Origin of the sequence: Microcella flavibacter (assembly GCF_012530535.1) — a bacterium.
GTDB classification, from domain to species: Bacteria; Actinomycetota; Actinomycetes; order Actinomycetales; family Microbacteriaceae; genus Microcella; species Microcella flavibacter.
The window spans coordinates 225,709-283,379 of record NZ_CP051299.1 but is presented as its reverse complement, the minus strand read 5'-3'; the positions used below and the strand labels follow the sequence as shown (position 1 = coordinate 283,379).

General features: G+C 72.4%; 45 protein-coding genes and 3 tRNA genes (2 of these 48 only partly in view). 17 read left to right on the top strand and 31 right to left on the bottom strand.

Going from position 1 to position 57,671, the window contains the following annotated elements; all coding sequences use genetic code 11:
* A protein-coding gene (gene upp / locus HGB54_RS01295; RefSeq protein ID WP_168914844.1) for a uracil phosphoribosyltransferase crosses the window boundary here: on the top strand, positions 1-533 show its 3' portion. It extends 103 nt beyond the left edge of the window; only the last 533 of its 636 coding nucleotides appear in the window; its start codon lies beyond the left edge, outside the window; its stop codon occupies positions 531-533.
* 416 nt (positions 534-949) lie between these two features.
* The gene (locus HGB54_RS01290; RefSeq protein WP_168914843.1) at positions 950-1,681 is read left to right on the top strand and encodes a winged helix-turn-helix domain-containing protein; all 732 of its coding nucleotides are present in this window, start codon (positions 950-952) and stop codon (positions 1,679-1,681) included.
* 37 nt (positions 1,682-1,718) lie between these two features.
* Here the strand turns inward: HGB54_RS01290 and HGB54_RS01285 are convergent, their stop codons facing one another.
* The 6 genes from HGB54_RS01285 to HGB54_RS01260 form a co-directional block, all read right to left on the bottom strand.
* Positions 1,719-2,795, bottom strand: a complete 1,077-nt coding sequence (locus HGB54_RS01285; protein WP_168914842.1) for an alkene reductase — start codon at positions 2,793-2,795, stop codon at positions 1,719-1,721.
* 116 nt (positions 2,796-2,911) lie between these two features.
* Positions 2,912-4,315 (bottom strand): APC family permease, encoded by a 1,404-nt coding sequence (locus HGB54_RS01280; RefSeq protein WP_168914841.1) that lies wholly within the window; start codon positions 4,313-4,315, stop codon positions 2,912-2,914.
* A 129-nt stretch (positions 4,316-4,444) separates the two neighbouring features.
* Positions 4,445-5,608: a Wadjet anti-phage system protein JetD domain-containing protein gene (locus HGB54_RS01275; protein WP_168914840.1), complete on the bottom strand. Its 1,164-nt coding sequence runs from the start codon at positions 5,606-5,608 to the stop codon at positions 4,445-4,447.
* A complete protein-coding gene (locus HGB54_RS01270; protein WP_168914839.1) occupies positions 5,605-8,922 on the bottom strand; it encodes an ATP-binding protein in 3,318 nt (1,105 codons plus the stop codon). The genes HGB54_RS01275 and HGB54_RS01270 overlap by 4 nt, the downstream gene beginning before the upstream one ends.
* Positions 8,919-9,527: a DUF4194 domain-containing protein gene (locus tag HGB54_RS01265; protein WP_168914838.1), complete on the bottom strand. Its 609-nt coding sequence runs from the start codon at positions 9,525-9,527 to the stop codon at positions 8,919-8,921. The genes HGB54_RS01270 and HGB54_RS01265 overlap by 4 nt, the downstream gene beginning before the upstream one ends.
* Positions 9,524-10,984 (bottom strand): DUF3375 domain-containing protein, encoded by a 1,461-nt coding sequence (locus tag HGB54_RS01260; RefSeq protein WP_168914837.1) that lies wholly within the window; start codon positions 10,982-10,984, stop codon positions 9,524-9,526. Before HGB54_RS01260 ends, HGB54_RS01265 begins: the two co-directional genes overlap by 4 nt.
* 321 nt (positions 10,985-11,305) lie before the next feature.
* Between HGB54_RS01260 and HGB54_RS01255 the strand changes: the two genes are divergently transcribed.
* A complete protein-coding gene (locus tag HGB54_RS01255; protein ID WP_168916743.1) occupies positions 11,306-11,758 on the top strand; it encodes a MarR family winged helix-turn-helix transcriptional regulator in 453 nt (150 codons plus the stop codon).
* Here HGB54_RS01255 and HGB54_RS01250 read toward each other — a convergent pair.
* Entirely contained in the window at positions 11,727-12,653 is a 927-nt protein-coding gene (locus tag HGB54_RS01250) for a hypothetical protein (RefSeq protein WP_168914836.1), read from the bottom strand. The genes HGB54_RS01255 and HGB54_RS01250 overlap by 32 nt on opposite strands.
* A 50-nt stretch (positions 12,654-12,703) precedes the next feature.
* On the opposite strand from HGB54_RS01250, the gene HGB54_RS01245 reads away from it, so the two are divergent.
* From HGB54_RS01245 to HGB54_RS01235, 3 genes are all read left to right on the top strand, one after another.
* On the top strand, positions 12,704-14,071 hold the full coding sequence (locus HGB54_RS01245) for a cryptochrome/photolyase family protein (RefSeq protein WP_168914835.1): 1,368 nt from the start codon (positions 12,704-12,706) through the stop codon (positions 14,069-14,071).
* 164 nt (positions 14,072-14,235) lie between these two features.
* Positions 14,236-14,655 carry a hypothetical protein gene (locus HGB54_RS01240; protein ID WP_168914834.1) on the top strand — a complete coding sequence of 140 codons (420 nt, stop codon included), beginning with the start codon at positions 14,236-14,238 and terminating at the stop codon, positions 14,653-14,655.
* 149 nt (positions 14,656-14,804) lie between these two features.
* Positions 14,805-15,686, top strand: a complete 882-nt coding sequence (locus HGB54_RS01235; RefSeq protein WP_168914833.1) for an EamA family transporter — start codon at positions 14,805-14,807, stop codon at positions 15,684-15,686.
* Here the strand turns inward: HGB54_RS01235 and HGB54_RS01230 are convergent.
* The 3 genes from HGB54_RS01230 to HGB54_RS01220 all read right to left on the bottom strand — a co-directional run bounded on the left by HGB54_RS01230 (position 15,652) and on the right by HGB54_RS01220 (position 18,072).
* Entirely contained in the window at positions 15,652-16,116 is a 465-nt protein-coding gene (locus HGB54_RS01230; protein WP_168914832.1) for a VanZ family protein, read from the bottom strand. The genes HGB54_RS01235 and HGB54_RS01230 overlap by 35 nt on opposite strands.
* Before the next feature lie 103 nt (positions 16,117-16,219).
* Complete coding sequence (locus tag HGB54_RS01225; protein ID WP_168914831.1) at positions 16,220-17,125, bottom strand: carbohydrate kinase family protein; 906 nt, start codon at positions 17,123-17,125, stop codon at positions 16,220-16,222.
* On the bottom strand, positions 17,122-18,072 hold the full coding sequence (locus tag HGB54_RS01220) for a pseudouridine-5'-phosphate glycosidase (protein WP_228545886.1): 951 nt from the start codon (positions 18,070-18,072) through the stop codon (positions 17,122-17,124). The genes HGB54_RS01225 and HGB54_RS01220 overlap by 4 nt, the downstream gene beginning before the upstream one ends.
* A 290-nt stretch (positions 18,073-18,362) precedes the next feature.
* Here HGB54_RS01220 and HGB54_RS01215 point away from each other — a divergent pair, with 290 nt between their 5' ends.
* A complete protein-coding gene (locus tag HGB54_RS01215) occupies positions 18,363-19,004 on the top strand; it encodes a hypothetical protein (protein ID WP_168914829.1) in 642 nt (213 codons plus the stop codon).
* 198 nt (positions 19,005-19,202) lie between these two features.
* Entirely contained in the window at positions 19,203-21,239 is a 2,037-nt protein-coding gene (gene acs / locus HGB54_RS01210; protein WP_168914828.1) for an acetate--CoA ligase, read from the top strand.
* A gap of 439 nt (positions 21,240-21,678) precedes the next feature.
* Here the strand turns inward: acs and HGB54_RS01205 are convergent, their stop codons facing one another.
* Positions 21,679-22,809 (bottom strand): glycosyltransferase family 4 protein, encoded by a 1,131-nt coding sequence (locus HGB54_RS01205; RefSeq protein ID WP_168914827.1) that lies wholly within the window; start codon positions 22,807-22,809, stop codon positions 21,679-21,681.
* Between the two features lie 153 nt (positions 22,810-22,962).
* Between HGB54_RS01205 and HGB54_RS01200 the strand changes: the two genes are divergently transcribed.
* A complete protein-coding gene (locus HGB54_RS01200) occupies positions 22,963-23,523 on the top strand; it encodes a TetR/AcrR family transcriptional regulator (RefSeq protein ID WP_168914826.1) in 561 nt (186 codons plus the stop codon).
* Positions 23,524-23,553: 30 nt separating this feature from the next.
* On the opposite strand, the gene HGB54_RS01195 is transcribed toward HGB54_RS01200, so the two are convergent.
* Positions 23,554-24,588 carry an SDR family NAD(P)-dependent oxidoreductase gene (locus tag HGB54_RS01195; protein WP_168914825.1) on the bottom strand — a complete coding sequence of 345 codons (1,035 nt, stop codon included), beginning with the start codon at positions 24,586-24,588 and terminating at the stop codon, positions 23,554-23,556.
* 201 nt (positions 24,589-24,789) lie between these two features.
* Between HGB54_RS01195 and HGB54_RS01190 the strand changes: the two genes are divergently transcribed.
* Entirely contained in the window at positions 24,790-25,323 is a 534-nt protein-coding gene (locus tag HGB54_RS01190) for a MarR family winged helix-turn-helix transcriptional regulator (RefSeq protein WP_228545885.1), read from the top strand.
* 394 nt (positions 25,324-25,717) lie between these two features.
* On the opposite strand, the gene HGB54_RS01185 is transcribed toward HGB54_RS01190, so the two are convergent.
* From HGB54_RS01185 to HGB54_RS01140, 10 genes are all read right to left on the bottom strand, one after another.
* Positions 25,718-26,494 carry an enoyl-CoA hydratase-related protein gene (locus HGB54_RS01185; protein WP_168914824.1) on the bottom strand — a complete coding sequence of 259 codons (777 nt, stop codon included), beginning with the start codon at positions 26,492-26,494 and terminating at the stop codon, positions 25,718-25,720.
* Entirely contained in the window at positions 26,491-27,486 is a 996-nt protein-coding gene (gene mmsB, locus HGB54_RS01180) for a 3-hydroxyisobutyrate dehydrogenase (RefSeq protein ID WP_228545884.1), read from the bottom strand. The genes HGB54_RS01185 and mmsB overlap by 4 nt, the downstream gene beginning before the upstream one ends.
* Positions 27,483-28,547 carry an enoyl-CoA hydratase/isomerase family protein gene (locus HGB54_RS01175; protein WP_168914823.1) on the bottom strand — a complete coding sequence of 355 codons (1,065 nt, stop codon included), beginning with the start codon at positions 28,545-28,547 and terminating at the stop codon, positions 27,483-27,485. Before HGB54_RS01175 ends, mmsB begins: the two co-directional genes overlap by 4 nt.
* The gene (locus HGB54_RS01170; RefSeq protein WP_168914822.1) at positions 28,544-29,686 is read right to left on the bottom strand and encodes an acyl-CoA dehydrogenase family protein; all 1,143 of its coding nucleotides are present in this window, start codon (positions 29,684-29,686) and stop codon (positions 28,544-28,546) included. The genes HGB54_RS01175 and HGB54_RS01170 overlap by 4 nt, the downstream gene beginning before the upstream one ends.
* Before the next feature lie 44 nt (positions 29,687-29,730).
* Positions 29,731-30,741, bottom strand: a complete 1,011-nt coding sequence (locus tag HGB54_RS01165; RefSeq protein WP_168914821.1) for a cytochrome b/b6 domain-containing protein — start codon at positions 30,739-30,741, stop codon at positions 29,731-29,733.
* Positions 30,742-30,746: 5 nt separating this feature from the next.
* Positions 30,747-31,784 (bottom strand): electron transfer flavoprotein subunit alpha/FixB family protein, encoded by a 1,038-nt coding sequence (locus HGB54_RS01160; protein ID WP_168914820.1) that lies wholly within the window; start codon positions 31,782-31,784, stop codon positions 30,747-30,749.
* Positions 31,785-31,796: 12 nt separating this feature from the next.
* Positions 31,797-32,564, bottom strand: coding sequence for an electron transfer flavoprotein subunit beta/FixA family protein (locus HGB54_RS01155; RefSeq protein WP_168914819.1), 768 nt, complete (start codon positions 32,562-32,564; stop codon positions 31,797-31,799).
* A 91-nt stretch (positions 32,565-32,655) separates the two neighbouring features.
* The gene (locus HGB54_RS01150) at positions 32,656-33,786 is read right to left on the bottom strand and encodes a calcium/sodium antiporter (RefSeq protein ID WP_168914818.1); all 1,131 of its coding nucleotides are present in this window, start codon (positions 33,784-33,786) and stop codon (positions 32,656-32,658) included.
* Between the two features lie 54 nt (positions 33,787-33,840).
* Complete coding sequence (locus HGB54_RS01145; RefSeq protein WP_168914817.1) at positions 33,841-36,396, bottom strand: excinuclease ABC subunit UvrA; 2,556 nt, start codon at positions 36,394-36,396, stop codon at positions 33,841-33,843.
* A 139-nt stretch (positions 36,397-36,535) separates the two neighbouring features.
* Positions 36,536-36,608, bottom strand: a tRNA-Arg gene (locus HGB54_RS01140).
* A 131-nt stretch (positions 36,609-36,739) separates the two neighbouring features.
* Between HGB54_RS01140 and HGB54_RS01135 the strand changes: the two genes are divergently transcribed.
* Positions 36,740-38,416 (top strand): sensor histidine kinase, encoded by a 1,677-nt coding sequence (locus tag HGB54_RS01135; protein ID WP_168914816.1) that lies wholly within the window; start codon positions 36,740-36,742, stop codon positions 38,414-38,416.
* Here HGB54_RS01135 and HGB54_RS01130 read toward each other — a convergent pair.
* The 6 genes from HGB54_RS01130 to serS all read right to left on the bottom strand — a co-directional run bounded on the left by HGB54_RS01130 (position 38,413) and on the right by serS (position 43,682).
* Complete coding sequence (locus HGB54_RS01130) at positions 38,413-39,561, bottom strand: glutamate--cysteine ligase (protein ID WP_168914815.1); 1,149 nt, start codon at positions 39,559-39,561, stop codon at positions 38,413-38,415. The genes HGB54_RS01135 and HGB54_RS01130 overlap by 4 nt on opposite strands.
* A 265-nt stretch (positions 39,562-39,826) precedes the next feature.
* Positions 39,827-39,916: transfer RNA gene (locus tag HGB54_RS01125), tRNA-Ser, on the bottom strand.
* 100 nt (positions 39,917-40,016) lie between these two features.
* Positions 40,017-41,270 (bottom strand): LCP family glycopolymer transferase, encoded by a 1,254-nt coding sequence (locus HGB54_RS01120; RefSeq protein ID WP_228545883.1) that lies wholly within the window; start codon positions 41,268-41,270, stop codon positions 40,017-40,019.
* A gap of 134 nt (positions 41,271-41,404) precedes the next feature.
* Positions 41,405-41,489, bottom strand: a tRNA-Ser gene (locus HGB54_RS01115).
* Positions 41,490-41,592: 103 nt separating this feature from the next.
* Positions 41,593-42,420, bottom strand: a complete 828-nt coding sequence (locus HGB54_RS01110; RefSeq protein WP_168914813.1) for an HAD family hydrolase — start codon at positions 42,418-42,420, stop codon at positions 41,593-41,595.
* Entirely contained in the window at positions 42,417-43,682 is a 1,266-nt protein-coding gene (gene serS, locus HGB54_RS01105; protein ID WP_168914812.1) for a serine--tRNA ligase, read from the bottom strand. Before serS ends, HGB54_RS01110 begins: the two co-directional genes overlap by 4 nt.
* Positions 43,683-43,791: 109 nt before the next feature.
* Here serS and HGB54_RS01100 point away from each other — a divergent pair, with 109 nt between their 5' ends.
* The gene (locus HGB54_RS01100) at positions 43,792-44,820 is read left to right on the top strand and encodes a diacylglycerol/lipid kinase family protein (protein ID WP_168914811.1); all 1,029 of its coding nucleotides are present in this window, start codon (positions 43,792-43,794) and stop codon (positions 44,818-44,820) included.
* Between the two features lie 132 nt (positions 44,821-44,952).
* On the opposite strand, the gene HGB54_RS01095 is transcribed toward HGB54_RS01100, so the two are convergent.
* A complete protein-coding gene (locus HGB54_RS01095; protein ID WP_168914810.1) occupies positions 44,953-49,161 on the bottom strand; it encodes an endo-1,4-beta-xylanase in 4,209 nt (1,402 codons plus the stop codon).
* A 292-nt stretch (positions 49,162-49,453) separates the two neighbouring features.
* Between HGB54_RS01095 and HGB54_RS01090 the strand changes: the two genes are divergently transcribed.
* Entirely contained in the window at positions 49,454-50,476 is a 1,023-nt protein-coding gene (locus HGB54_RS01090; protein ID WP_168914809.1) for an NADPH:quinone reductase, read from the top strand.
* A 188-nt stretch (positions 50,477-50,664) separates the two neighbouring features.
* On the opposite strand, the gene pheA is transcribed toward HGB54_RS01090, so the two are convergent.
* Entirely contained in the window at positions 50,665-51,615 is a 951-nt protein-coding gene (gene pheA, locus HGB54_RS01085; RefSeq protein ID WP_168914808.1) for a prephenate dehydratase, read from the bottom strand.
* A gap of 86 nt (positions 51,616-51,701) precedes the next feature.
* On the opposite strand from pheA, the gene pgm reads away from it, so the two are divergent.
* Positions 51,702-53,321: a phosphoglucomutase (alpha-D-glucose-1,6-bisphosphate-dependent) gene (gene pgm, locus HGB54_RS01080; RefSeq protein ID WP_168914807.1), complete on the top strand. Its 1,620-nt coding sequence runs from the start codon at positions 51,702-51,704 to the stop codon at positions 53,319-53,321.
* Positions 53,311-54,507, top strand: coding sequence for a MalY/PatB family protein (locus HGB54_RS01075; protein ID WP_228545882.1), 1,197 nt, complete (start codon positions 53,311-53,313; stop codon positions 54,505-54,507). Before pgm ends, HGB54_RS01075 begins: the two co-directional genes overlap by 11 nt.
* A 588-nt stretch (positions 54,508-55,095) precedes the next feature.
* Here the strand turns inward: HGB54_RS01075 and HGB54_RS01070 are convergent.
* Positions 55,096-55,926, bottom strand: coding sequence for a M15 family metallopeptidase (locus tag HGB54_RS01070; protein WP_168914806.1), 831 nt, complete (start codon positions 55,924-55,926; stop codon positions 55,096-55,098).
* Between the two features lie 198 nt (positions 55,927-56,124).
* Here HGB54_RS01070 and HGB54_RS01065 point away from each other — a divergent pair, with 198 nt between their 5' ends.
* Both HGB54_RS01065 and HGB54_RS01060 read left to right on the top strand, forming a co-directional pair.
* Positions 56,125-57,411, top strand: a complete 1,287-nt coding sequence (locus HGB54_RS01065) for an ABC transporter substrate-binding protein (protein WP_407663495.1) — start codon at positions 56,125-56,127, stop codon at positions 57,409-57,411.
* A 125-nt stretch (positions 57,412-57,536) separates the two neighbouring features.
* On the top strand, positions 57,537-57,671 hold the 5' end (the start) of the coding sequence (locus HGB54_RS01060) for a carbohydrate ABC transporter permease (RefSeq protein WP_168914804.1). It continues 951 nt past the right edge of the window; the window shows 135 of its 1,086 coding nt (coding positions 1-135); its start codon is at positions 57,537-57,539; its stop codon lies off the right edge, out of view.

Below are 57,671 nucleotides of genomic sequence, written 5' to 3'. Positions count from 1 at the left end.
TCGTGACCCTGCTGGCCTACGAGGCCACCCGAGACGTGCGCGTCGAGGAGGTCACCATCCAGACGCCCGTCACCCAGGCCGTCGGCGTCGCGATCAGCGAGCCGCGCCCGCTCGTGGTGCCCATCCTGCGCGCCGGCCTCGGCATGCTCGAGGGCATGGTGAAGCTCATGCCGAGCGCCGAGGTCGGGTTCCTCGGAATGGTGCGCAACGAGGAGACGCTCGAGCCGAGCGTGTACGCCGAGCGCCTGCCCGACGACCTCTCCAACCGCCAGTGCTTCGTGCTCGACCCCATGCTCGCCACCGGCGGCTCGCTGCTCTCGGCGATCGAGTACCTCTTCGCCCGCGGCGCGCAGGACGTCACCTGCGTCTGCATCCTCGCCGCCCCCGAGGGCCTCGCCGCGATCGAGAAGGCCGTCGAGGGCCGCGACGTCACCATCGTGCTCGGCGCGCTCGACGAGAAGCTCAACGAGCACGGCTACATCGTCCCGGGCCTCGGCGACGCGGGCGACCGCCTGTACGGCACGGTGCACTAGGTCCCCGACGCCGGAGCCCCGGTGGGGCATCCCCTCGCCGCTCGCGACCGCCGTCGTGTTGCGCCGTGTTGCACGCCCGGCCCGCCGCGACTTGACCCCGTCGTCGTCGCGCGACGATACTGGCCGCATGACCGACTCCGCGTACTCCCCGACCTCCTTCGAGGCCCCCGGGAACGCCGGCATGATGATGCCGACGCGCGCCGAGTCGTCCTGTCGAATGCCGGCGTGACCGACCCCTCGCTCGAGCTGCCGCCGATCGCCGTCCCGTCGTCATGACCGACCGCGACGCCGCTGAGCTCCCCGGGGCGGGGTCGACCCCGTCGACCCGCGCCGCGCATCCCGCCGCATCATCGCTGCCGAACCCCGTCGCCTCTGCGCGCGACGAGCCGTTCGACTCCGCAGAAAGCATCTCGACCATGTCCCTCGCCGCACTCGACTCCCGTGCCCCGCACCGCTCCCCCGCCCCCGGCCTCCGCCCCGCGCCGCCCGCCGGCCCCGCCGCGACCGCGCCGGGCCAGAACCCCCGCCTGCGCGCCGTGCCGGAGGGCACCGAGGCGCGCGGCTTCGTGCTCTACGTCGGCCTCGACGAGAAGAAGGCGGCCGCGGCCGGCATCGACCTCGGCCGGCTCGTGAGCGAGCTCAAGCGCGTCGCCGCCGACCTCGCGCCCGGCGCCGAGACGCACGCCGCCGTCGCCCTCGCCCCCGCGGGCGCGGGCGGGCGCGACGTCGACGTCGTGCGCCTCGCCCTGCAGGATCCGGCCGCGCTCGCCCGCTACCGCCGCACCGAGCCCGCGCCCGAGAAGCCGGTCGAGGGCGTCGTCATCGACATCTCGCGCAAGCGCGTCGTGCTCGACGGCGAGACCTCGCCGCTCACCTACAAGGAGTTCGAGCTGCTGCAGTACCTCGTGCTGCGCGAGGGCCGCACGGTCGAGCGGGCCGAGCTCATCAGTGCCCTGTGGGCCGATGCGGCCGAGGGCGACGACGTGCCCAACGAGCGCACGATCGACGTGCACGTGCGCCGCCTGCGCTCGAAGCTCGAGGGCTACGAGGACATCGTGCGCACCGTGCGCGGCGCGGGCTACCGGTTCGACCGCCACGCGGACGTGTCGATCCGGTACGCCTCGACGCCCTCGCCCGACTTCTTCTAGCGGCGCCGACCGCGCGCCCGGCCGGCGCCGCCGCCGATCACGCGCTGAGGCGCGGGTAGTCCGTGTAGCCGGATGCTCCGCCGCCGTAGATCGTCGCCGCGACGACCTCGTTCTCCTCCGCCCCGCGCTCCCACCGCTCGAGCAGGTCGGGGTTGGCGATGTAGTGGCGGCCGACGGCCACGGCGTCGGCGACCTCGTCGGTGACGAGGGCGGTGGCCTCGTCGTGCGTCGTGACGACGCCGAAGCCGGAGTTCGCGATGAGCACCCCGCCGAACTCGGCGCGCAGCGACTGCACGAGCTCGCCCGCCGGCTCGGCGTGCAGCACGCTGAGGTAGGCGAGGCCGAGCGGCGCGAGGCCGCGCACGAGCGCCGTGTAGGTCTGGCGCACGTCGTCGGCGTCGGTCTCGAGCACGTCCTGGATGTTGTGCGAGGGCGAGATGCGGATGCCGACGCGGTCGGCGCCGACCTCGGCGACGACGGCCTCGGCCACCCCGATGACGAAGCGGGCGCGCGCCTCGGGCGATCCGCCGTAGGCGTCGTCGCGCACGTTCGAGGCCGGCGAGAGGAACTCGTGCAGCAGGTAGCCGTTGGCCGCGTGCAGCTCGACGCCGTCGATGCCGGCGTCGATCGCGCGGCGGGAGGCGGCGACGAACTCGTCGCGCACCTGCGCGAGCCCCTCGATCGTGAGGGCCTCGGGCACCGGGTAGGGCGCCTTCGATCCGTCGCCGAGCCGCACCTCGCCCTCGATGGCGATCGCGGAGGGGGCGACGATGCGCTCGGTGCCGGTGATGCTCGTGTGCGAGACGCGTCCACCGTTCATGACCTGCATGAACACCCGGCCGCCGGCCTCGTGCACGGCCTCGGCGACCGCGGCCCAGCCGGCCTGCTGCTCGTCGGTCACGATGCCGGGCTGCCCGGCGTAGGCGCGCGACTCGCGGCTCGGGTAGACGCCCTCGGTGATGATGAGTCCGCTCGAGGCGCGCTGGGCGTAGTACTCGGCCACCATCGGGCCGGGCACGCCGTCGTCGCCGGAGCGGGTGCGGGTCATGGGCGCCATCACGAGGCGGTTGGGCAGGGTGATCGCGCCGAGCGCGAGCGGGGAGAGCAGAGTCATGGGGTCGATGCCTTTCCGCGGCCGCGGTGGCCGCCTCGCAGGACAACCGGGGCCGGCCCGCGGGGCATTCCGGATCGCGCCCGAGGAGTGGCTGTGGATCCGCGCGCGACGGTCTGCTAGTGCCCCTCGGTGCCCTCCGACCCGGTCGCCGCGTCCGTCGACGCCGCCTCCGACGTCGCGTCCTCCGTCGACGCGCTGCTCCGCCCGCTCGTGCGCCTCGCGACGAGGTGCAGCACCGCGCCGATGGCGAGCAGCACCGCCCCGCTGATCCAGACGCGCAGACTCTGCTGGCTCAGCAGCAGCAGGCACGACAGCACCCCGAGCACCGGGATGACGCGCCAGACGGTGAAGTGGCGATGCTCCACGCGGTCCTTGCGCAGCACGAGCACGGCGACGTTGGTGCTGATGAAGACCACGAGCAGCAGCAGCACGACGGTCTCGGCGAGCAGCGCGAGGTCGCCGATGAGCGTCAGGATCATCGCGACGAGGGTGGTGGCGAGGATGGCGACCCAGGGGGTGCGGCGCTTCGGCAGCACGCGGCCGAGCGCGGCGGGCAGCAGGCCCTGCTCGGACATCCCGAACGTCAACCGGCTCGCCATGATCATCGTCAGCAGCGCGCCGTTCGCGACGGCGACGAGGGCGATGAGGGAGAAGATCCAGGGCGGGATGCCCGCGCCGCTGGCCTCGACGACGGCCAGCAGCGGCCCGCTCGACTCGGCGAGCTCGTCGGCCGGCAGCACCGCGCCCGCGGCGAGCCCGACGAGCAGGTACATGACGCCGGCCGTGATGAGCGCGCCGAACAGGGCGCGCGGGTAGATGCGCGCGGGGTCGCGCACCTCCTCGGCGACATTCGCGGAGACCTCGAAGCCGACGAAGGAGTAGTAGGCCACGATCGCCGCGGCGAGGGTCGCGAGCGCCGGGTTCGCCCCGGCGGGGAACTCGCCGACGCGGGCGAGGTCGCCGCCGCCCCCGCCGAGCAGCATCGCCGCGACCACGACGACGATGACGAGGCCGGTGAGCTCGATGACGGTCATGACGACGTTGGCGCGCAGCGACTCGCGGATGCCGCGCGCGTTGAGCGCGGCGACGACGGCGAGGAAGAGCACCGCGGCGAGCGCCGGGGGGATCTCGACGAAGGTGGCGAGGTAGTCGCCGGCGAAGGCGAGGGAGAGGCCGGCCGCGCTCGTGACGCCTGCGGCGAGCATGCAGAAGCCGATGAGGAAGGAGACGAGGGGCGAGCGGAAGGCCCGCTGCGCGAAGACCGCAGCACCGCCCGCGCGGGGGTACTTGGTGACCAGCTCGGCGTAGGAGCCCGCCGTGAGCAGCGCGAGCAGCAGCGCGAGCAGCATGGGAGCCCACAGCGCCCCGCCCACATCCTGCGCGAGAACCCCAGTGAGCGCGTACACGCCCGCGCCGAGCACGTCGCCGAGGATGAAGAGGAACAGCAGCGGGCCGGTGATGGCGCGGGCGAGCTTCGAGGGGGCGGCGGGGAACGCCGTCGCGAGGCGGGATTCGGTCATCGTCGGACGGTATCCGCGCGGGGGCGGCCGCGTCAGGCCGTTGACACGGACCCGTCATCGGGGCTACGCGCGGGCGTCACTGGCCGGACCCTTCAGGCACCCATGCGCTCGGCTGCGGGGCTCCGAACGTCAGGGCTGCACACTTTCCCAGGCGCACCTGAGTTGAGCAAGCGCGAACTCCCAAGGGATTCGCTCCTGCTCGAGACGAACGTCGCCCTCTGACCGGATCCGGGCCAATGCCGTCGCTTCGTTCTCGAGCAGAGTGGGGAAAGCTCCACGATTCGGTCGACGCTCGGGCACCCAGAGATCTCGATGCTCGATCAGCGTCGCTTCGTCCATCAGCACCGACGTCACCCGTGGGTGATGCGCCCGCAGTCGGTGCAAGATCGCGAAGCCGTCGGAATCCAGGTCGCCCCAGTAGACGACGGGGGCTTTCCTCACCCAGGGGATGCGACCGACGACATCGACTGCGTAGCCGGACCCGTGCACCGCGATAGCGCCCACCCAAGGCGGCATCGCGAGGACAGACTCAAGGTTCTCGAATACGAAGATCCCGGCCGGTCTGTAGGTGAGCTCACCGAGAGAGGCTGCCGACGCCGCGTAGTCCGACGGCCCGTTGTCCGCCATCGCGGCGTCGAGAAGGCGAACACGCAGGAGGGGATCGGCTTCGATGATGCCGAGCCCGTCCGATCCCGTGGCGGCCCGGTGAAGGTGGACGACGATACTGCGATGCGCCTGAAACCACTTCGTGTCGACCCCCCGGATCGGCAGCTGGCGAGGGCGCAACCCGTCAACTGTGTTCACGACCAGCCAGGTCGCCACGTCAAGCAGAGTGGCGAAGCGCTCGTCATCGAAGCCGGCGATCGCGGTGGCGTGAGAGCGGATCGCGGCACGGACAGCGACCGACTCCCCGAGCGATTCCCTCACGGCGCGGGCGCGATCGCGCATCCGTCGCCACGCCCGCAATTGCTCGCCGCCCACGAACTCTGCGATGGCATCGGGGTCGATCAGCCTCAGCCGTACGGGAACCCTCTGCCGACCAGCGCTTGGCCAGGATCGAGTCGTCCACTCGACCTCGATCCCGTCCAGCAGTTTGAGAGCGCCCCACTCGCGCGCCCACTGCTCTGCGCCCGCCTGATCGACGAGCACTTCACGCTCCGTCGGCGGATGCAGCGCCACAGCCATCGCAGGGGCGCCTGGCGCGGTCGACTCGACTTCGCCAGCCGCCCACGCGGCCCAGCGCGCCTGCAATCGAATGCGCGCCATCGTCCGAGCTTCGGCAACAGTGATCATGTCCGCTCTTCGCTCCATCGGACCGTCACCAGCTGCGAACGCTTACGGGTGGGGTTCTCAATCGACGTCGCCGCGCCGACGTAGGGCTCGATGGTCTGCAGCAGCTTCTGCGGCGTCGCCAGTACGAGATGGAAGCCGAATTCGACGAAGACGTCGAGCGCCATTCGCGTGTAACGGGTATCGGCTTTGTCGAAGGCTTCATCGAGCACGATCGTGCCGAACCTGGTGCGTTCGTCGTCGGGCTCGGCGAGCCGGTAACGCAAGGCCGCCGCAAGGCAGAACACAACAAGTTTCTGCTGCTGCCCGCCTGACATGGCCGCCCCCGAGTCGTACGTCGCGTGGACGCGGCCGTGTTCGTCGATCTCCTCCGCCAGGAAGGTGACGTGCAGTCGGGTGTCGAGGCACTGAGAGCGCCAGCTTCGGTCGATGTGGTCGCTGGAGGCGAAACGCCGCATAAGTTCCGCGAGAGTCTCGAATCGAGACTCCGCTGTCGCGTGATCGTCGTCCCCCCAGCTGCCCGCCGAAATCGACTGCAGATCCTTGATGAAGCGTGTCACAGTGTCACTGCGCCGCACCTTGACGCGCAGTTTGAGGAAGCGTCCTTCGTCGAAGAACGAGCGCCGCAGAGAGGCATTTAGGGGATGCACTCGCTCCTCGATCTCGCGTGGAGCGCCGAGGATGTCGCTGACGAGCTCGCCGATCAAGTCGCGTGAGCGCTCGCGCAGCAGTTGCAGGAATCGAGATTCATACTCGGGCAGACCATGCGCGACAATTCGGTCGAGAAGATCGAGATAGCCCCGACGATCCGCAATCTCAGGAGCGAGATCGACCGAGACCGCTGGCCAGCGGCCACTGAATTCGGTGATCAGGTGCTGCAGGGCGTTTCCAGCTCTCGTCTGATTACCCATTGCGCGGTCTCGCTCGCCGATGAGTCGAGTCGTAACCTCCTGGGCCACCTCAGCGATCGTCGTGCGGGTGATGAGGCGCTGCACCGCGCGGAAGCGAGCATCCAGTGCGTCTCTTAGTTCCGCGGCGACCTCCATGACGTCGCCCGAAGCGATCGCCCCCGTCTCCTCTTCGATCATGATCTCCAGTTCGCGACAACGCTCGTCCTGCCGTCGCACCGCAACTCGCGCGTCCTCGTGCCGACGGGCAGAGTCGTCTCTGGACTGTCTCGCCGCAGCAGCGTCGGCGATCGCTGCCTGCAGATCGCTATCGCCGCGGGTGAGCTGCCGGAGATTGTGCTCTAGCGACGTCACGTCCGACGCGGCCGCCGACACATCGAGATCCCGCCAGCTTTGCTCACGAATAGCTCGAAGGGCTCCGAGGCGTTCGCGCGCGGCATCCCGTCGCCGGTTCGCGTCGTCCACTACTGCACGGGCGTCGCCCAGCTCGAGATCTGCGTCAACGCGCTGAGCGACGAGAGCCTCGAGTTTCGCGTGATGATCACCCAGCACCCAGTGGCCGCGATCGTCCAGCGCAACACGGTCGTCCTTCTCGTACCGCGTTCGCGACGACTTAATCTGGCCATTGATCGTGATCGCGCGGGAGTGGTCGTCGAGCTGATCAGGGTGATCCACACAGGCAAAATCGAAGCGGTCGGACAGGGTGCTCGCGATCCACGTCTCAAAGGGGCCGGCCGATACGCGGACCCTGTTCACGATCGAACTTGGCGCGCGGGCGGCTCGCACTGGAGCAGCGTCCGTGCGCACCTCTTCGAAAACGAGTCGAGCGCGCACAGGGTTCGTATCGACCCAGCGACGCACCGACGGCAGATTCTCACTCCTCACCAACATGGTGAGGGCAAGGGGGCGAAGGACGCGTTCGATGGCGCCCGTCCACGCCTCGAACTCGGGACGGACGTCGATCAGCTCGGCGCCGAAGGGAAGCGTAGACGCCCGCAGTCCCGTCGCCTCGCACAGCTCGTCCCGCACGGCGAGCAGCGGCCCGGGCACGCTGGTGCCGCTTCGGCGAAGCACGTCGATCGCGCGGTCGATCCGGTCCCGGCGACCTCGGGCTCGGGACAACCGGTCCTGCTGCGCATATGTCGCACCGGGAGCGTCGTTCTGGGAAGTCGAGAGCATGCGATCGATCTCCGCCATCAGCTCGGCGAACTCTTGCGTGCCGGACGGAACACCATGAATGCCCGCGGCGCCCAACTGCCGGGCGAACCGCTGTGCGCGCTCCTCTGTCTGTTGCGCGTGAATCCGGGCGGTGCCGATGCGGTGCTCGAGCTGCACAACATCGCCGCCGCCGAGCTCCACCGTGCGGCGCTGGGCGACGTCGTAATCGTCAGCGATGCGATCGGCGATCTCCCTGGCGAGCTGGGCGTCGGCACGTAAGCCGATGAGTCGCTCCCTCATCTCCGAGAGCTCATCATGCGCCAGCTCGACTCCACGACGAAGACGGTACGGCGCGACCGCGTCAGTCAATATTCGTGCGGCTTGCGCCGCTTCGTGCGCCGCATCGAAGGCATCGGACTCGACTCGTAGTCGCAGCAGGTGATCGCGCTGCTCGCGCAATTGGACGACGTGGTCGTGGGCGTCGCGCAGTTCGCCGAACTGGTCGACAGCGGTCTGCGCAAGGTCGAAGGTTGTGGGCCGCTCGAGCATGTACTCGCGGAAAAGCTGGTCGAGGCTGTCGAGGCTCTTGGCGGATTGCGTCTTGTGCAGCAATTGCAGAGCGTCATCGTGCGGGATGCCGAACAAGGCACGCAAGCGCGAGTAGAACTTCGCGTGCGAACCTCCCGTTGACACCACCGCGTCGGGCCATTGAGCCTGCACCCTCCTCGTCTCGATCCCGCTGCGGGCGAAAGGCTCGATCTCGCGCAGATCGAGTGGTGCCCGCTCGATCAAGCACAGATCGGCGAGATCAGCGGCTGCGGTCGACGTGCCCCTGGCGAAGAAGATGCGGCACAGTGTGACGGGCCGATCGATCTCATTCTCGAATCGAAGGAGTATGCCGCTCCACGTCGCGGTGGGCCGCAGATATGCGCTGACCACCCTGTCCTCGAACTCGTCGGTCGTACGCGACCAGGCGCCTCGCACGTAGCTCATGATGCTGCGCTGATCGCTGCGCGTGCCGGCCCCCTGCGCGGCGGCGTTGAATCGCAGCCACTTGTCGGGAGTCAGGACGGCGGCGATCGCGTCGAGCAGAGACGATTTGCCGGATCCGGACGGCCCTGTAATGAGGTGCCCTCTACGAGCAACCGGAAAACGGTAAATCGCACCGTCGAACGTGCCCCAGTTTGCGACCTGGATTTCGGCCAACCGCCACTGGCCGTTCACATCATCGAGCTCGATCGTCGCGGTCATGCCTGCTCCTCCCCCGCGATCCTCCGGTAGACGGCCGTGAGGGCGCGCACCTGCTCGTCATCGATCATGAACTTCACCATCGGCGACACCTCGACTCGACCCTCACCCGCCCCATGGAGGACCCGGAAGCGATTCATCATGCGACCCCAGGCGCCGTTGAGATTGCGCGTGAAGGTCGCCTCATCGTCGCCATCGCGGTACACGGCGAGCCGCTCGTACACCTCGTCCTGCCCGACGATCACCCGGCGCTCACCTCCTGATGCGAGCAGCAACTGACGCAGTACGAGCAGCATCGCGGTGTCGATGAATGTGAGTCGTTCGGTGCGGAGTGCGCTCGGCAGGTCACGATCGGATCCGCGCACTTTCCGGGCGAAGGCGAACTCGTCGACGTCGTCCACGACAAGGTCAAGGAACAGATCGTGAAGGCGTGATCGGATCGCCGTCTCATCGGCGCGTAGCGCCACCCACAGCTGCGGCTGCTGACCGCCCGAGAGGTACGGCCCCTTGAGGAGTTCAAGCAGAGCGCGTCGTGATTGCTCGTGGAGCGTTCCCGAATCGCCGGGCCACAGGGGATCCCGACCAGTCGTCATCTCGTCGTCGTTCATCCCTCGACCTTTCCCGTGAATAGATGCAGCGGCACCTCAGCGCGGGAGACGCTGCCTCGCGGGCCGTGCCAAGTGAGCACCTCGCTCTGCCTTTCGTCCACCGTCCCCTGTGCCGCCGCTAGCGACAACAGCCCCACGATGCTCGCAAGCCCCTGGGTCGCGGGGTGGCGAGCCAGAACCTCCGCGATGCTCGTCGGACCGACCGCCTCAACCGTGGAGTTCACGCTTAGCACCAGTTCCGAGAAGTCGATTTCGCTCTCGCGCGCAATACGGGCCAGCTCGGCGAAGTCGATCGTGCTGTGGTCGGCGTCCTCCAACGCGTCTCCCGAGTCGAATTCGGCTGGGTCGTGCGGGATGATCTCCCCGACACTGAACAGGCGCATGGCCGAGATCTCGAGCTCGAGATCTACGTCGGCGTAAGGCTTCACCTCCCGTCGCGCGGGGACGGCCGCCGCCAGCGCCTCTTGCAGCAGGGTGCGCAGCATCCGGTCGCGTTGGAACTCCTGCGAGTGAACGTAGCGTCGGAGCCCACGGGCGAACTCCGTGAGGATGCCGTGCACGTCACGGCTTCCGGTCTTCATCTCACGAACGAGCGATCGCAGCGCCCGACGTGTCTCCACGCTCAAGGATCGCGCGAAGTCGCGGTCAAGCACTGCTGCGATGTCGGCATCGAACGCCGCATAGCGCTCCGGATCGCGCAGCAGTGCGGAGAACGCGGCGAAGGTGCTCCCCTCGGCGGACTGCTCGATGAGGTCGACCCCTCGGAATACATCGTCGAGGACAGTGCTCTGGGCGTCGTCCGTTGCGAGGATGCTGCTGCGGAGGTCGTGATTGATCTCCTCGAACCGGGCGCGGACGCGGGCGAAGTCGGCGGGGAGATCCTGAGCGAGCATGAGGATCTCGATCACGCGCTCGCGCGCGCCCCGCGCGTCAAGCGTCGTCAACTCACCGCCCCCGCGAAGCCGCTGGATCTCGGTGTCGAGCCGGTCACGCTCAGCTTCGAGCACGGCGAGGCGGCGGGCAGCATCTGGATCGGTGTCGACCGCGAGCTGCCGCAGCGTCGTCGCAAGGCCGACGAGGCGCGATTCGGTCACAGTCGTGCGTGGTGCATCCATCTGGTCGATGATGCGGAGCGCATCGAAGGCCGCCGCGGACAGCTCGTACGTCTCGCCCCGGGATGCGCCGGCCGGCCGCCGAATGAGAATGCCCGACGCGCGCCAATCGTCGCAGTACGCCTTCCCGTTCTTGGCTGATATCGGGAAATGGCCGCGCAGCTGCTCGAGATCGCCATCAAGGAGTTCGTGCAACTCGACGGAGGGCAGGCGAGCACCGGGAGAGCCGAGGTGCGCACCGAGGGTCGCCGCCATGATCGCGAGGGTGTCTGCGCGCAACATGCGGAGAGCGGCGTGCTCGTCGATAAGTCGACGGACGGTGAGCGCGGAGGCGAGTACGGACACATTCTCATTGTGGTGGGCCGGGCCGACATCGAGCGCCCTAGGCCCGCAACGTGAGCCGGCGTGTGGCCCGGCAGCCCGCATAGGGATCTCCCAGAAAAATAACGAACCGGTAACTAGACACCGTTACCTGGCCGTTATACAGTCGGTGTCAGCAGAGGTTGTTTGCTGTGGCAGCCTCCGCGGAATGTGATTGCAGGACACTTTTGGTGCAAGGGAAGAGGCCCGGTCGCTCGCCTCGGCGGCCGGGCCTTCACCATGTCCGGGGTGCTTTCCACCGCCGCCTCTGTGACGTTCCGCGTGCGCGATGCGCACACGAACCCCATGCGAGTGAATAGAGTTGCGCTCGTGACCGACCAGAGCCTCGCCATCGACGCATGGGAATCGCTGTTCCGCGCCCAGGTCTCGGTGCTGCGGCAGCTCTCCGCCGAGTTCCCCACGGCCGAGATCTCGTTCACCGAGTACGACGTGCTGTTCAACCTCAGCCGCCAGCCCGCGCGCCGCATGCGCATCCGCGACCTGATCCCGCACCTGCTGCTGAGCCAGCCGAGCGTCAGCCGCATGATCGACCGCCTCGCCGGCCGCGGCCTCGTCGAGAAGCAGTCCGACCCGAGCGATGCGCGCGGCACGATCGTCGCCCTCACCGACGAGGGCTACCGGCTGTTCAAGCGCGTCGCCGTCGTGCACGCCGACTCGATCGCCCGCCGCGTCGGGGGCAGCCTCGACGCCGACGAGCTCGTGCGGCTCACCGAGCTCTGCGACCGGCTGCGGGGCTGAGCCCGAGGGCGTCGCGCAGGCGGCGACGACGGCGGCGGGATGCTCCGAGCAGGGTGCCGAGCAGGTGCGGCACCGCGAACGGACCGCGGGGGAGCATCCATCGCCGCGCCCAGCGCACGTCGCGCTGCACCGCGCCCCGATAGCCCGGAGTCGCATCGAGCGAGGCCAGCAGCAGACGATCGCCGGGGTCGACGTCGTCGCGCGCCCAGCGCTGCGCGGCGTAAGCGCGGGAGGGCATGCGCGCGGCCATGGGCGGCAGCCCGAGCGCGTCGCAGAACCGGCGCATGACGGCCTGCGCGCCGAGCCCGTCGATGAGCACGGGAAGGCGCTCGAGCTCGTCGTTGCTGATCTCGGCGAGGAAGTGGTCGATGAGGAACGCCGTGACCGACTCGGGCGGGGGCGCGGCGGCGCGCGGGCCGAGGTTGTCGTGCACGGCGAGGATCATGGTGACGAGCCGGTCGACCGCGTGCCCGTCGCGGTCGAAGGCCCGCATGGGCACCCGCCACTCCCACAGGTGCTCGAAGACGACCGCCGGGTGCACGCCGAAGCCGGGCAGCAGCGGGTAGAGGTTGAGCAGCGCGCCGCTCGGGCCGTGGCGCAGGCCGAGCGCCCCGCCGGGCGCCAGGGAGGGCCGCACGGGCGCGGGCGCCCAGCCGTCGGCGCCGAGCGCGCCGAGCAGCGCCGTCTCGCCCGCCGGATCGATGATGAGATTCGTCGAGGGCGAGGGCCGCGGCGAGATGAGGCCGTGCAGCACGAAGACGGGGCCGCCCGCCATGAGGGCGCGCACCCCGAGCCGGGCCGCCTGGTCGAGCACACCGCGGACGGCCGCGCGTGCATCGTCACGGGCGGCGGTCGGCGCGATGCCGGGGCGAGCGTTCAGGCTGTCATCGACCATTCCGGAACCTTCCAGAGAGGCTACCCCCGGGTGCCCGTAGCCTGACCGCTATGAGGCCATCCCCCAGCATCGTGTGGCTGCGCGACGACCTGCGCATCGCCGACAACCCCGCCCTCGATGCCGCGGTGCGGCGGGGCGGGCCGGTCATCGTGCTGCACCTGCTCGACGACTCCTCGCCGGGGGTGCGCCCGCTGGGGGCCGCGAGCCGCTGGTGGCTGCACCACTCGCTGACGCGGCTGCGGGATGCCCTGCGCGAGCTCGGCGCCGACCTCACCCTGCGCCGCGGCAGCGCCCTCACCGAGCTGCCCGCCCTCGTCGAGCAGTCCGGCGCCGGCGCCGTCTACTGGAACCGGCGCTACGGCGCCGCCCGCGAGGTCGACGCCGAGCTCAAGACCCGCTTCACCGAGGCGGGGCTCGAGGTGCAGAGCTTCCAGGGCTCGCTGCTCTTCGAGCCGTGGACGATCCGCACGGGCTCGGGCACCCCCTTCAAGGTGTTCACGCCGTTCTGGCGCGCGTGCCTCGCGGCGGGCGAGCCGCGCGAGCCGCTCGCGGCGCCGACCGCGCTCGAGGGCGTCGAGGGCCTCGCGAGCGACGACCTCGACGATTGGGAGCTGCTGCCCACCGCGCCCGACTGGGCCGAGGGGCTGCGCGAGACGTGGACCCCGGGCGAGGCGGGGGCGCACGCGCGGCTCGAGGCCTTCGCCGAGGAGCACCTCGGCGAGTACCACCGCCGCGACGAGCCCGCCGTACCGGCGACGAGCATGCTCAGCCCGCACCTCACGTTCGGCGAGCTGAGCCCCTTCCAGATCTGGCATCGCCTGCGGCACGGGCTCGACGCCCCGGCCCGCGCGAACCGCGCGAAGTTCCTCAGCGAGCTGGGCTGGCGCGAGTTCTCGTACACGATCCTGTTCCACTTCACCGAGCTGGGCACGAAGAACTTCCGCCCCGAGTTCGACGCGATGCCGTGGCGGCGGCCCGAGGGCGGGCAGCTGGAGGCCTGGCAGCACGGGCGGACGGGCATCCCGATCGTCGATGCGGGCATGCGGGAGCTCTGGCGCACCGGCTACATGCACAACCGGGTGCGGATGATCACGGCGAGCTTCCTGACGAAGAACCTGCGCATCGACTGGCGCGAGGGCGAGGCGTGGTTCTGGGACTGCCTCGTCGACGCCGACGAGGCCAACAACTCGGCCTCGTGGCAGTGGGTGGCGGGCTCGGGGGCCGACGCGGCCCCGTACTTCCGGGTGTTCAACCCCGAGCTGCAGGCGAAGAAGTTCGACGGCCACGGACTGTACGTCAACCGGTGGGTGCCCGAGGCGGGCACGCCCGCGTACCCCGAGCCGATCGTCGACCTCACGCTCTCGCGCCAGCAGGCGCTCGACGCGTACGAGCAGGTGAAGGCGGCCGCGCGGAGCTGATCCGCGGGCTCGTCGCGCACCTCGCGGGTCTCGCGGATCTCGCGGATGAGAGGCCTCTCACGGGGGCCTCCTTCGCGTCTCATGCCCGGTGAGCACCATGGAGTCATCGGGAGGGAAGCCCCCTCCCCCACCGACTCCCGTTCGACGATAGAGAAGAGAAGACCATGCAGAAGAAGACCTGGATCGCCGTCAGCGCCACCTCCGTGCTCGGCCTCGGCCTGCTCGCCGGCGGTGCGACCGCCGCCGCGAACGCCATGAGCCTCACCGAGGGCAGCACCGGCGCCACCGTGCCCGGCCTGAGCGACCGCCCCACCGAGCTCAAGGGCAGCGGCCAGAGCGCCGACGTCAGCTTCTCGGTGCAGAGCGACAGCATCGTGACCCCCTCGCCCGCGACGCCCGCCTCGCCGATCTCGCCCGTGTCGGTGCAGAGCGTGCAGAGCCCCGTCTCGGTGCAGACGCCGGCCTCGCCGGTCTCGGTGCCCTCGCCGGTCTCGCCCGCCTCGCCGGTGTCGGTGGCCTCGCCCGTCAGCCCGGCCTCGCCGGTCTCGGCGCAGAGCCCCGCCTCGGTCGGTTCGAGCGACTAGACCCCTCGACCCGGGACGCGCGTTCGGGTCGCGCCTCCCCTCCCCCGGAACGCCCGGCGGCCCCACCCAGGGCCGTCGGGCGTTCCGCTTGCGCGGTCGCGGTGGCGCCGCGGTCGAGCGCGGCTCCGCGGCTGCGGCAGACTGTCCCGGTGAGCCGCGCCCCCGCCCCGCCCGTGCTGCTCGCCGTCACCGCGATCGTCTCCGTGCAGTTCGGCAACGCGATCGCCGGCTCGTTCTTCGACGAGGTCGGGCCGCTCGGCGCCGCGGCGCTGCGCCTCGGCTTCGCGGCGATCATCCTGCTCGCGGTGATCCGGCCCCGGGTGCGCGGATGGGATCGTCGCACCTGGCTCGGCGTCGTCGCCCTCGGCGCGGGCCTCGCCGGCATGAACGCGCTCATCTACCTGTCGATCGACCGCATCCCGCTCGGCGTCGCCGTCACCGTCGAGCTGCTCGGCCCGCTCGCCGTCGCCGTGGCGGGCACCCGGCGGGCGCGCGACCTCGCCTGGGTCGCGCTCGCCGCGCTCGGCGTCGTGCTGCTCGGGCTCGACGAGACCGGCTCGCTCGACCTGCTCGGCCTGCTGCTCGCGGCCGGCGCCGCGGCGTTCTGGGCGCTGTACATCGTGGCCTCGGCGCGCCTCGGCCCGCGCGCCCGCGGCGTCGACGGGCTCGCGATGGCGATGCTCGTCGCCGCCCTCGTCGTCGTGCCGCTCGGCGCCGCCCCCGCCGCGACCGCGGTGAGCGCGCAGCCGGTGCTGCTGCTCACCTTCGCGGGCATCGCCGTGCTGACCTCGGCGGTGCCGTACGCCCTGGAGTTCCTGGCCCTCAAGCGCATGCCCACGCGCGTCTTCGGCGTGCTGTCGAGTCTCGGCCCGGCCGTGGCGGCGCTCGCCGGGCTCGTCGTGCTCGGGCAGCTGCTGACGGGCGTCCAGCTCATCGCGATCGCGCTCGTCATCGCGGCCTCCATCGGCGCGGTCGCGACCGCCCGGCCCCGCGACGTCAGCCCTGCGCCGGTCGTGCCCCCGCTGGCCTGACCGCCGACCGGCGTCGCGCCGAGCGCGCGACGACCGTCGACACCAGCGCGGCGAGGCCGACGCCGAGCACGGCGCCCGCGGTGTTGGCGACGAGATCCCGCGGGTCGGAGATGCGGGCGAGCGGGATCTGCGCGACCTCGATGACCCACGTCAGCACGACGCCGCCCGCGGCCGCGAGCCACCAGCGCCTCACCCCCACCGCGACGAGCGCCAGCACGCCCCAGGGGACGAAGATCGCGATGTTCGCGCCGAACTCCGTGAGGGTGCCCGCGGCCCACGTCTGCGGGTCCATCCAGCTGCGCCAGGTGAGCACGCCGCGCTGGGCCTCCGACCCCACGTACAGCTGCGCCACCGGGCTGAGCGTGAACAGCAGCAGCAGCGCGGTGTACGCCGCGCCGAGCACGAGCGCAATCAGTCGGAGGCCGGGCATCCCGACAGTCTCGCCGATCCGGCAGTGAACGACCTGCGCGGGCGCACACGACGCTGGGCCGCCCGTCCATCGCGATTCGTGCTGGTGAGGACCGCCTCGGGCACTACGCCCACGCCGGCGGCCGCCCGCCCGCGCGGCTGACCGCGATCGCCGCCGCCCGCATGCCGTGCGCGGCGGCGGCGTCGAGTCCTTCGCCGCGCGCGAGGGCGACGAGCACCCCGGCCCCGAAGGCGTCGCCGGCTCCCGTCGGGTCGACGGTCGGCACGGCGTCGACGGCGATCTCGTGCACCACTCCCGAGTCCTCGGCGATGATGACGCCGCGCGCGCCGTCCGTGAGCATGACGACCGGGGCGACGTCGAGCAGCACGACGGCGGCGTGCACGGCCGGCGCGTCCGGCTGACCAATGAGCAGCCGGGCCTCGGCGAGGTTCGGCAGCAGCAGGTCGACGCCGCTGACGGTGCGGCGGAACGCGGCGGGCCCGTAATCGCTGATGAAGCCGACCGAGCCCGGGTCGAGCGACACCCTCACGCCGCGCGCGCGAGCACGCGCGATGAGGGCCGCCAGATCCTCGGCGGTGAACGCGTTGACCAGGCCGTACCCGGTCAGGTGCAGGATGCTCGCCCGGTCGAGCAGCTCGTCGGTGACGCTCGCCGGGTCGAGCTCATCGTTCGCTCCGCGGTCGGTGAGCATCGTGCGGCGCTCGCCCTCGGCGACGATCACGATCGTTCCGGTGCCGCGCGTCGTCGATTCGGCGAGGTGCGCGGTGACCCCGGCGTCGGCGAAGACGCGGCGGTGGTGCTCGGCGTCGCCGGCCCCGACGCGCCCGACGAAGTCGACGGGCATTCCGTGCCACCCGATCCACGCCGCGGTGTTGGCCGCCGAGCCGCCGGGTGTCGCGATGATCATCGACGTCGTGTCGGTGTCGGGGCGCAGCTCCTCCGACGGCAGCACGACGATGTCGTTGATGACGTCGCCGACGACGAGGATGCGCGGAGCCTTCTCGCTCACGGGCGGGCGGACCAGGCGGCGGCGATGCGGCCCGCGACGGCCACGTTGTTGCGGGCGAGGTCGAGGTTGACCTCGAGGCTGCGCCCGCCCGAGAGCTCGACGATGGTGCCGAGCAGGAACGGCGTGACCGCCTTGCCCGTGACCCCCGCGGCGTCGGCGAGGGCGAAGGCCTCGGCGAGCACGCGGTCGTGCTCGACCGGATCCCACTGCTGATGGGCCGGGATGGGGTTCGCCACGACGATGCCCTGCCGGTGCCCGAGCGCGTCGTGCGCGGCCATGAGGGCGGCGACCTCGCTCTCGTCGGCGACCGACCAGTCGAGGGTGAAGGCGCTCTCGCGCAGCCAGAAGCTCGGGAACACGCTCGTGCCGAGCCCGATGACCGGCACCGAGAAGGTCTCGAGCCGCTCGAGCGTCGCGGCGATGTCGAGCACGCTCTTGACACCCGCCGAGACGACGGTGACGGGGGTGACGGCGAGGGTCGAGAGGTCGGCCGACTCGTCGAAGGACTCGCTCGCCCCGCGGTGCACGCCGCCGAGCCCGCCCGTCGCGAAGACGCGGATGCCGGCGAGGGCGGCGAGGTGCGCGGTCGCGGCGACGGTCGTCGCCCCGCTCGCGCCGCGGCCCATGAGGACGGGCAGGTCGCGCACGCTCGCCTTCGCGAGGTCCTCCTCGGCGATGCGGCGCACGCCCGCGGCGTCGAGGCCGATGCGCGGCACCCCGTCGAGCACGGCGATGGTCGCGGGCACGACGCCCTGCTCGCGCAGGATCGCCTCGAACTCGATCGCCGCCTGGTGGTTGCGCGGCCGGGGCAGGCCGTGGCTGATGATCGTGGATTCGAGCGCGACCACCGGGCGGCCCTCGGCGAGCGCCGCAGCGACCTCGTCGGAGAGGCGGAGGGCGGGAGCGGCGGCGGGTGCTGCGGCGGGTGCGGGGCTCGGGGTGGTCACGTCGTCAGCGTATCCGGGCGGACTACCACGGGTGACGATCCCGCATGTGGAGCTGATTTCCAGCATCCGCCCGACCGACGCCCGCGCGGCCCGGAACGACGGGCGAGGAGGCTCTCAGGAACTCATAGCAAACCACCGTTCCACCCCCGAACTGGGGTCGTCCAGCCCCGAGGCGGCAAACCGGTCGCCGGGGCGTTCCGGATTCCCCAGTGCACCCGGCGGGGATCGGTTCGACACCGTCCCCGATACGAACCGGGCGCGAACCCGAATCAGGAAGAAAGGTTCATCCCATGAACACGTTCACCTCGAAGAAGACCATCGCCGGCGTCTCGGCCCTCGCCGCGGCCGGCCTGCTCGCCGCCGGCGTCGCCGCCCCGGCCATGGCCGACGACAGCACCGAATCGACGTCGACCGTCGCCCCCGAGACGGTGCTGACGAGCGACCTGCTCGACAGCATCACGAGCGACACCACCTTCGCCGACCTGCTCGACGGCACCGTCGACGGATTCTCGGGCGACGCGACCATCAGCGGCCTGCTCGGCGACGTGACCGGCGGCAGCACCTCCGTCGACGGCCTCGTCGGCGACGCCACCGGCGGCGACGTCGTGGGCGATGTGACCGGTGGCGACGTGACCGGCGGCGACATCTCGAACGAGAGCCCCGTCGTCGTGGCCCCCGAGGTCGGCGACATCGGCTCGGGCAACGCGATCGGCTCCGGCAACGACGTGCAGGCCCCCATCGGCTCGGGCAACGAGACGAACGTCGACCTCGGTGACGTGAGCGACATCGCCGACGTCGACGGCATCGTGGGCGACGTGACCGACGTCGTCGACGTCGACGGCCTGGTCGGCGACGTGACCGGCTCGGTCGACGGCCTCGTCGACGACATCACCGGTGACCTCGACCTGGGTCTCGGCGACATCCTCGGCTGATCGACCCTGATCGGATGACCCGGTCGGCGCGTGCGCGTGCCGACCGCAGCAAGACCGGAGCGGGGCTCGTGCGGTGGCGCGGGCCCCGCTCCGCTGCGTGCGGGCGCGGTCGCTCCGGCCCGGCGGCCCGTGCATGTGACGGTGCGTGACGCCGCGCGGGGCGCGCGCCCGGGTGCGCCGCCTAGCGTGGGAGGCACGATGAGCGAGCTGCGAGCATCCACCCCCGTTCACGACGACCGCCGCTACCCGCCGCCGCCCGCCTTCGCCGCCGCGGCGAACGTGACCGAGGCGGTGCTCGAGGGGTATCCGGATGACCCGCTGACGTTCTGGCAGCAGCAGGCCGAGCGGCTGCCGTGGGCCGAGCGCTGGTCGTCGGTGCACGAGTGGACCCCGCCGAGCGACGACGACCCGCTCAGCGCGCGCGCGACCTGGTTCGACGGCGGCCGGCTCAACGCGAGCGTCGTCTGCGTCGACCAGCACGTCGAGGCCGGCCGCGGCGATTCTGTCGCGCTGCACTTCGAGGGCGAGCGCGGCGACCGCGAGACCGTGACGTACGCCGAACTGCAGCGCCGGGTCGCGCAGGCCGCGCACGCGCTCGAGGCGCTCGGAATCGGCCCCGGCGACCGCGTCATCATCTACCTGCCGGTTCTCGTCGAGACGGTCGTCGCGGCCCTCGCCTGCGCCCGCATCGGCGCCGTGCACTCGCTCGTCTTCGGCGGGTTCTCGGCCGAGGCGCTGCGGTTCCGCGTCGCCGACACGGGCGCGGTCGCGGTCATCGCGAGCGACGGGCAGTTCCGGCGCGGGGCCGCCGTGCCGGTGAAGGGCATCGTCGACGAGGCCGTGGCGGGGCTCGACCACGTGCGGCACGTGCTCGTGGTGCGCCGCACGGGCTCGTCGATCGAGTGGTCCGCCGGGCGCGACGTGTGGTGGCACGAGGCCGTCGGCGCGCAGCCGACAGCGCACACGGCGCCCGCGCTCGAGGCCGAGCATCCCCTCTTCATCACCTACACCAGCGGCACCACGGGGCGGCCGAAGGGCGTCGTGCACACGACGGGCGGCTACCTCGTGCAGGCGAGCTGGAGCCACTGGGCGCTCTTCGACGCGAAGCCCTCCGACGTGTACTGGTGCACGGCCGACCTGGCCTGGGTGACGGCGCACACGTACGTGCTCTACGGGCCGCTGTCGAACGGCGCCGCGATCGTCATCGCCGAGGGATCTCCGGATCACCCGGCGCCGACGCGGCACGCCGAGATCATCGAGCGGCTCGGCGTCACCGTGTATTACACGGCGCCGACGCTCATCCGCACGTTCATGGCGCGGTTCCCCGACGGGTTCCCCGCGTCGTTCGACCTATCGTCCGTGCGGCTGCTGGGCACGGTCGGCGAGGCGATCAACCCCGAGGCGTGGGTGTGGTTCCACGCGAGCATCGGAGGCGGGCGCGCGCCGATCGTCGACACCTGGTGGCAGTCGGAGTCGGGCGCCGCCATCGTCTCGACCCTGCCGGGCGTGCACGACGGCGTGCCGGGCGCGGCGGGCGTGCCGCTGCCGGGGCTGTCGGTGCGGCTCGTCGACGAGCAGGGCGGGGATGCCGCTGCCGGGTCGAGCGCCCTCATCACGATCGACGGCCGCTGGCCGGCCATGGCCCGCACGGTCTGGGGCGACCACGACCGCTACCGGGCGGCGTACTTCAGCCGGTTCGCCGCGCAGGGCCTGTTTCTCGCCGGGGACGGCGCGACGGCCGACGCCGAGGGCCGCATCCGCCTGCAGGGCCGCATCGACGACGTCATCAACGTGTCGGGCCATCGCCTGTCGACGATCGAGATCGAGTCTGCGCTCGTCGCCCACCCGCTCGTCGCCGAGGCGGGGGTGGTCGGCGTCGCCGACGCGATGACCGGGCAGGCGGTGGCCGCGTTCGTCGTGCCGGTCTCGCGACCGGAGGGCCCGTCCTCCGCGGCGTCCGCCGAGGTGCTCGACGAGGCGTCGCTGCTCGCCTGGCGCGAGGCGGCGGAGGATGCCCGGGCCGAGCTCGGCGCCCACATCGCCCGCGCGATCGGCCCCGTCGCGAAGCCGAAGCACGTCGTGCTCGTGCCCGACCTGCCGAAGACGCGCTCGGGCAAGATCATGCGGCGCCTGCTCGGCGACGTGCTCGACGGGCGGCCGCTCGGCGACACGACCTCGCTGCAGGACGAGACGGTCGTGCCGGCGATCATCGCGATCGTCGGCGAGCGGGAGTAGGGGGTCACGGCGCTCGACGCCGCGCCTCGGTCAGTGCGCCGCGGCGGCAGGCGGCCGGCGTCGCTCGGCACTCCGCGCCCGTCCGCGCCCTACGCCCCTCGGCGCCCCGCCTCCGTCCACCGCACGTGCCGTTCGCCTCGATCCCCGCTACCGGCTCTCCTCCCTCCGGTCCTTCCACAACCACGGAACGGGTGAATCGCGCTCACCCACTCCGTGGTTGTGGAAGGTGAGGGGAGGGACATCGCCCGCCCTCGTGCGCGGAGCGCGCGACGAACGTCGGCGGGCAGGCAGAGGGCAAGCGGGGCAGGCTAGGCAGACGGCGCCAGCGGACGCGGCCAGCGCACCAGGGCGCGGCGCGGACGGCGAGGTGCGGGCGTAGGCCTCGTCGGTGAGGCGGCGGCGCGGGCGGCGTCGATGATCGCGTGCGCATCGAACAGGTTCAGAGGGCTCCCGTCCGCACCCGGGCGGCGTCGATCACCGCGCGGTAGTGGTCGAGCAGCTCGCGGTTGTTGGCCTCCCAGGAGCGGCCGAGCACCGCGCGGCGCCCCGCCTCGCCCAGGCGCGCCCGCAGCGCCGGGTCGGCCGCGAGCCGCTCGACCGTGCGGCGAGACCCGCCGCGCTGGCCCGGGTCGACGAGCAGGCCCGTGCGCTCCTCCTCGACGAGGTGCAGCGGACCGCCCACGGCGGGGGCGACGACGGGCAGGCCCGTCGCCTGCGCCTCCTGGATGGTCTGGCCGAAGGTCTCCTCCGTGCCGAAGTGCACGAAGACGTCGAGGGCGGCGAAGGCGTCGGCGAGCTCCGGGCCCTGCAGCTGGCCCGTGAAGGCGACCGGATGCCCGGCGAAGGCCTGCTCCAGCCGCGGGCGCTCGGGGCCGTCGCCGACGACGAGGAAGCGGGCGCCGGGCATCCCGAGCAGGTCGCGCAGCCGGCCCACCTGCTTCTCGGCGGCGAGGCGCCCGACGTAGCCGACGAGCAGTTCGCCGTTCGGGGCGGCGCGCTCGCGGAGGGCGCGAGCGCCGAGCGACTGGCGGCGCACCGGGTGGAAGAGCCGGCTGTCGACGCCGCGGCCCCAGACGTGCACGTTCGCGATGCCGAGCCGGCCGAGCTGCTCGGCCGTCTGCGGCGTCGGGGCGAGGGTGCGGTCGGCGAGCGCGTGCACGCCGGCGACGAAGCGGTCGAGCACGGGGCGGGCGAAGCCGACGCCGTAGCGCTGCAGGTAGCCGGCGACGTCGGTCTGGTAGACGGCGACGCTCGGGATCCCCGTGCGGGCGCACACCGCGAGCGCCTTGCGGCCCAGCAGGAACGGCGCCGCGGCATGCACGACGTCGGGTTCGAACGACTCGAGCGTCGACTGCAGCGCGCGGTGCGGCACCCCCATCGGGAACCGCATGAGCGGCAGCGAGCCGGAGCGGTGCACGGCGTAGCCGAGGTGCTCGTCGCCGGGCGTCGTCGGCGAGATGACGATGGCCTCGTGGCCGTCGGCGTGCAGGGTCTCGAGCACCCGCACGACCGAGTTGGTGACGCCGTTGAGCTGCGGGAGGAAGGATTCGGTGACGACGGCGATCTTCACGAGCGCACGCTATTGCGCGGGCCTCGCGGGCCCGGCGACGACGCCGCGACGGGGTGGTGAACACCGGGCGACGCTTCGGTGCCGGGGTGCGCAGCGGCGGGCGCGAGGGCGTGCGCCGGGGTGCGCGCCGGCGGGCCGGATAGCATCCCGAGCATGAGCCAGCCGATCCCCGAGGAGTCGCCGACCCGGCACGCGATCCGCGCCGCCGCCGCGCAGCTCTTCCCGGCCGCCGGCTACGCGGGCACCACCGTGCGCGACATCGCGGGCGAGGCCGGCGTCGACCCGGCGCTCGTCATCCGCCACTTCGGCGGCAAGGAGGCGCTGTTCCTCGAGACCGTGCGCCTCGAGCTCGACCACGCCCCCGTGCTCGACGGCCCGGTCGAGGCGATGGGCGAGGCGTACATCCGCTACGTGCTCGACCCGGGCGAGGATGTCCGCCCCGTGTTCCTCGCCCTGCTGCGGGCCAGCGATGCCGAGGGCATCGGCTCGGCCCTGCGCGAGGCCCACGACGCGGGCTTCGTGCAGCCGCTGCTGCCGCTGCTGGAGGGTGCCGACGCCGAGCTGCGCGCCCGCCTCGCCGGCGCCCTCGTCGGCGGGCTGCTCTACGCGCTCTGGGTGGTCGGCGACGAGCGGCTGCTCGCCACCGACCCCGAGGCGATCGTGCGGCGGTACGGGGCGCTGCTGCAGGAGCTGCTGACGCCGCGCACGCCGTGAGGCCGAGGCGCCGGGCTCGCTGACGCCGGGCTAGATCGCCGACCAGCCGCCGTCGCTCGCGAGCGTCACGCCCGACACGTTGGTGGCGTCGTCGCTCAGCAGCCAGGTGATCGAGGCGGCGAGCTGCGCCGACTCGGCGACGGGCGGCAGCACCTGCATGGCCATGCCGATGCGCTCCTGCCCGAGCTCGGAGGCGAAGCTCGCCTCGATGTTCGTCGCGACCGGCCCGGGGGCGACCGCGTTCACGCGGATGCCCTTGCCGGCGTACATGAACGATGTGCTCTTGGTGAGCCCGATGACGGCGTGCTTGGAGGCGGTGTAGGCGAGTCCGGCCGCCGACCCGCGCAGGGCCGCCTCGGAGGCGACGTTGACCACCGAGCCGCGACCCGCGGCGAGCATGGTGGGCAGCACCGCGCGCGTGAGGCGGAACATCCCGTCGACGTTGACCGAGAACACGCGCTCCCAGACCGCGTCGGTGACCTCGTGCAGCGGCGTCATGTCGTCCATGACGCCGGCGACGTTGGCGAGGCCGTCGATGCGGCCGTTCGCGGCGGCGACGATCGCGGCCACGTCGTCGGGCTTCGTGATGTCGCCCGTGACGGTGGTGGCGGCGGGATGCTCGGCCTTGAGCTCGGCGAGGCGCTCGGCCGAGATGTCGACGGCGACGACCGTTCCGCCCTCGGCGGCGATGCGCGCGGCGGTCGCGCGCCCGATGCCGGATCCGGCGCCGGTGACGATGATGGTGCGACCCTCGAAGCGGCCCGGGGTGATGCGCTCCACCCAGGCCGCGGCCTCGCCGCCCGCGTCGGCGGCCTCGTCCTCCGTCTCGACCGGCGCGACGCCGCCGTTGACCTCGGCGACCATGCTGTCGACGACCTCCTGCGGGAACTGGCCCTTGCTGAGCTGCACGAGCCGCTGCAGCGAGAACAGGCGCACGGGCTTGAGCACGCTCTCGCTCTGGCCCGCCTCGGCGAGCATGCTGCGCAGCAGGGCGCCGCCCTGCGGGTGGGCCAGCCAGTCGCCGACCGACGACTTCGCGGTGAGGGGCTTGTCTGCCTTCGCCATGGGGTTCCTCTCGACGGGGGCGCGCGTCGTCGCGGGCCGCTCTGCGTCGAGTCTCCGCCCGCGCGGGGCGGGTGTCAACTAAGTTGACAGCGCGGCGAGGGGGCCGCCGCCCCGCGGTGGCCGCGCCGCGGTCGCGCCGCGCGGGGCGTGCGCCCGCGTCGTGTCGGCGGTGCTCGGGCGGGCGCGGGTTACAGTCGAGCCGTGGCCTCCGACCCGCTCCCCCTCGACCCGATCGCGGAGGCGCGACGGCAGTGGCTCGCGCACGGCTGGAACGACGCGGCCGACGGCATGACCCTCGTCACCTCGGTCATGCGGGCGCACCAGCTGCTGCTCGCCCGCGTCGAGGGCGCGCTCAAGCGCTTCGACCTCTCCTTCGCGCGGTACGAGATGCTGCAGCTGCTGAGCTTCACGAAGGGCGGCGAGATCCCGATGGCGAGCGCGACCGCCCGCCTGCAGGTGCACCCGACGAGCGTCAGCCACACCGTGCAGCGCCTCGAGCGGGACGGCCTCGTCGAGCGCCGTCCGCATCCGAGCGACGGGCGGGCGTCCCTGCTGGTGCTGACGGATGCGGGGCGCGCGCTCTGCGAGGCGGCGGTCGCGGCGCTCAACGCCGAGGTGTTCACCGAGCCGGGCATCCCGCAGCCGCAGCTGGCCGAGCTCGTGCGCACCCTTGCGCGGTTCCGCGAGAGCGCGGGCGACTTCGTGACGCCGCCGCCGGCGCCCGAGCCGCTGTAGTCGGGCGCGCCCCGCGACGCCGCGCTGCGGCGAGGCCGGGCGAGCGGACTCGGGCGGAGCCGGGGCCGATCGGAGCCGTCGTCGCGAGGCCGGGCCGGAAGCGGCGACGTCGGGATGGGCACGGCCGGCGAGGCGAGGGAATCCTCCGACGCTATGTGCGCCCAAGGCTCCGGAGCCTTGAGCGCACATAGCGCTGACAGCAAACGTCGCGGCACCCCGGCGGCTCGTCCCTCCCGCGCTCCGGAAGGGGACGCTTCCGGAAGCTTCGGCTTACGGACGGCGAACGCGTTCCCCGCCGCGGCGATCGCACGGGTTCAGGAGGGCACGCGGGAGCGGGTGCAGGATCAGGGTCGAGCGGGCGCGAAGGCCCGCGTCGGGCATCCCGCCCCCGCGCTTAGCGGTGCGTGAACCGCGGCTCGCGCTTCTCGACGAAGGCCGCCATGCCCTCGGTCTGGTCGGCGCGGTCGAAGCTCGCGTGGAACAGCCGCCGCTCGATCGCCACGCCCTCGGCGAGCGGGCCCTCGAAGGCCGCGTCGATCGCCGCCGTCGCGTCGTAGAGCGCGGGCAGCGAGCGGCCCGCGATCTGCGCGGCGATCGTTAGCGCCTCGTCCATGAGCGACTCGGCCGGCACGACGCGCGAGACGAGCCCCCACCGTTCGGCCTCGGAAGCGTCGATGCGGCGGCCCGTGAGCACGAGGTCCATCGCCTTCGCCTTGCCGATCGCCCGCACGAGGCGCTGCGTGCCGCCGATGCCGGGGATGACGCCGAGCCCGATCTCGGGCTGACCGAACGACGCCGCCTCCGAGGCGATGATCAGATCGCACATCATCGCCACCTCGCAGCCCCCGCCGAGGGCGAAGCCGTTGACCGCCGCGATCGTGGGGGTTCGCACGGCGGCGAAGCGGTCCCAGCCGGCGAAGAGGTCGCGCGCGGCGGCCTCCGCGCGGTCGAGGCCCGCCATCTCGGTGATGTCGGCGCCGGCGGCGAAGGCGCGCCCGGCCCCGGTGAGGATGATCGCCCCGACCCCCTCGTCGGCGTCGAAGGCCTCCGCCGCCGCCACGACGTCGTGCATCGTCTGCTCGTTCAGCGCGTTGAGGCGGTCGGCCCGGTTCAAGGTGATGATGCCGACGCGCTCGCGCCGCTCGGTGAGGATGGTGGCGTACTCGGTCACGAGAGGTCTCCTGCGGTCGGGGGCGGGGCGGGGGCGGGATGCTCGGCCGCGGCCGGCGAGGGGCTCGCGCCGCGCATCCGGATGTCGTCGATGATGGCCGAGAAGTCGAGACCCGCGCCCTCCCCCTCGGCGAAGCGGGCGAAGGCGGCGGCGGCGAGGCGGCCGGCCTCGGCGTGGACGCCCGTCGAGTCGAGGGCGTCGACGGCGAGTCCGAGATCCTTCGCCATGAGCGCGCCGGCGAACCCGGGCGCGAAGTCGCGGTTCGCGGGGCTCGTCGGCACCGGGCCCGGCACGGGGCAGTTCGTCGACAGCGCCCAGCACTGGCCGGAGGCGTTCGCCGCCACGTCGAACAGCGCCTGGTGGTCGAGGCCGAGGCGCTCGCCGAGCACGAAGGCCTCGCTCACGGCCAGCATGCTCACCCCGAGGATCATGTTGTTGCACACCTTCGCCGCCTGCCCGAGGCCCGAGCCGCCGCAGTGCACGATGCGACCGCCCATGATCTCGAGCAGCGGCAGCACCTGCGCGACGTCGGCCGCCTCGCCGCCGACCATGAAGGCGAGCGTGCCCTTCTCGGCGCCGACGACGCCGCCCGAGACGGGGGCGTCGAGCGCCCGGTGGCCCGCGGCGACGGCGAGCGCCGCCGCGGCGCGCGCGTCGTCGACCGCGATCGTCGAGCAGTCGACGAAGAGGGTTCCGGGGCGCGCCGCCGCGAGCAGCCCGCCCTCGTAGGCGGCGAGCACGTGCCGACCGGCGGGCAGCATCGTGATGACGACGTCGGCCTGCGTCACGGCGGCCTCGCCCGCGGCGGCGATGCGGATGCCCGCCTCCTTCGCGGCGGAGAGCGCCGAGCCCACCAGGTCGAAGCCGATGACGTCGACGCCCGCGGCCGCGAGGTTCGCCGCCATCGGCCCGCCCATGTGGCCGAGGCCGATCACGGCGACGGTGCCGGTGAAGGGCGAGGGGGCCGGCGCGCCGGCGTGCGGCCCGCTCACGCCGCCACCCACTCCTCGACGGCGAAGCGCTCGCGCTCGGCGGCCGTGAGCGGGGCGGCCGCGGCCTGCGCGGCGGCGGGGTCGAGCGACTGCAGGGTCGGCGGGCTCCAGCGCGGGGCGCGATCCTTGTCGATGACCTGCGCCCGCACCCCCTCGGCGAAGTCGGGCGCGAGCAGGGCGCGCAGGGCGAGGCGGAACTCGGCGGCGAGCGCGTGCTCGAGATCGGGCATCCCGCGGGCGGCGCGGAGCGCGGCGAGCGTGACCCCCACCGAGGTGGGCGATTTCGCACGGATCGCGGCGGCCGCCTCCTGCGCCGCGGGCTCGGGGGCCGCATCGAGGCGCTCGAGCACGCGCAGCGGGTCGTCGCCCGCATAGGCCGCGTCGATCCAGGGCTGCTCGGCGAGCAGCGGCGCTGCGGGAGCGGGGCCGGAGAGGCGGGCGACCGCGGCGTCGGCGCGCTCCGACTCGAGGGCCGCGACGAGAGCGTCGAGTCGGTCGGCCTCGAGGTACGCGTCGGCGAGGCCGAGGGCGAGGGCGTCGCCCGCTCCGACGCTGCCGGCGGTGAGCGCGAGGTGCGTGCCCAGCTCGCCGGGCGCGCGGCTCAGCAACCACGTGCCGCCGACGTCGGGGATGAAGCCGATGCCCGTCTCGGGCATCCCGATGCGGGTCGAGGCGGTGACGACGCGGTGCGAGGCGTGCGCCGAGAGCCCGACCCCGCCGCCGAGCACGATGCCGTGCATGAGCGCCACGATGGGCTTCGGGTAGGAGGCGATGAGGGCGTTGAGGCGGTACTCGTCGCGCCAGAAGGCCGCCGCCGCGCGGCCGTCGCCGCTCGTCGCCTCGCGGTGCAGGCCGACGATGTCGCCGCCCGCGCAGAAGGCCTTCTCGCCCGCGCCGCGCAGGGCGACCGTGCGCACCTCGTCGTGGCCCGCCCAGACGTCGAGCGCGGCCCGGATCTCGAGCACCATGTCGTGGGTGAGCGCGTTGAGCGCGCGCGGCCGGTTGAGGGCGATGAGGCCGAGGGCGCCGCGGCGCTCGATGAGCACCTCCGGCTCGCTCACGCGACCCGTCCCAGCACGCTGCGGCCGATGATGAGCTTCATGATCTCGTTCGACCCCTCGAGGATCTGGTGCACGCGGAGGTCGCGCACCACCTTCTCGATACCGTACTCGGCGAGGTAGCCGTAGCCGCCGTGCAGCTGCAGCGCCGCGTTCGCCGCCGTGAAGGCGATGTCGGTGGCGAAGCGCTTCGCCATCGCGCAGTGGGCGATGAGGTCGGGGTGCCCGGTGTCGAGCGAGTGCGCCGCCGACCGCAGCAGCAGGCGCGCGGCCTGCAGCTCGGTCTCCATGTCGGCGATCGTGAAGACGAGCGACTGCTGCTGCGAGAGCGGCGCCCCGAACGCGCGTCGCTCGGTGATGTGCTTCGCCGCGCGGTCGAGCGCCCACTGCGCCCCGCCGATGGAGCACGCCGCGATGTTGAGCCGCCCGCCGTTGAGGGCGCTCATCGCGATGCCGAAGCCCTCGCCCTCGGCGCCGAGCCGGTCGACCGCGGGAACGCGCACGCCGTCGAAGGTGACGGCGCGCGTCGGCTGGGCGTTCCAGCCCATCTTGCGCTCGAGCTCGCCGTAGTGGATGCCGTCGGCGTGAGCATCCACGATGAAGGCGGTGATGCCGCTCGGGCCGGCCGCTCCGGTGCGGGCCATGACGACGAGCACATCGGTGGCGCCGGCGCCGGAGATGAACTGCTTGGTGCCCGTCAAGACGTAGTCGTCCCCGTCGCGCACGGCGCGGGTCGCGAGGGCGGCGGCGTCGGATCCGGCGTCGGGCTCGGTGAGGCAGTAGCTGCCCAGGTGCTGCATGCTCGCGAGCGCCGGCACCCAGCGCGCCTGCTGGGAGGCATCGCCGTAGGCGTCGATCATCCACGCCACCATGTTGTGGATGGAGATGTAGGCGGCGATGGTGACGTCGCCCTGCGCGAGCTCCTCGAAGATGAGCGCGGCGTCGCTGCGGGTGAGGCCCGCGCCGCCGCGCTCCTCGGCGACGTAGATGCCGCCGAAGCCGAGCTCGCCGGCCTGCTTGATGGTCTCGACGGGGAAGAAGTGGTCGCGATCCCACTCGAGCGCGTGCGGGGCGAGGGCGGTGCGGGCGTAGTCGCGCACCATCTCGACGAGGTCGGTCTGCTCCTCGGTGAGGCTGTGCATGGAGGTGTCTTTCGGGGTGGGAGAGAGCATGGGCGTGACCGCGCTCAGGAGCGCGTGACCTTTCCGGTGAGGGCGGCGATCGGGCGGATGACGAGCGGGCGCACGGCGAACCACGCGCCGATCATGAGCGCGAGGGTGACGGCGAAGATGATGAGGCCGAGCCACGAGCCGTCGTTCCGCGCCGCGTAGACGTGGTTGAGGTTGCGCTGGGCGCCGGTGGCGAGCACGAGGGCGACGTGCACGACGATGAACGCGGCGAAGAAGAGCATCACGGGGTAGTGCAGCGCCCGCGCCCACTCGATCGGGAACGCGCGGTTCAGTCGCTCGGCGTCGCGCGGCCAGGCGCCCGACATGCGCAGGCCGGTGACGATCGCGAGCGGGGCGGCGAGGAAGACGACGCTGAAGTAGGCCAGCTGCTGCAGGCTGTTGTAGTTCACCCAGCCGTCCTCCGTGGGCCAGACCAGCGAGGCGTACTGCAGGGCGGCGCTCGCCGCGTTCGGCACGACCTCCCACGAGGTCGGCACGATGCGCACCCACTGCCCCGTGGTGAAGAGCAGCACGAGGTAGACGACGCCGTTGAGCACGAACAGCACGTCGACGGCGAGGTGCAGCCACAGCTCGAGGCTGATCCTCTTCGGCGGGTTCTTCGTCTTCAGCGGGCCCGAGTTGGCGCGCGTCCAGTACGCGGCGGGCCGGTTCGTCGTGCGCACGAGCAGACCCGTGCGGATGATGAGCAGCAGGAAGAACGCGTTGAGCCCGTGCTGCCAGGCCAACCAGGCCGGGATGCCCACGGGCGCGTCCTGCGGCAGCGCGTACTCGCCCGGGTACGCGGCGAGGAACCCGAGCCCCGCCGGCGTCTCGCGGAACCAGCGGGCGAGCAGCACGACGAGCACGAGCCCGAGCAGCGCGAGGCCGATCGCGAGGAGCAGGCGGCGCGGGAGGCGCCCGGTGGCACCGGGGCGCGCGGGGGTGCGCCCGGAGGGCCGGGCGGCGGGTCGGGCCGCGGCGGAGGGCGTCGCGGCGGGGCGCGCGGGGCGGGTCGAGGATCCGGACATCGCGACTACCGCCCGCGCGCGTCGAGCTCGGCGATGAGCTGCGGCACGATCTCGAGGGCGTCGCCGACGAGCCCAAAATCGGCGACGTCGAAAATGGGGGCATCCCGATCGGTGTTGATCGCGACGATCGTCTTCGCCGTCTGCATGCCCGCGCGGTGCTGGATGGCGCCGGAGATGCCGAGCGCGATGTAGAGGTCGGGCGCCACGGTCGTGCCGGTCTGGCCGACCTGCGCCGCGCCCTCGACGTAGCCGGCGTCGACGGCGGCGCGGGAAGCCCCCACCGCGCCGCCGAGCCGGTCGGCGAGCCGCTCGGCCACGCCGAAGCCCTCCTTGCCGAGCCCGCGCCCGCCCGCGACGACGACCTTCGCGCCGCGCAGCGCGGGGCGGCCGGTCGCGGCGGCGGGATGCACGGCCTCGATGCGCGCCCCGTGCAGGGCTCCCCCGCTCGCCGCGAGGTGCTCGAGCCGCGCGTCGACGGCGGCCGCGCGCTCCCCCACCGCGCCGGGCCGGATCGTGACGATGAGCGGCCCCGCCACGGGCTCGCCGTCGCGCGCGCTCGCGATCGACGAGTCGACGGCGTAGTCCCCGCCGAGCACGGAGTGCCGCACGACCGTCCTGTCCCCCTCGCGCGCCGCCCCGACCGCGTCGTACGCGATCGGCGCGCCGAGCCGCACGGCGAGCCGCCCGGCGATCTCGCGCCCCTCGGCGGTGTGGGCGAGCAGGACGACGGCCGGAGCGGTGCCGCTCTCGGTGCCGGCGGCGACGGCCGCGGCGAGCGCCGCGACCTCGGGCGTCGTGGCGACGGCGCCGAGCCCGTCGACGGCGACGAGCAGCACGCGGGCCGCGCCGAGCGCGCCGAGGGCGGCGGCCAGAGAGTCGGGGGCGGCCGGCGGTGCGTCGGTGGATGGGGCGTCCGCGGACGCCGCGACAGGGACGACGGCGACGGGCTCGCCGAGCAGCGCGGCGGCGCCCAGCAGCTCGGCCGCGGAATCGGACGGGGCGCCGTCGGCGAGACGGGTGATGAGGACGAGTGCGTCGGTCATGATCCGGCCCTCTCAGACGAGCCGCGCGGCGGCGAGGTAGTCGGCGAGCTCGGCGGCGGCGCGGCCGTCGTCGACGACGAGGGTGCCGGCGGTGCGCGGCGGGCGCTGCTGGGCGGCGAGCACCGTCGAGCGGGCATCCATCACCGGGGCCGCGAGCTCGTCGAGCGCGAGGGCGACGACGGGCTTCTTCTTCGCCGTCATGATGCCCTTGAAGCTCGCGAAGCGCGCGTCGGGCAGCTGCTCGGTGATGCTGATGATCGCGGGCAGCGGGGCGCTGAGCTCGGTGGTGCCGGCCTCGCCGGCGCGGCGCCCCCGCACGGTCGCCTCATCGAGCTCGACCGCGTCGAGGAACGACAGCACCGGCAGCGCGAGGTGCTCGGCGAGCATGGCCGGCAGCACGCCCCCGCGGCCGTCGGTCGACTCGTTGCCGGCGATGAGCAGGTCGAAACCGGTGGTGCGCGCGGCCGCGGCGATGACGGACGAGGTGAGCAGGGCATCCGCCCCCGTCAGACCCTCGTCGCTGATGTGCACCGCGGAGTCGGCCCCCATGGCGAGCGCCTTGCGCAGCGCGTCCTTCGCCTCGGGCGGGCCCATCGTCATCACGACGACCTCGGTGGCCTTGTCGCCGTCCTTGCGGGCGAGCGCCACCTCGAGGGCGCGCTCGCTGATCTCGTCGATGACGCGGTCGCTCGCCACCCGATCGATCAGCCCGGTGGCCGTATCGATCCTGCGGTCGCTCCATGTATCGGGCACCTGCTTGATGAGCACGATGATCTTCACGGTGAACTCCTTCGTTCCCCTGGCGATTGTGTCGCCGGGGACGAAGATACTAGGAGTTCATCGTATTTGCGAGGATGTGCTCACAAGTGCATCACGAGCGGTCGGGATGCTCCTCCGATCGCCGCGCGGAGGCCGCGGCCGCCCGCCGCCCCCGGATCACGCCGACCTCGTACGAGGTCACCGCGATGAGCGTGATCGTCACGAGCGGCAGCACGAACCACAGCATCACCGCGGTGAAGCCGTCGAGGGCGTCGTGCTCGGTCGAGGCCAGCACGAGGTACGCCGTGTACGCCGCCCACAGCAGCACGAACAGCCAGCCCTCCCAGCGGGCGACGACGAAGCCCGTGAACGCGATCGGCAGCAGCGCCACCGCGGTGGCGAGCAGCAGGGGCAGGTCGAGCGCGATCGCCGCCGCCGGCACCGGGATGCCCTCGCCGAAGATGATCGCCGGCAGCCCCAGCACCATGCCGATGTTGAAGATGTTGCTGCCCACGATGTTGCCGACGGCGAGATCCCGCTCGCCCCGCCGCAGGGCGATGATCGAGGTGGCGAGCTCGGGCAGCGAGGTGCCGACGGCCACGACGGTGAGGCCGACGACGAGGCTGCTGACGCCGAGCCCGGTCGCGATGCTCACGGCGCCGTCGACGAGCAGCTGAGCGCCGAGGACGAGCAGGCCGATGCCGGCGACGAGCAGCAGGGCGGCGAGCCACAGAGGCATCGGCTTCTTCTGCTCGCCAGCCGGGTCGGTCGCGGCGGGCTCCTCGACCGTCTCGCGCCGTCCGACGACGATGCTCACGACCGTGTGCACGAGCAGGCCGCCGAGCAGCAGAACGCCGTCGAGCAGGTCGAGGCGGCCGTCGAGGCTCACGACCACGAGCAGGATCGAGATGCCCACCATCACGGGGATGTCGAAGCGCACGAGCTGCCGTTTGATGACGAGCGGGCTGATGATGGCCGAGACGCCGAGGATCAGCAGGATGTTGATGATGTTGCTGCCGACGACGTTGCCGACCGCGAGCCCCGGCTCGCCGTCGAGCACCGCGCCGACCGTGACGGCGAGCTCCGGCGCGGAGGTGGCGGCGGAGACCACCACCAGTCCGATGATCAGCGGCGAGATCCCGACCTTGGCGGCGAGCGTCGAGGCGCCGCGCACGAGGGCCTCGCCTCCGCCGATGAGCAGCAGGAGACCTGCCACGACCTTGACGACATCGAGAGCATCCACGTGCTCAGCGTACGGACGCGGCGCCGGGATCGGGCGGGCGATCGCGCCGGGATCTCAGCGCGCGGCCGACTCCTCGCGCGCCCGCAGCCGCCGGGCGAGGTACGGGCCGGTGACGCTCGCGCCGTCGGCCGCGATGGCGGTCGGGCGCCCCGTCGCGACGACGGTGCCGCCGCGGTCGCCGCCGCCCGGGCCGAGGTCGATCACCCAGTCGGCCGAGGCGATCGCGTCGAGGTCGTGCTCGACGACGACCACCGTGCTGCCCGCATCGACGAGGGCGTGCAGCTGGTTCATGAGCAGCGCCACGTCGGCCGGATGCAGCCCCGCGGTCGGCTCGTCGAGCAGGTACAGCGTGTGGCCGCGGCGAGCGCGCTGCAGCTCGGTCGCGATCTTGATGCGCTGCGCCTCGCCGCCGCTGAGCTCCGTCGCGGGCTGGCCGAGGCGCAGGTATCCGAGCCCGACGTCCTGCAGGGCGGCGAGGCTGCGGGAGGCGCCGGTGCTCGTCGCGAAGAAGCCGGCAGCGTCATCCACCGACATCGCCAGCACGTCGGCGATCGTCGCGCCGTTCCAGGTGATCTCGAGCGTCTCGGGGTTGTAGCGCGCGCCGTGGCAGGTGGGGCAGGCGCCGTACGTGCCGGGCAGGAACAGCAGCTCGACCTCGACGAAGCCGTCGCCCTGGCAGGTGGGGCAGCGGCCCTCGGCGACGTTGAACGAGAAGCGGCCGGCGCCCCAGCCGCGCTGCTTCGCCTCGTCGGTCGCGGCGAAGAGCGCCCGCACGACGTCGAACATGCCCGTGTACGTGGCGAGCGTCGAGCGGGGGGTGCGGCCGATCGGGCGCTGGTCGACGCGGACGAGGCGCTGGAAGGCCTCGAGTCCGGCGACGTCGCCGACCTGCACGTCGAGGTGCGCCTCGGCCTCGGGGTCGTCGTCGGTTGCGGGGGCTGCGCCTCTGCCGCTGCTCGTGCCGGCGCTCGTGCCGCTCGGCGCGGGCTCGTCCTCGCGCGCCAGCCAGCGGCGCACGACCTCGGCGAGCACCTGGGTGACGAGCGTCGACTTGCCCGACCCGGAGACGCCGGTGACCGCCGTGAGCACGCCGAGCGGGAACTCGACGTCGACGCCGCGCAGGTTGTGGCGCTCCACGCCGGTGAGCCGCAGACCGCCGCGGGGCTCGCGGGGCTCGCGCTCGACCGGCGCGATGCGCCCGAACAGGTGCGCGCCCGTCACCGATCGCTCCACCGCCTCGAGGCCGGCGACCGGGCCGCTGTAGACGACCTGCCCGCCGCCCTCGCCCGCGGCGGGGCCGATGTCGACGATCCAGTCGGCGCGGCGCACGACGTCCATGTCGTGCTCGACGACGAAGAGCGAGTTGCCCGAATCCTTGAGGCGCTCGAGCACGTCGAGCAGCGGCTCGGCGTCGGCGGGGTGCAGGCCGGCGGAGGGCTCGTCGAGCACGTAGACGACCCCGAACAGGCCCGAGCGCAGCTGCGTCGCGATGCGCAGACGCTGCGCCTCGCCCGGCGAGAGCGTCGTCGACGAGCGGCCGAGGCTCAGGTAGCCGAGCCCGAGGTCGAGCAGCACCTCGATGCGCGCGAGCAGGTCGGCCGCGATGCGCACCGCCACCTCGGTCGCCTCGCCCGAGCCGGCGCCCGAGACGGCGATCGCCGCGTCGGCCTGCTCGGCGATCGGCCGCAGCACCCGCGCGACCTCGCTGAGCGGCAGGGCGTTGACGGCGGCGATCGTGCGGCCCGCGACGGTCACCTCGAGCGCCTCGGGCTTGAGCCCGCTGCCCCCGCAGTCGGGGCAGGCCATGGTCTCGGTGAAGCGCAGCGCCTTCTCGCGCATCCTCGCGCTCTGCGAATCCTTCAGCACGTGCATGATGTGCTGGCGCGCGCTCCAGAACTTGCCGTAGTAACCGTGGTCGACCCGGTCCTCCTGCGGCTCGATGTACACCTTCGGCTGCTCCTCGGTGAACAGCAGCCACTCGCGGTCTTTCGCACTGAGCGTGCGGAACGGCGCGTCGATGTCGATGCCGAGCCCCATGACGATGCTGCGCTGGTTCGCCCCCTGCCACGCGCCCGGCCACGCCGCGATCGCCCCCTCCCGGATGCTCAGCTCGGGGTCGGGAACCATCAGGTCGACCGTGACGTCGTGCACGCTCCCGAGCCCGGCGCAGCGCGGGCACGCCCCGGCCGCCGTGTTCGGCGAGAAGGATTCGGCCTCGAGCCGCGCCGCCCCGGGTCGGTAGGTGCCGGCGCGCGAGTAGAGCATCCGCAGCAGGTTCGACAACGTCGTGATGGTGCCCACCGTCGAGCGCGAGCTGGGCGCGCCGCGGCGCTGCTGCAGCGCGACGGCCGGCGGCAGACCGGTGATCTCGGTGACGTGCGGGGCGCCGACCTGCTGCAGCAGCCGCCGCGCGTACGGGGCGACCGACTCGAAGTAGCGCCGCTGCGCCTCGGCGTAGACGGTGCCGAAGGCGAGCGACGACTTGCCCGACCCCGAGACCCCCGTGAAGGCGACGAGCGCGTTGCGCGGGATATCGACGTCGATGCTCTGCAGGTTGTTCTCGCGGGCGCCGCGCACGCGCACGAATCCGCCGGGGTCGATGTCGGTCATCTCCCCACGGTACGCGGGGCGCGCGGGTGCGGGTCGCCGATCGAGGGGGTGGGCGGGGGGATGCTCAGGTGCGGGTGCGGCCGGCCATCCGCGCACGAAAAAGCCCCGGCACGCTGATCACAGCGTCCGGGGCATCCTGCGCGCCCGAAGGGACTCGAACCCCTAACCTTCTGATCCGTAGTCAGATGCTCTATCCATTGAGCTACGGGCGCACTGCCGCTTTCACGACTGAGCGAGCATATCAGCGACGCGGGGCGGGGTCGAATCGAGGGCGGCCCGAGCGGCGCGCGCGGCGCGGGCCCGGGCATCCCTAGTCTGAGCATGCACGCACAAGGGGGAACGGGTGGCCAGCACCAACGATTCGACGCTCGACGAACGACCGCTCGTCAGCCCGCGGTACACGGCGCGGCTGCTGCAGACGGGCTTCTTCATCATCTTCGGCCTCGCGACGCTGCTGCTCCTCATGCTGGAATTCGAGGTCGTCGCGGGCCCTCCGTACCTCATCGGGATCGCCATGGTGACGATCGCGACGGCTCTGCCGCTCATGAAGCGGTTCCGCAACCCGTACTACCGGCCGTGGATGCTCCTCATGCCCGTCCTCGACTTCCTCGCGATCTTCGTGATCCGCCTCGAGGGCACGGGCGGCGTCACCAACCCGCTCGTGATGATCCTGGCGCTCCCCGCCGTCTGGGTCGGCATCGTCAAATCGCGCTGGGCGATCGTGGCCCTCGCCCCCTTCGTCGTGGCCGTCATCGTGCCCGACATCGTCGCCGTCGCATCGGGCGGGCTCGACCAGTCGGCCGCCGATCGCGCGACCATGCTCATCGCCGTCTTCCCCGTCGTCATGCTGCTCGCGATGGTGGTGGCGTACATGATGTCGTCCATCCTCGCCGGCCGGCAGGTCGAGCTGAGCTCCGAGCAGCGCCGGCGGGCCGCGGCCGCCCGCGAGACGGAGCGCACCCGCCGACTGCTCGACACGGTGCTCGACGCGCTCGACGTCGGCGTCATCGTCACCGCGCCCGACGGCGATCGCGTGCTGATGAACAGAGTGCTGCGCGAGAGCCCCGAGCTGACGGCCGAGGGCGCCGACCCGTGGGAGTCGTTCCACGGCATCCAGGCGTTCTCGACCGATCGCGTGACCCCCATCGACGACGGCGACTCGTCGCTGGATCGGGTGATGCGCGGGCAGCAGGTCACGGATCGACTGGTGTGGGTGGGAGCCCCCGGCGGCCGTCAAGCGGCGCTGTCGGTCTCGGCGAGCCCCGTTCACACGGCCGATGGCGAGCACCTGGCGAACGTCGTGGTCGTCAAGGACGTGAGCGACTTCATGCAGGCGCTCGAGGCGAAGGACGCCTTCATCGGCACCGTCTCGCACGAGCTGCGCACGCCGCTGACGACGATGTCGGGGTTCCTCGAACTGGTGCTCGAGCGCCGCGACGAGCTCGCCGGGCTCGACCCCGACATCGTCGAATGGCTCGAGGTCATGGACCGCAACGTGCAGCGTCAGCACATGCTCGTGCGCGACCTGCTCACCGCGGCCGGATCGCGCAATGCGCCCATCGCGATCGCGCGGCACTCCGGCGACCTCGCCGCCGTCGTGCGCGAGTCGGCCGACGCCCTGCGCTCGGAGGCCGCCGCGAAGGGCGTGCGCCTCACCGTGACGGGGCACGACGCGGTCGGCCGCTTCGATGCGCTGCGCATGGCCCAGGTCGCCGAGAACCTCATCACCAACGCCGTGCGTTACACGCCCGAGGGCGGGCGGGTGCGCGTCTCGGCGTCGGCCGACGAGCTGCACCTCATCCTCACCGTGCGCGACACCGGCATCGGCATCTCCGCCCCGGATCAGGCGCGGTTGTTCGAGCAGTTCTTCCGAGCGGCGGATGCCCGCGCCTCCGCCATCCGCGGCGTCGGGCTCGGTCTGCCCATCGTGAAGGCCATCGTCGACGCCCACGCGGGCTCGATCGACGTCGACAGCGAGGTCGGATCGGGCACCACCATCACGGTGCGCCTGCCCCGCTAGGCCTCGCGGCGTCCGTGGTCCGCAGCGGGGAGTGGCCGCTCGGCGTCGAACTCGGCCCGCAGGTGCCGCACGACCGCGGCGAGGTCGCCGTCGTGCGCTTGGGCGACCGCCCGCTGGCGGTCTGCCCCGCCGCCGAGCGCGAGGATCTGCTCGACCCCGCCGAGCTCCTCCGCGCAGCCGAGCTCGTCGGCGATCGGGGAGAGGTCGACGAGCAGCTCGGCGAGGTGCTCGCGCACGGGCTGCTCACGGCCGCCGGCGTCGACGACGGTGACCGCGTCGAGGCCGTAGCGGGCGACCCGCCACTTGTTCTCGCGGTGGAACCAGGGCGCGAGCGGCGCGGGGGCGCGGCCGGCGTCGAGGCGGCGCGAGCCGCGCTCCACCAGGCACTGCGCGAGCGCGGCGACCGCGGCAAGTTCGTGCAGGCTCGAGGGGGCGTCGCAGGCGCGCACCTCGAGGGTCCCCCAGCGCGGCGCCGGCCGGGCATCCCATCGCACCTCGGTCTCGTCGTCGACGACGCCGGTGCGCACCAGATCGTCGACGTAGCCCTCGAACGCGGGCCAGTCGTCGAGCGCCCAGGGCAGCCCCGCGGTCGGCAGCTGCTGGAAGACGAGCGCGCGGTTCGAGGCGTACCCCGTCTCCTCCCCCGCCCAGTACGGGCTCGAGGCGGTGAGCGCCTGCAGGTGCGGCAGGGTCGCGCCGAGCTCGGCGAGCAGCGGCATGACCTTCGCGCGGCGCTCGACGCCGACGTGCACGTGCATGCCCCAGATCATCATGTTGCGGCCCCACCACTGGGTGCGGCGGATGAGCTTGTCGTAGCGGGTCGCCTCGGCGATGCGCTGCTCGTGCCACAGCGCGCTCGGGTGGCTGCCGGCCGAGAGCAGGCCGATGCCGCGCGTGGCGCACTCGGCGCGCACCTCGGCGATGCGGTCGCGCACGTCGCGCACGGCGTCGGCGACGCGGGCGTGCGGGTCGCTGACGATCTCGACCGTGTTGGTCAGCAGCTCGCCGGTGATGCCGGGGCGGTCCTTCAGCGCCTCGAGGATGCCCGGCGCCTCCCCCACGAGATCGCCGCGGTCGTCGACGAGCATGAGCTCCCACTCGATGCCGACGCTCGAGCGCGGCGACGACGCGAACCGGATCGGCATGCTGCTCCTGATGGTCGACGCGACGGCGGCGCTCCGCCTCCCCGCCGATCATGGCGGATGCTCGCGATGCCCCGCACGAACATGACCGAGTGAGTCGGCGAACGCTCAGCGGCGATGCCCTGCAGAACCGCACAGCAGAGGGCCATCACGGCGGTGACGACGAGCGACGTCACATCGGAGAAGCGGCCGCTGCGGTGACCCGACTCAGAAGGGTGACCACCAGCGACATCGCGCCGCAGCAGCGGCGGCGCGATCATCGGTACAGCGGAGACGAGGGGATTTGAACCCCTGGTCCCCTGAACGGGGACTCCACCTTAGCAGGGTGGTGCACTCGGCCGGACTATGCGACGTCTCCTGGCGTGAGCCTCCACCACTATAGCCGCTGCGCGACGGGCACGGCGCGCGCGTTCCGGCGAGGGCGGCGGGATGCTCCGCTCAGCCCCGCCCGGACGCGGTCAGTTCGCCACCGAGCACGTGTACTGGTCCGCCGTCTGGCCGAGCACGCCCTCGAGCACGGCGTCCTCGGGCGCGACCGAGGGGTCGCCCGGGGCGGGGCTCGCGCTGGGGTCGACGGGCGCGGCGGGATCCGTCGCCGCGGGCGTCTCGACCGGGGCCTCGGTCGGCGGCGCGACGGGCGCGTTCGGGTCGAGCGTCGAGCCGTTGCCGGTGGCGTCGTCGGCGAGCACGAAGGACTCGCCGTTCTGGATCCGCTCGAACAGCTGGTCGGCGAGGTCCTCCAACGGGGCCGCCTTGTTCGTGTACACGCCGCCGAGGCCGGTCGTCGCCGGGTACTGCACGAAGGTGATGTTCTCGGTCGGGATGGTCCGCAGGGCGAGCGCCATCGACACCATCGTGTCGACGCTGGAGAGACTGGGCGACAGTTTCATCGCCTGCGTGGCGACGGTGGCGATGCCGTAGAGCGCGGTCGGGTCGGTGAGCACGCCCTCGTTCTGCACCTTTCGCATGAGCGAGGAGAGGTAGACCTGCTGCGAGGAGATGCGGCTCAGGTCGCTGCCGTCGCCGACGCCGTAGCGCGTGCGCAGGAAGGCGAGCGCCTGGTACCCCTCGACGGTGTGGGTGCCCGCGGTCTCCAGCACGAGATCGGCCTGCCGATCGATGATCGGCTCGGTGATGCAGATGTCGACGCCGCCGACGGCGGTGGACATCATGGCGACGCCGTCGAAGGAGATTTGCGCGGCGTACGGGATGTCGAGCCCGGTGAGCTCCTCGACCGTGAGCACGACGCAGTTGAGCCCGCCCTGCCCGTAGGCCACGTTGAGCGGCTGCGCGCTCATGGGCGAGCTCATCGAGCCGTCCTCCTGCGGGCACCCGGGATGCCGGATGACGAGGTCGCGCGGGATGGACACGGCGACCGCCGACTGCTGGTCCTCTGTGACGTGCACGAGCATGTTGACGTCGTTGAGCGTGGTGTCGCGCCCCTCGCCGACCGTCTGCCCCTCGGCGTTGTCGACGCCGACGATGAGCACGTTGAAGCCGCCCTCCCACTCGCCGACCTGCGGGATCTCGCGGACGTTGCCGTCGGCGTCGGTCAGTTCGACGACGTCGATGTTCGAGGTGAGGTTGTTGAGGGCGATGGCGGCGACGGATGCTCCGCTCACGAGCACGACGGCCATGGTCGCACCGACCACCTTGAGGGCCGTCGACCACCAGGCCGAGCGGCGCTGGCGGCCGTGGCGCACGCGCGCCATCGGCAGGGATCGCAGAGTGCGATCACGCGTGCGTTCGGCCATTCGATCCCCCCGGGTGCTGCGGCACGGCCCTCGGGAGGGCGGTGCGGGTCGGTATTCGCGTCGACGCGCCCGGCGGGCGCATCCTCACAGCGCGGAGGGCGTGGGATTCGAACCCACGAGACATCTCTGCCCACTGGTTTTCAAGACCAGCTCCATCGGCCGCTCGGACAGCCCTCCTCGGCATCAACGAACCCGATAGTACCCGAGGGATGCTATGCGGGGCCTGGCGGCGGCACCCCCGTTCGGGATGCCCCGCCCGGGCCGCGCGCCGCCGCGAACCCTACTGCAGTGCGGAGAGCGCCTTCGCCAGCCCGTCCTCGGTATCGCGCGCCGTCGTCTCGGAGGCCACCGCGACGACCTCCTCCGGCGCCTGCCCCATGGCCACGCCGCGCCCACCGCCGGCGACCGCCCAGGTGAGCATCTCGATGTCGTTGCGGCCGTCGCCGACGGCGAGCACGCGACGGGGATCGATGGCGAGGGCATCCCGAACCCGCTCGAGGGCCGTGGACTTGTTCACGCCGTCGGGCGCGATGTCGAGCCAGGCCGTCCAGCCGACGTTGTAGCTGACCTGGTGCAGGCCCATGAGCTCGACGGCGGCGAGGAACTCCTCCATCGCGTGACCGGGGCTGATGACGACGACGCGGGTGGCGGGCTCGTGGGCGAGGCGCTCGAACGGCACCTCCTCGCTCACGGCGCCGAGCGCGCCGTCGGGGAACCAGCCGGTGTAGCGGTACATGCCGGTCTCGTCCTCGACGGCGTAGTTCGCCTGGCTGAGATGCGGGCGGATGCTCTCCAGCACTCCCGAGGGGTCGAAGGTCTCGACGTGCTCGCGCCGGTACCCCGTCGGGGCGCTCTCGTCGCGACGCAGCGTGATGGCGCCGTTCGAGCAGACCACGTACTCGGGAGCGATGCCGAGCCGCTCGAGCACCGGCAGGGTCATGGCGACCGAGCGCCCGGTGGCGAGCATGACCTCGTGCCCGGCCTGCCGCAGTCGGGTGATCTCGGCGAGCGCCGCGTCGGGCAGCGAGCCGTCCTCGTGCAGCACGGTGCCGTCGATGTCGAGGGCGACGAGCCAGCGCTCGCCCTGGTCGGTGGACGTCGTGCTCATCGCTTGGGCTCCATGATCTCGAGGCCGCCGAGGTACGGGCGCAGGGCATCCGGCACCACCACCGAGCCGTCGGCGCGCTGGTGGGTCTCGAGGATGGCGACGATCCAGCGGGTCGTCGCGAGCGTGCCGTTGAGCGTCGCGACGGGCGCCGTCTTCCCGCTCTCGCCCCGGTGCCGGATGTCGAGCCGGCGGGCCTGGTAGGTGGTGCAGTTGCTCGTGCTCGTGAGCTCGCGGTAGGCGCCCTGCGTGGGCACCCAGGCCTCGATGTCGAACTTGCGGGCGGCGCTCGTGCCGAGGTCGCCGGCGGCGGTGTCGATGACGCGGTAGGCGAGGCCGAGGCTCTGCAGCATGGCCTCCTGCAGGGCGAGCAGGCGCTCGTGCTCGGCCTCGGCGTCGGCAGGGTCGATGTAGCTGAACATCTCGAGCTTCTGGAACTGGTGCACGCGGATGATGCCGCGGGTGTCGCGGCCGTAGCTGCCGGCCTCGCGGCGGTAGCAGGTGCTCCAGCCGGCGTAGCGCAGCGGGCCCTCGCTCACGTCGAGGATCTCGTCGGCGTGGTATCCGGCGAGGGCGACCTCGCTCGTGCCGGTGAGGTAGAGGTCGTCGGCGGGCAGGTGGTAGACCTCGTCGGCGTGCTCGCCGAGGAACCCGGTGCCGCGCATGACCTCGGGCTTCACGAGCGTGGGCGTGATGAGCGGGGTGAAGCCGGCCTCGAGCGCGCGGTCGAGAGCCATGGTCATCATCGCCAGCTCGAGTCGCGCCCCTAGCCCCTTGAGGAAGTAGAAGCGCGAGCCCGAGACCTTCACGCCGCGGGGCATGTCGATCGCGTCGAGCACCTCGCCGAGCTCGAGGTGGTCGCGGGGCTCGAAGTCGAAGACGGGCGTCGAGCCGACCTCGCGCAGCGTGACGAAGTCGTCCTCGCCACCCTCGGGAACACCGTCGAGCACGACGTTCGGAATGCCCCCCGCGATGCTCGCGAAGGCCTCCTCGGCCTCGGCCGCGGCCTGCTGCGCCTGCTTCACGCGGGCCGAGAGCTCCTGCGCCTGGGCGACCAGCGCGGCCTTCTCCTCCTTCGGGGCCTTCGCGACGGTCTTGCCGTGCGCGTTCTGCTCGGCCCGCAGGGTCTCGTAGGCGGTGATGGACTCGCGGCGCGCGGCGTCGGCGGCGACGGCCTCGTCGACCCGCTCGACGGAGGCGCGGCGGGCGCGCTGGGAGGCTTTGACGAGCTCGGGATTCTCACGCAGCAGCTGGGGGTCGATCACGCCTCTAGTCTGGCACGCGGCCCGCGCCCGACCGCCGGGGAACGACCCGTGCTGGATGCTCGTCCGCCCGCCCGGGCGCCCGCCGTGCCGCATGCCCTAGCCTGACGCCATGTCTCCCGATCAGGCCTCCGCCGGCGCGCACGTCGCCGTCATCTTCAACCCCATCAAGGTGGACATCGACGAGCTGCGCTCGGAGGTCCGGCTCGCCGAGGAGGAGGCCGGCTGGAACGCCACCCTCTGGCTCGAGACGAGCGTCGACGACCCGGGGCAGGGCATGGCGAAGGAGGCGATCGCGAGCGGCGCATCCGCCGTTCTCGCCGCCGGCGGCGACGGCACCGTGCGCGCGGTCGCCGAGGGGATGATGAACTCGGGCGTGCCGCTCGTGCTGCTGCCCGCGGGCACCGGCAACCTGCTCGCCCGCAACCTCGGCATCACGCTCAACCGCCTGCCCGAGGCCGTGCAGCTCGCCGTCACCGGCGAGGACCGCGCCATCGACATGGGCACCGCGCTGCTGCGCCGGCCCGACGGCTCGACCGAGCAGCACACCTTCGTCGTCATGGTCGGAATCGGCCTCGACGCGAAGATGATCGCCGCCACCAACCCCGAGCTGAAGAAGAAGGTCGGCTGGCTCGCCTACGTCGAGGCCATCGCCCGCATCGCGCGCGACGTCGACGCGGTCAAGCTCTCCTACTCCCTCGACGGCTCCCCCACCCGGTCGACGAGCGTGCACACCCTCCTCATCGGCAACTGCGGCGCCCTGCCCGGCAACGTGCTGATCATGCCCGAGGCGAAGATCGACGACGGCCTGCTCGACATCGCCGCCATGCGCCCCCGCAACCTCGCCGGCTGGATCCGCGTCGGCACCGCCGTGGTGTGGGAGAACGGCGTGCTGCGCAAGTCGCGCGCCGGCCGCCGCCTCATGGCCGCCGACAAGCGCGTGCGCGTGCTGCGCTACTTCCAGGGCCGCCGCGCCGACCTGCGCTTCGAGAAGCCCGAGGAGTTCGAGATCGACGGCGAGGAGATGGGTCTCGTGACGACCCTCAGCGTGCGGGTCGAGCCCGCCTCGCTCATCGTGCGCGTGCCGCGCGACGTCTCGCCCGAGCGCGCCGGCATCAGCTCGGCGCCCGCGCCGGAGTAGCCGCCGCGCCGAGCCGCCGCCGGTTCGGGATGCTCGACTCCTGCATTCGTGCACGCCCGCGCCGCGCATCCGCACGCCGAAGGGCCCCGGCGCTCATGACACCGGGGCCCTCCTGCGTGCTGTGCCGCAGGACTACTGCAGGCGCGCCTCGCGGCGACGGGCGACCACGGTGGCCGCGACGCCGAGGAGGAGCAGGAGCATCGCGAGCGCGATGATCCCGGCCGCGTCGGCACCGGTGACGGGCAGCCCGCCGGCACCGGCACCCGTGCCGTCACCGCCGGTTCCGCCGTCGGCGCCCGTGACCGCCGCGGTGACCGTGAGCGGAGCATCCGCCACGACCACCCCGTCGACGACCGCGCTCAGCACGTAGTCGCCGGGTGCGGTGCCGCGCGGCACCGTGAGCGTGACCACGGCATTGCCGTCGCCGTCCACCGTGACGACCTGCAGCACCGCCGCGACCGTCAGCTCGGCCGGCTGGGTACCCGCCGCGTCGAGCGAGAGCGACACCTCGGCCCCGGGCTCGAAGCCGGTGAGCTCGACGCGCACCGCGCCGCCCGCCGCCACCGAGCCGGCGCCGATCGAGACGACCGGACCGTCGGGCACGACCTCGCCCGAGCCGACCAGCTGCGTGACGCCCCAGCGGGCGGTCGACTGGAATCCGGCTCCCGAGGGGTCGGCCCAGTTGGTGATCGAGCTGCGCGCGCCGTTGGCGGCGTCATTGACCTGCACGTCGAGGCCGTGGAACGTGCCCTCGCCGGACGAGTCGATCAGGCTGATCGCCGCCTCGACGATGTAGCCGCCGTCGACCAGGGTCGTCGCCGACTCGACGCGACCGCGCTGGAAGCCCTCGTCCCCGGTGCCGAACGACACGACGTTCTCGGCGCTGATGCGCACCTGCATGTCGTCGTAGCGGTAGGGGCCGTTCTTCACGTTGCCGGCGTCGATGTACATCTCGACCGAGTCCTGGATCCACGGGTCGGATCCGGTGACGTCGACGATCGGGTCGGCGACCTCGGCGAGCAGGTACAGCGTCGAGTCGCGCCACAGGGTGCGCACCTCGGCCTGCGCGCCCGACGCGCCCTCGACCTGCTTGGCGGTGGTGAAGCTGTTCGCCGCGGCCCAGGCCTCGTCGATGCCGCCGTCGATGACGACGTCGCCCTCGGCGGCGACGGTCTCGGTGAACGAGAGCGCCCCGAGCAGCGTGAGCGTTCCGAGAACGCCCTCGCTGTTCCAGCCGGCCGTGGTCGTGCCGTCGGTGACGCGCAGGTCGAACGCGAGCAGGTCGCCCTCGTTCGCGGCGGCCGGCAGGGTCAGCGGCACGACCAGGTCGTATCCACCGTCCCGCTCGACCGTGCCCTCGTCGCCGCGCTCGACCGTCACGGTGCGCCCCTCGTACTCGAAGGTCACGGCGTCGGCCGCCTGATCGGTCGCGTCGTCCACGGTGACGTAGGCGGTGAGGATGCTCCCGCTCCAGCGCAGCTGGAACGCGGTCCCCCCCTCCACGATCTCGAGCGGCAGACGCTCCCACTCGGGCGAGTCGACCTCGCCGATGCCGACCTCGCCCTGGAACACGTTGGCCGCGCGCTGCGGGGCCTCGAGCTCGCCGTCGATCAGCCCAAAGTACGACGGCTTCGCCTGCAGGCGCTCGTCGAACAGCAGCGGTCCGCCGTTGGCGGCGCGCCAGCTGCGGTTGTCGGTCAGACCCCAGATCGTCACGGAGAACAGCTCGTCGGCGCGCTCGCGGAAGTCGCGGAACGCGTCGCGGTAGTAGTACCCCTGGTCGATGAACAGCGCCTCGGTCTCGGGCGTGCCCGTGGTGACGTCGAGCTCGGTGACGGCCTGCGTGATCGGCAGGTCGGAGAACCGGTCGATCGTGGCGCCGAGCTCGGCGACCGGGAACGACAGGCTGACGTGGAACTGGTGACCCAGTCCGTCGACCGGCACGCCGCGATCGAGCAGGCGCTCCAGGAGCGCGCGCATCCGATCCTGCTTGCCCTGCTGCTCGGTGTTGTAGTCGTTGATGAACAGCGCGACCGGGCGGTCGGCGCCGGCGGCGGCGTACTCCTGGTTGAAGGCCTCATCGGCGTACTGGAACGCCAGGTCGATGAAGTTCTCGCCCAGGATGCGGTACCACTCGCTGCGGCGCAGGCCGTCGTCGAACTGCCCGCCGTCGCCCACGACCTCGTTGACCACGTCGAACGCCACGATCGGGTTGCCGTCGCCGTACTCGCCGAACGTGGTCGCGTAGTGCTCGGCCACGGCGAAGATGTGCGTGCGCATGCGCTCGGCGAGGATGGCCTGGTCACCCTCCGAGTCCGTCAGCGGTGCGCCCGACTCGTCCTGGAAGAAGAACGCCGGCGTCTGCGCGTGCCACACGAGGGTGTGGCCCCAGACGCGGTTGCCGTTGTCGACCGCGTACTCCATGAGCAGGTCGCCCTCGGGGCTCGGCGAGAACTCGCCGTCGGCGTTGTAGAACGACTCGGGCTTCATGAAGTTCTCGCTCGTCAGCTGCTCGAAGTGGCGCTGCACGAGCTGCGACTGGGCTCCGGCGGTCTCGCGCGAGTCGATCGCGACGCCGATGGGGAACTCCACGGTGTCCTTGATCGGCGTGAGATCCTGCACCACGAGCGGCTCGGCCTGCGTGACGGTGATGTCATCGACGTAGAACGTGCTCGTGTTGGCGATGGCGCCGCCGTCGTAGCGGGTCTCGAAGTAGAGCAGACCCGTCGTGAGCTCGCTGGTCGGCATCGTGACCGACGCCGTCAGCTCGGTCCATCCGCTGTTGGTGAAGCCGTCGGCCTGGGCGACCGTCTGGAAGACCGAGTCGGCCTGCAGGGTCAGCCAGACGTCATCCGGCTGCTGCCCGGGCGCGAAGCGCACCCAGGCGGAGAGGTCGTAGGTGACGCCGGGCAGCAGGGTGCCGATCACCGGGAACCCGATGCCGTCGCCCTGGCTGCCGCGGTTCGCGACGACCGCCGACTGCGCGCCCGTGCGGGCGTAGTCGGTGGTCGTGCCCACCGTGGGGTCGCCGTCGCTCGCCTGGCGCAGCTGCCAGCCGTCGAGGCCGTCCTCGAAGCTCGTGCTGATGACCGTGGCCCCCGGGGTGCCGGGGTCGACGGCGGCGGGCGTGCCGGTGGGCAGCGTGAAGCTCCAGCCCTCGCCGATGCGCTCGGTCACGACGTTCCGGATCGCGGTGACGGTGTTGGCGCGGTTGGCCGGGCCGTCGTGGGCGAGCAGGATGCGGCCGGGCTGCAGGGCGGCGCGGATGTTCGCCTCGAGCGTCTCGACGCGCTGGTCGTTGCCGTCCCAGTCCTGGATGGTGTTCGTCACCGCGAGCGGCTGCATGCCGAGCGCGACGGCGACCTCGCGGGTCTCGCCCCAGCTGCCGTTCGGCGCGCGGAAGAACGGCACCGCGGCGTCGTCGTCGCCGAGGACGTCGCGGATGATCGTGAGGTTCTCCTCGAGGTCGGCCTGGGCCTGCTCGACGGAGTAGCCGCCCATGTCGGCGAAGCCGGTGGAGTGGTTGCACAGCACGTGGCCCTCGGCGACGATGCGGCGCAGCAGCTCGGCGCCGCCCGGCGCCTCGATCTGCGAGCCGATGACGCAGAAGACGGCGGAGATGCCCTCCTCGGCGAGGAAGTCGAGCAGGTCGGCGGTGTCCTCGGCCGGGCCGTCGTCGAACGTGAGCGCGGCGACGTCGCCCGTGCCCTGCGCGGTGGCGAGCTCGGTGGTGGTCGGGTTCGGGAACCCGCCCGGGGCGATGCCGGGGCTCGGCGTGATGGGGCCCTCCTCGGGGACGTCGAGCGCGGTGATGACGAGGTCGTCGATGACGTAGCCGAACGGTTCGGTGCTGCCCGAGAGCGCGCTCGTGCCCGTGTAGACCTTCGGCGCGGTCGCGCCGGCCGGGATGCTGTACTCGCCCTCGAGCGTCGTCCACCCCGCGGCGGTGATGTCGGCGGCGTCGGCGTAGGCGTAGGTGCCGCTCTCGCCGTTGAAGTTCACGATGAGGCGCAGGTTGGCGGTGCCGGCCGTCTCGGGCGCGAGGCGGGCATCCATCGTGAAGCGGTACGTGGTGCCGGCGGCGAGCACGCCGGGCGCCGTCTGCACGCCGTCGTAGTCGTTGCGCCGGTCGCCGACGAGCAGGGCCCGATCGCCCTCGATGTCGATGGCGCTGAAGGCGGGGCCGCCGCTCTGCTGCAGCTCGGCGGGCAGGAGCCCGGCGCTGAAATCGGCGTTCAGGACGACGACGTCCGCCGCAGACGCAGCGGTCGCCGGGGCGACGACGAGCGCTAACGCGGCAGTCGCCGCTACGAAAGTTTTCGTGAATCTATGCCGAGGCATGGCGCTCCTTTGCGCAGGGGGTACGGGGGATTGCCGCAAAGGTAGGCAGATCGTCCTGCGAGGAGCAACGTATATGTTGGGACTCGCAACATAGCGTTACGCGATCGTGATCGAATGTTTCTAGAGAGTTTCGGGATGTTCACGGACGGTCGGGGCGTGGGAGCGCGACCATCCGCACGGGCCCGCGCCGGGCATCCCGAACGGCCGCCGCGGGCGCGTCGACCGGGGGCCGCCTCTGCCTCGGTGGCCGCGCGCGGGGAATAGCGACGGCCGGATCGCCCTTGCACGGAGCATGCGTGCCATCGTCTTCTCCCAGCCCGGCCCCTCCTCCGTCCTCGAGCTCGTCGACCGCGATGTCGTCGCACCCGGCCCCGGCGAGGTGCGGGTGCGGGTCGCCGTCTCGGGCGTCAACCCGACCGACTGGAAGGCCCGCGCGGGCAAGCCGCTCGAGGTCGACGAGGCCGTGCCGAACCAGGACGGCTCCGGCGTGATCGACGCCGTCGGCGCGGACGTCGACGGCCTGCGGGTCGGCGACCGGGTGTGGATCTTCCTCGCCGCCCACGAGCGCCCGACGGGCACGGCGCAGGAGTTCACCGTTCTGCCGGCGAGCCGCGTCGTGCGGCTGCCCGAGGGCGTCGGGTTCGACGTCGCCGCGAGCCTCGGCGTTCCCGCGATGACCGCCCACCGCGCCCTCACCGTGCACGAGTTCGGCCCGGCCCGCCTCGCGCCCGCCGCCCTCGACGGCCGCGTCGTCCTCGTGCAGGGCGGCGCGGGGGCCGTCGGGCACGCCGCGATCCAGCTCGCCGTCTGGGCGGGAGCGACCGTGATCGCCACGGTCAGCAGCGACGACAAGGCCGAGCTCGCCCGCGCCGCCGGCGCGCATCACGTGCTGCAGTACCCGGATGCCGAGCTCGCGGCTGAGGTGCTCGCCCTCGCCCCGAGCGGCGTCGACCACGTCGTCGAGGTCGCGCCGGCGCAGAACGCCGCCCTCGACGTCGAGGTGCTCGCCAACCACGGCAGCATCGCGTACTACGCGAACAACAACGGCGACGACTTCACCGCTCCGATCGTGGCGAGCTTCGCCAAGAACGCCCGCTGGCAGGGGCTGCTGCTCTACACCGTCGAGCGGGATGCCCTCGCCCGCGCCGCGGCGGATATCACCGCCGCGCTCGAGGCGGGCGCGCTGCCCGTCGGCGCCGAGGCCGGGCTGCCGCTGACGTGGTTCGCGCTCGACGACGCGGCGGCCGCGCACGATGCGGTCGAGGCCGGGGTCACCGGCAAGGTGCTCATCTGCGTCGCGGACGACCTGCGCTGAGGCGGCCCGACGCCCGGGTCTGAGCCACCCGGGGCTTCGGCGTGCACAAATGCAGGACGGGCTCGGCGCGTCGCCTGCGGTCATGCGGCGACACGCCGGAGTGAGGGCGCCGCGTCCTGCATTTGTGCACGCGACACGAGCTCGCCGACGCGATGCCGCCGGCCGGGGCGGCGGGCGGCGCCGCGCCGCTACGCCTCGGGCTCGCCCGAGAGGATGCCGCGCAGCCAGTCGCGCGCGTCCGTGAAGACCTCGTCGCCGTACTGCGAGACGACCTCGATCTGCTGACGGTCGGCGCGCGGGTACGAGCCGAGGAACATCACGGCGGGGCTGAACCGCTTGAGGCCGAGCAGGGCGTCGGCGACGCGCTCGTCGTGCACGTGCCCGTCGAGGTCGATGACGAAGCGGTAGCGGCCGAGGGCGTCGCCGATGGGCCGCGACTCGAGCAGGCTCATGTTGACGCCGCGGGTGGCGAACTGCTCGAGCATCTCGAGCAGGCGGCCGGGGGCGTCGTCGGGCAGCTCGACGATGATGCTCGTCTTGTCGGCGCCGGTGCGGGCGGGCAGCCCGAGGGTGCGGCTCACGAGCACGAAGCGCGTCACCGCGTTCGGGTTGTCGCCGATGCCCTCGGCGAGCAGCTGGAGCGGGTGGTGGTCGGTGATGCCGGGCGGCGCGATCGCGGCCTCGGCGAGCTCGGAGGCGAGCAGGCTCGTCGCCGCCGCGACGTTCGAGGCGGCGGGCACGTGGCCGTGACTGGGCAGCTGCGATTCGAGGAAGCGGCGGCACTGGGCGTAGGCGACGGGATGCGCGGCGATGACCCGCACGTCGGCGAGCGCCGTTCCCGGCCGACCGACGAGCACGAAGCTCACGGGCACCAGGTACTCGCCGATGATGCGCAGTCCGGGGATCGTGGCCAGAGCATCCTGCGTCGCGCTCACGCCGCCCTCGACCGAGTTCTCGATCGCGATCATCGCGGCGACGCTGCGCCCCGACATGACGTCGTCGAGCGCCTCGCCCACGTTGCTGACGCTGCGCCAGGCGGCGCCCTCGGCCTCGGGCACCTGCCGCAGAGCCTCCCAGGTGAAGGTGCCGACGGGGCCCAGGTAGCTGTAGACCGGGGTCGCGTCGGGGGCTGCGCTCATGCTCGGAAGTCTAGGTGCGCAGCCCGCCTGCGAGCCGCCCCGGAACCGCCTTCCCGCTGGCCGTGCCGCGGTGGTTGGATGAACCCATGACCCGCGCCGGAACCCCCGCCCAGCCCTCCGACCTCATCGACGTCGACGCCGTCGTCGCGGCGTACCACGACCGCACCCCCGACCTGGATGACCCGGCGCAGCGCGTGGTCTTCGGCACGAGCGGCCACCGCGGCTCGAGCCTCGACGGCGCCTTCACCGACACCCACATCGCCGCGATCACGCAGGCGATCGTCGAGTACCGCGCCCAGCAGGGCGTGCGCGGCCCGATCTTCGTCGGCGCCGACACCCATGCGCTCTCCGCCCCCGCTCAGCGCACCGCCCTCGAGGTGCTGACGGCCCACGGCATCCTGACCTTCGTCGATGCCAACGACGACTACGTGCCGACCCCCGCGCTCAGCCACGCGATCATCGCCCACAACCGCCACGCGGCGCAGGATGCCCAGGCCGACGGCATCGTCATCACCCCGTCGCACAACCCTCCGCGCGACGGCGGCTTCAAGTACAACCCGCCGCACGGCGGCCCCGCCGACTCCGACGCCACGGGCTGGATCGCGGCGCGCGCGAACGAGATCATCGCGAACGGCAGCCGCGACGTGAAGCGCGGCACGGCGGTCGAGACGAACGCGTACGACTTCCGCGAGCACTACGTCAGCGACCTCGCCTCGATCATCGACGTCGAGGCGATCCGCGCTTCGGGCCTGCACATCGGCGCCGACCCGCTCGGCGGCGCCGCGGTCAGCTACTGGCAGCGCATCGCCGAGCTGCACGGCCTCGACCTGACGACGGTGAACCCCTTCGTCGACCCGGCCTGGGGCTTCATGACCCTCGATTGGGACGAGAAGATCCGCATGGATCCGTCGAGCCCGAGCGCGATGGCCAGCGTGCTCGCGCACAGAGACGACTACGCGATCCTCACCGGCAACGACGCCGACGCCGACCGCCACGGCATCGTCACCCCCGACGGCGGGCTGATGAACCCCAACCACTACCTCGCGGTCGCGATCGAGTACCTCTACGCGCACCGCCCCGACTGGCGCGCCGACGCCGCGATCGGCAAGACCCTCGTCTCGTCGAGCATGATCGACCGCGTCGCCGCCGGCCTCGGCCGCCGCCTCGACGAGGTGCCGGTGGGCTTCAAGTGGTTCGTGCCGGGCCTCATCGACGGTTCGGTCGCCTTCGGCGGCGAGGAGAGCGCGGGCGCGAGCTTCGTGCGCCGCGACGGCACCGTCTGGACGACCGATAAGGACGGCATTCTGCTCGCCCTGCTCGCGAGCGAGATCACGGCCGTCACCGGGTCGACGCCCTCCCAGCTCTACACGGGGCTGACCTCGCGCTACGGCGCTCCGGCGTACCAGCGGGTGGATGCTCCGGCCGACGCCGCGCAGAAGGCCGCGCTCTCGAAGCTCTCGGGCGACGCCATCTCGGCCTCCGAGCTCGCGGGCGAGCCCATCACGGCGAAGCTCTCGCACGCGCCCGGCAACGGCGCGGCGATCGGCGGCGTCAAGGTCGTCACCGAGAACGCCTGGTTCGCGGCCCGCCCGAGCGGCACCGAGGACGTCTACAAGATCTACGCCGAGTCCTTCCGCGGCGAGGAGCACCTCGCGCAGGTGCAGCAGGAGGCCAAGGCGATCGTGGACGCCGCTCTTGCCGGCTGAGCCCGCGCCGATCGACGTCGTCGCGCTCCACGCGTCGTGGGATGCGCTCACCGCTGAGGAGCTACATACCGCGGGCGGCATGAAGTGGAGCTACTTCCCCGTGCCGCTCGGCGCGTGGGTCGCGGAGTCCGATCTCGGCACGCCCGCCGAGGTGACGGAGGCCGTCGTCGCCGCCATGCGGGCGGGGGTGACGGGGTACCTGCCTCCGGCGGTGAGCGCCGAGATGAGCCGGGCGACCGCCGACTGGATGCGGGATCGCTACGGCTGGGAGGTGCCGGCGGAGAGCATCCACCCGATTGCCGACGTCATCACCGGACTCGATGTCGCGATCGAGCACTACTCCCGAGCGGGCTCGGCGGTGGTCGTGCCGACGCCGGCATACATGCCGTTCCTGCAGGTGCCGGTGCGGCACGGACGCGCGGTCGTCGAGGTGCCGAACGCGCTGCTGCCGGACGGGCGCGAGACGCTCGACCTCGCGGGCATCGAGGCGGCGCTCGTCGAGGGCGCCGGGCTCGTGGTGCTGTGCAATCCGCTGAATCCGGGCGGGCGCGTGTTCGAGCGCGAGGAGCTGGCGGCGCTCTCCGAGGTCGTCGCGCGGCACGATGCGCGGGTCTTCGCCGACGAGGTGCATGCGCCGCTCGTGTTCGCGCCGCATCGGCATGTTCCGTATGCGAGCGTGAGCGCGGCATCCGCCGGTCACAGCGTCACGGCCACGAGCGCCTCGAAGGCGTTCAACCTGCCGGGGCTGAAGGCGGCGCAGTTCATCACGCACTCCGACGCCGATGAGGCGGTGTGGCAGACGATCGGCCCTCTCGCGAGCCACGGGGCGAGCACCCTCGGCGTCATCGCGAACACGGCGGCGTACCGGTGGGGCGCTCCGTGGCTGGAGGCGCAGCTGTCGTACCTCGACCGCAACCGCCGCCTGCTGGCCGCGCTGCTCGAGGAGCACCTGCCCGAGGTGCGATTCCGGATGCCCGAGGGCACGTACATCGCCTGGCTCGACGTGAGCGCGCTCGAGCTCGGCGACGATCCCGCGCTCGCGCTGCGCGAGCGGGCCGGCGTCGCCCTCACCGACGGGCGCGCGTGCGGAGCGGCCGGCGTCGGCCACGTGCGCATGATCCTCGCGACCCCCGCGCCGGTGCTCGAGCAGATCGTGCTCGCCATCCGCGATGCGGTGCGCGGGTAAGGGTCCTCCCCCACCCCGGGCCCGGGCCGCACGTCTGTCCGCTCCCCGGGCTCCCGACCGCACGACTGTCTGCGCCTTTATCCGCGCGTCTCAGCCTCCTTGCTCGCCCGCCTCCGCCACCGCCCGCATGCGCACCCGACCGCACGCGCACCCGCCCACATGCGCACCCGCCCAGATCCGCGCCCGCCCACGCCGGAGAGCCGGAGTGCTGTGCCACTCCCGCGCCGCTCCCCCCGCTCGCGCCCGCTCTCCCGTAGCCTCCGCGGCCGGTCAGATCCGAACCCGCCCCGCGATGAGGCGAGAGATTCGTCGTTGACGCTATGTGCGCCCAAGGCTCCACAACCGTCAGGGGTTGTGGACCCTTCATCGCACATAACCCCGGCGGATCGCCGCGCCCCGAGCGACGCGAGCCGCGTGACCGCGTCGACGGCGACGTCTCCGGGGCTCCGCTTCGAATATTGCGGAAGCGGAAGCTTCCGCATCCCTGCAGGGTTGTGGAAGCTTCCGCTTACAGACGCTCCGAGAGAATCCTTGGGCAGTGCGGCCGGCCGGGCGGGCGAGCCGGCCGGCGGGCGGGCGGGCAACCCCCTACCCGTAGTCGGGCGCGGCAGGCAGCCCGAAGAACTCCTCGAGCGTCGCGACCCCGGTCGCGCGCATCTCGGCCGCGAGTTCGAGACCCACGTACCGGAAGTGCCACGGCTCGTACGAGAACCCCGTCACCGGCGTCGCCCCGTCCGGGTACCGCAGCACGAACCCGAAGCGATGAGCGTTCGACGCCAACCACTGCCCGTGAGGCGTCTCGCCGAAGCAGGGCTGCAGCGAGCACACCTGGGGCTGCGAGCCGAAGTCGATCGCGAGCCCGGTCTGGTGCTCGCTGTGGCCGGGGCGGGCACTGACGAGGTCCGCGGCCTGCTGCCCCTGCTGCGCGACGACGCCGTTGTACACCGAGACCTGCACCCCGTAACTGCGGTACGCGCTCAGCGACAGCAGCTCCAGCCCCGCCTCGTCGCGCGCGGCCTGCACGACCGCGACGGCGGCATCCGCGGCCTCCCGCCGCAGCGAGGGCGCGTTCGTGTACGCCACGGGCACCGGCACGAGATCCGGTGGAACGAAGTCGGTCGGTTGCAGCGGCCGCCGCTTGTTCGACACCACCCAGAGCGAGGCCGGATCGTCGATCGAGAGCGCCGAGCGGTCGAAGCTCGGCGAGGGCGAGGGGGTCGGCGTCGGCGAGGGCGTCGATGACGGGCTCGGGATGACCGGCGCGGGCAGCTCCGACACGGCCGGCGGCGCCGGCTCGACCGCGGGCGCGCAGGCCGCGAGCCCCGCGAGCAGCACGCCCGCGACCGCGAGCGCCGGAGCCGCCCCCGCCCCCCGCCGACGAAGGCCCCTCGACCTCGGGACTCGGCGCGGCAACGGCATGACCCGAGGCTACCGCGCGACCCGCGCCGGGCATCCATGCGTATGCATAACGCTGCTGACCAGCCATTTCAGAGCGATGTGGAAATTTCGTTGACAGTCCCACAAACCACTGCCTACAGTGAGCGCCGAAGTGAGAGCGCTCTCACGTCACGCTGTGAGAGCGCTCTCACCCCCACCCCCACGCACAAAGGAGTGATCGTGACGTTCTCACGTCGAACCACCGCGACCGGCGCTCTCGCCGGAGCAGCAGCCCTCGCCCTCGTCATCACCGGCTGCGCCAGCAGCGGTGCCGGTGACGAGCAGACCGGAGCCGATGGCGACATCACGCTCACGGTCGCCACCTTCAACGACTTCGGCTACACCGACGAGCTGCTCGCCCAGTACGAGGAGGACAACCCGGGTGTGACGATCGTGCACAACCGGGCCGCCACGTCGAACGACGCCCGCGACAACTTCTTCACCAAGCTCGGCGCCGGCTCCGGCCTCGCCGACATCGAGGGCGTCGAGGTCGACTGGTTCGCCGAGATGATGCAGTACTCCGACCTGCTCGCCGACCTCAGCGACCCCGAGGTCGCCGACCGCTGGGTCGACTGGAAGTCCGAGGCCGCGACCGACGCCGAGGGCCGCCTCGTCGCCTACGGCACCGACATCGGCCCCGAGGCCGTCTGCTACCGCGCCGACCTCTTCGCCGAGGCCGGCCTGCCCACCGACCGCGCCGAGGTCGCCGAGCTGCTCGAGGGCGACTGGGACCGCTACTTCGAGGTCGGCGACCAGTTCGTCGAGGCCACCGGCGGCGCCTGGTTCGACTCGGCCGGCGCCACCTACCAGGGCATGATCAACCAGGTCGAGTTCGCCTACGAGGAGGAGGACGGCACCGTCATCGCCACCGAGAACCCCGAGGTCAAGGCGATCTACGAGCAGGTGCTCGAGGCCAGCGAGACGCAGTCGGCCCACCTCGCGCAGTGGAGCGACGACTTCTTCGCCGGCATGGCGAACGGCGACTTCGCCACGATGCTCTGCCCCGGCTGGATGCTCGGCGTCATCGAGGGCAACGCCCCCGAGGTCACCGACTGGGACATCGCCGACGTGTTCCCCGGCGGCGGCGGCAACTGGGGCGGCTCGTACCTGACCGTTCCCGCGCAGGGCGCCAACGTCGAGGAGGCGACGAAGCTCGCCGCATGGCTGACCGCCCCCGAGCAGCAGCTCACCGCCTTCGACGCGGCCGGCACCTTCCCCAGCCAGGTCGAGACCTACGAGCAGGATGCCCTGCTCTCGGCCACGAACGCGTACTTCAACGACGCCCCCGTCGGCGAGATCCTCGTCAACCGGTCCGAGGCCATCGGCGTCGCGCCCTTCAAGAGCGTGAAGTACTTCCCCATCAATGACGCGCTGCAGAAGGCGCTCACCCGCGTCGACGTCGACGACACCCACACGATCGAGAGCTCGTGGGAGCAGTTCGTGGCCGAGGTCGAGGCGCTCGGCTAGGCCGAGCCTCTCCGACTCCAGCTGAACCCGGGGGCGTGCGGCGCACCACCGCGCCGCACGCCCCCGGCACCCCCTCGTTCGACCCCGTGCAGCACCGCCGCTGACGACACCTCCCGGGAGCATCCATGACCGCCACCGCCGACCGGCCGCGCGCCACCGGCACGCCGCCCACGGCCCCGCCGTCGGGGCGCGCCCCCTCCGACACGACGGGCAAGACCGACCGGCAGGTGCGCCGCATCGCCTTCTCGCAGAAGCTCTCC

What these genes read in the sequence shown, in the direction of transcription:
- HGB54_RS01290 (WP_168914843.1), top strand. Translation starts at nt 950, where the DNA reads ATGTCCCTCGCCGCACTCGACTCCCGTGCCCCGCACCGCTCCCCCGCC.
- HGB54_RS01285 (WP_168914842.1), bottom strand. Translation starts at nt 2,795, where the DNA reads ATGACTCTGCTCTCCCCGCTCGCGCTCGGCGCGATCACCCTGCCCAAC.
- HGB54_RS01280 (WP_168914841.1), bottom strand. Translation starts at nt 4,315, where the DNA reads ATGACCGAATCCCGCCTCGCGACGGCGTTCCCCGCCGCCCCCTCGAAG.
- HGB54_RS01275 (WP_168914840.1), bottom strand. Translation starts at nt 5,608, where the DNA reads ATGATCACTGTTGCCGAAGCTCGGACGATGGCGCGCATTCGATTGCAG.
- HGB54_RS01270 (WP_168914839.1), bottom strand. Translation starts at nt 8,922, where the DNA reads ATGACCGCGACGATCGAGCTCGATGATGTGAACGGCCAGTGGCGGTTG.
- HGB54_RS01265 (WP_168914838.1), bottom strand. Translation starts at nt 9,527, where the DNA reads ATGAACGACGACGAGATGACGACTGGTCGGGATCCCCTGTGGCCCGGC.
- HGB54_RS01255 (WP_168916743.1), top strand. Translation starts at nt 11,306, where the DNA reads ATGCGAGTGAATAGAGTTGCGCTCGTGACCGACCAGAGCCTCGCCATC.
- HGB54_RS01250 (WP_168914836.1), bottom strand. Translation starts at nt 12,653, where the DNA reads ATGGTCGATGACAGCCTGAACGCTCGCCCCGGCATCGCGCCGACCGCC.
- HGB54_RS01245 (WP_168914835.1), top strand. Translation starts at nt 12,704, where the DNA reads ATGAGGCCATCCCCCAGCATCGTGTGGCTGCGCGACGACCTGCGCATC.
- HGB54_RS01240 (WP_168914834.1), top strand. Translation starts at nt 14,236, where the DNA reads ATGCAGAAGAAGACCTGGATCGCCGTCAGCGCCACCTCCGTGCTCGGC.
- HGB54_RS01230 (WP_168914832.1), bottom strand. Translation starts at nt 16,116, where the DNA reads ATGCCCGGCCTCCGACTGATTGCGCTCGTGCTCGGCGCGGCGTACACC.
- HGB54_RS01215 (WP_168914829.1), top strand. Translation starts at nt 18,363, where the DNA reads ATGAACACGTTCACCTCGAAGAAGACCATCGCCGGCGTCTCGGCCCTC.
- acs (WP_168914828.1), top strand. Translation starts at nt 19,203, where the DNA reads ATGAGCGAGCTGCGAGCATCCACCCCCGTTCACGACGACCGCCGCTAC.
- HGB54_RS01200 (WP_168914826.1), top strand. Translation starts at nt 22,963, where the DNA reads ATGAGCCAGCCGATCCCCGAGGAGTCGCCGACCCGGCACGCGATCCGC.
- HGB54_RS01195 (WP_168914825.1), bottom strand. Translation starts at nt 24,588, where the DNA reads ATGGCGAAGGCAGACAAGCCCCTCACCGCGAAGTCGTCGGTCGGCGAC.
- HGB54_RS01170 (WP_168914822.1), bottom strand. Translation starts at nt 29,686, where the DNA reads ATGCACAGCCTCACCGAGGAGCAGACCGACCTCGTCGAGATGGTGCGC.
- HGB54_RS01165 (WP_168914821.1), bottom strand. Translation starts at nt 30,741, where the DNA reads ATGTCCGGATCCTCGACCCGCCCCGCGCGCCCCGCCGCGACGCCCTCC.
- HGB54_RS01160 (WP_168914820.1), bottom strand. Translation starts at nt 31,784, where the DNA reads ATGACCGACGCACTCGTCCTCATCACCCGTCTCGCCGACGGCGCCCCG.
- HGB54_RS01145 (WP_168914817.1), bottom strand. Translation starts at nt 36,396, where the DNA reads ATGACCGACATCGACCCCGGCGGATTCGTGCGCGTGCGCGGCGCCCGC.
- HGB54_RS01130 (WP_168914815.1), bottom strand. Translation starts at nt 39,561, where the DNA reads ATGCCGATCCGGTTCGCGTCGTCGCCGCGCTCGAGCGTCGGCATCGAG.
- HGB54_RS01120 (WP_228545883.1), bottom strand. Translation starts at nt 41,270, where the DNA reads ATGGCGCGCGTGCGCCACGGCCGCCAGCGCCGCTCGGCCTGGTGGTCG.
- HGB54_RS01110 (WP_168914813.1), bottom strand. Translation starts at nt 42,420, where the DNA reads ATGAGCACGACGTCCACCGACCAGGGCGAGCGCTGGCTCGTCGCCCTC.
- HGB54_RS01100 (WP_168914811.1), top strand. Translation starts at nt 43,792, where the DNA reads ATGTCTCCCGATCAGGCCTCCGCCGGCGCGCACGTCGCCGTCATCTTC.
- HGB54_RS01095 (WP_168914810.1), bottom strand. Translation starts at nt 49,161, where the DNA reads ATGCCTCGGCATAGATTCACGAAAACTTTCGTAGCGGCGACTGCCGCG.
- HGB54_RS01090 (WP_168914809.1), top strand. Translation starts at nt 49,454, where the DNA reads ATGCGTGCCATCGTCTTCTCCCAGCCCGGCCCCTCCTCCGTCCTCGAG.
- pheA (WP_168914808.1), bottom strand. Translation starts at nt 51,615, where the DNA reads ATGAGCGCAGCCCCCGACGCGACCCCGGTCTACAGCTACCTGGGCCCC.
- pgm (WP_168914807.1), top strand. Translation starts at nt 51,702, where the DNA reads ATGACCCGCGCCGGAACCCCCGCCCAGCCCTCCGACCTCATCGACGTC.
- HGB54_RS01070 (WP_168914806.1), bottom strand. Translation starts at nt 55,926, where the DNA reads ATGCCGTTGCCGCGCCGAGTCCCGAGGTCGAGGGGCCTTCGTCGGCGG.